Origin of the sequence: Providencia sp. PROV080 (assembly GCF_033688105.1) — a bacterium.
Lineage (GTDB): Bacteria > Pseudomonadota > Gammaproteobacteria > Enterobacterales > Enterobacteriaceae > Providencia > Providencia zhejiangensis.
On record NZ_CP096346.1, the window covers coordinates 3,633,305 to 3,690,975 of the forward strand.

Annotated in this window: 54 protein-coding genes (2 of these 54 running past the window's edge); 17 read left to right on the top strand and 37 right to left on the bottom strand. The window is 39.3% G+C overall.

Going from position 1 to position 57,671, the window contains the following annotated elements; all coding sequences use genetic code 11:
• The 7 genes from M1F03_RS16355 to M1F03_RS16385 form a co-directional block, all read right to left on the bottom strand.
• Nucleotides 1-468: the 5' portion of an epimerase gene (locus M1F03_RS16355; RefSeq protein ID WP_251465244.1), read on the bottom strand. Its footprint begins 162 nt before the window's first position; the window shows 468 of its 630 coding nt (coding positions 1-468); it begins with the start codon at nucleotides 466-468; its stop codon lies off the left edge, out of view.
• A gap of 21 nt (nucleotides 469-489) precedes the next feature.
• Nucleotides 490-924 carry a PTS sugar transporter subunit IIA gene (locus M1F03_RS16360; protein WP_154623526.1) on the bottom strand — a complete coding sequence of 145 codons (435 nt, stop codon included), beginning with the start codon at nucleotides 922-924 and terminating at the stop codon, nucleotides 490-492.
• Between the two features lie 122 nt (nucleotides 925-1,046).
• Complete coding sequence (locus tag M1F03_RS16365) at nucleotides 1,047-1,853, bottom strand: BtpA/SgcQ family protein (protein ID WP_154623527.1); 807 nt, start codon at nucleotides 1,851-1,853, stop codon at nucleotides 1,047-1,049.
• An 11-nt stretch (nucleotides 1,854-1,864) separates the two neighbouring features.
• The gene (sgcC, locus tag M1F03_RS16370) at nucleotides 1,865-3,178 is read right to left on the bottom strand and encodes a PTS sugar transporter subunit IIC SgcC (protein WP_154623528.1); all 1,314 of its coding nucleotides are present in this window, start codon (nucleotides 3,176-3,178) and stop codon (nucleotides 1,865-1,867) included.
• 17 nt (nucleotides 3,179-3,195) lie between these two features.
• Complete coding sequence (sgcB, locus tag M1F03_RS16375; RefSeq protein ID WP_154623529.1) at nucleotides 3,196-3,474, bottom strand: PTS sugar transporter subunit IIB SgcB; 279 nt, start codon at nucleotides 3,472-3,474, stop codon at nucleotides 3,196-3,198.
• A 1-nt stretch (nucleotide 3,475) separates the two neighbouring features.
• Entirely contained in the window at nucleotides 3,476-4,591 is a 1,116-nt protein-coding gene (locus M1F03_RS16380; RefSeq protein WP_154623530.1) for a M42 family metallopeptidase, read from the bottom strand.
• A gap of 288 nt (nucleotides 4,592-4,879) precedes the next feature.
• Nucleotides 4,880-6,625 carry an inositol phosphate phosphatase SopB gene (locus M1F03_RS16385; protein WP_282560432.1) on the bottom strand — a complete coding sequence of 582 codons (1,746 nt, stop codon included), beginning with the start codon at nucleotides 6,623-6,625 and terminating at the stop codon, nucleotides 4,880-4,882.
• Nucleotides 6,626-6,837: 212 nt separating this feature from the next.
• On the opposite strand from M1F03_RS16385, the gene M1F03_RS16390 reads away from it, so the two are divergent.
• Entirely contained in the window at nucleotides 6,838-7,116 is a 279-nt protein-coding gene (locus tag M1F03_RS16390) for a GNAT family N-acetyltransferase (RefSeq protein ID WP_154622525.1), read from the top strand.
• Between the two features lie 40 nt (nucleotides 7,117-7,156).
• A complete protein-coding gene (locus M1F03_RS16395; protein WP_251464716.1) occupies nucleotides 7,157-8,050 on the top strand; it encodes a pirin family protein in 894 nt (297 codons plus the stop codon).
• A gap of 102 nt (nucleotides 8,051-8,152) precedes the next feature.
• Here M1F03_RS16395 and M1F03_RS16400 read toward each other — a convergent pair whose 3' ends face one another.
• From M1F03_RS16400 to M1F03_RS16460, 13 genes are all read right to left on the bottom strand, one after another.
• Nucleotides 8,153-9,724 (bottom strand): AbgT family transporter, encoded by a 1,572-nt coding sequence (locus tag M1F03_RS16400; RefSeq protein ID WP_154622527.1) that lies wholly within the window; start codon nucleotides 9,722-9,724, stop codon nucleotides 8,153-8,155.
• A gap of 743 nt (nucleotides 9,725-10,467) precedes the next feature.
• Nucleotides 10,468-11,325 carry a hypothetical protein gene (locus tag M1F03_RS16405; protein ID WP_251464717.1) on the bottom strand — a complete coding sequence of 286 codons (858 nt, stop codon included), beginning with the start codon at nucleotides 11,323-11,325 and terminating at the stop codon, nucleotides 10,468-10,470.
• Nucleotides 11,326-11,590: 265 nt separating this feature from the next.
• On the bottom strand, nucleotides 11,591-12,169 hold the full coding sequence (locus tag M1F03_RS16410; protein ID WP_251464718.1) for a fimbrial protein: 579 nt from the start codon (nucleotides 12,167-12,169) through the stop codon (nucleotides 11,591-11,593).
• Nucleotides 12,156-12,659 carry a fimbrial protein gene (locus M1F03_RS16415; RefSeq protein ID WP_154623600.1) on the bottom strand — a complete coding sequence of 168 codons (504 nt, stop codon included), beginning with the start codon at nucleotides 12,657-12,659 and terminating at the stop codon, nucleotides 12,156-12,158. The genes M1F03_RS16410 and M1F03_RS16415 overlap by 14 nt, the downstream gene beginning before the upstream one ends.
• A complete protein-coding gene (locus M1F03_RS16420; RefSeq protein WP_163863088.1) occupies nucleotides 12,656-13,144 on the bottom strand; it encodes a fimbrial protein in 489 nt (162 codons plus the stop codon). Before M1F03_RS16420 ends, M1F03_RS16415 begins: the two co-directional genes overlap by 4 nt.
• 9 nt (nucleotides 13,145-13,153) lie before the next feature.
• Nucleotides 13,154-13,651, bottom strand: coding sequence for a fimbrial protein (locus M1F03_RS16425; RefSeq protein WP_163863090.1), 498 nt, complete (start codon nucleotides 13,649-13,651; stop codon nucleotides 13,154-13,156).
• A gap of 14 nt (nucleotides 13,652-13,665) precedes the next feature.
• On the bottom strand, nucleotides 13,666-14,187 hold the full coding sequence (locus M1F03_RS16430) for a fimbrial protein (protein WP_163863092.1): 522 nt from the start codon (nucleotides 14,185-14,187) through the stop codon (nucleotides 13,666-13,668).
• 11 nt (nucleotides 14,188-14,198) lie between these two features.
• Entirely contained in the window at nucleotides 14,199-14,807 is a 609-nt protein-coding gene (locus tag M1F03_RS16435) for a fimbrial protein (protein ID WP_154623604.1), read from the bottom strand.
• Between the two features lie 41 nt (nucleotides 14,808-14,848).
• The gene (locus M1F03_RS16440) at nucleotides 14,849-15,577 is read right to left on the bottom strand and encodes a fimbria/pilus periplasmic chaperone (RefSeq protein WP_251465245.1); all 729 of its coding nucleotides are present in this window, start codon (nucleotides 15,575-15,577) and stop codon (nucleotides 14,849-14,851) included.
• Between the two features lie 139 nt (nucleotides 15,578-15,716).
• The gene (locus tag M1F03_RS16445; protein ID WP_318840012.1) at nucleotides 15,717-18,251 is read right to left on the bottom strand and encodes an outer membrane usher protein; all 2,535 of its coding nucleotides are present in this window, start codon (nucleotides 18,249-18,251) and stop codon (nucleotides 15,717-15,719) included.
• Nucleotides 18,252-18,346: 95 nt separating this feature from the next.
• The gene (locus tag M1F03_RS16450; RefSeq protein WP_251464720.1) at nucleotides 18,347-18,883 is read right to left on the bottom strand and encodes a fimbrial protein; all 537 of its coding nucleotides are present in this window, start codon (nucleotides 18,881-18,883) and stop codon (nucleotides 18,347-18,349) included.
• 69 nt (nucleotides 18,884-18,952) lie between these two features.
• Nucleotides 18,953-19,489 carry a fimbrial protein gene (locus M1F03_RS16455; RefSeq protein ID WP_154623607.1) on the bottom strand — a complete coding sequence of 179 codons (537 nt, stop codon included), beginning with the start codon at nucleotides 19,487-19,489 and terminating at the stop codon, nucleotides 18,953-18,955.
• 193 nt (nucleotides 19,490-19,682) lie between these two features.
• The gene (locus M1F03_RS16460; protein WP_272578297.1) at nucleotides 19,683-20,087 is read right to left on the bottom strand and encodes a helix-turn-helix domain-containing protein; all 405 of its coding nucleotides are present in this window, start codon (nucleotides 20,085-20,087) and stop codon (nucleotides 19,683-19,685) included.
• A 1,007-nt stretch (nucleotides 20,088-21,094) separates the two neighbouring features.
• Here M1F03_RS16460 and M1F03_RS16465 point away from each other — a divergent pair.
• Nucleotides 21,095-21,463 carry a DUF1992 domain-containing protein gene (locus M1F03_RS16465; protein WP_251464722.1) on the top strand — a complete coding sequence of 123 codons (369 nt, stop codon included), beginning with the start codon at nucleotides 21,095-21,097 and terminating at the stop codon, nucleotides 21,461-21,463.
• 5 nt (nucleotides 21,464-21,468) lie between these two features.
• Here M1F03_RS16465 and M1F03_RS16470 read toward each other — a convergent pair whose 3' ends face one another.
• Entirely contained in the window at nucleotides 21,469-22,158 is a 690-nt protein-coding gene (locus M1F03_RS16470; protein WP_154622074.1) for an AraC family transcriptional regulator, read from the bottom strand.
• Nucleotides 22,159-22,227: 69 nt separating this feature from the next.
• Nucleotides 22,228-22,563: a tRNA-binding protein gene (locus tag M1F03_RS16475; RefSeq protein ID WP_154622073.1), complete on the bottom strand. Its 336-nt coding sequence runs from the start codon at nucleotides 22,561-22,563 to the stop codon at nucleotides 22,228-22,230.
• A 339-nt stretch (nucleotides 22,564-22,902) separates the two neighbouring features.
• Here M1F03_RS16475 and M1F03_RS16480 point away from each other — a divergent pair, with 339 nt between their 5' ends.
• Complete coding sequence (locus M1F03_RS16480; RefSeq protein ID WP_154622072.1) at nucleotides 22,903-23,460, top strand: NADPH-dependent FMN reductase; 558 nt, start codon at nucleotides 22,903-22,905, stop codon at nucleotides 23,458-23,460.
• Between the two features lie 54 nt (nucleotides 23,461-23,514).
• Here the strand turns inward: M1F03_RS16480 and potD are convergent, their stop codons facing one another.
• The 4 genes from potD to potA form a co-directional block, all read right to left on the bottom strand.
• Nucleotides 23,515-24,564, bottom strand: a complete 1,050-nt coding sequence (gene potD / locus M1F03_RS16485; protein WP_154622071.1) for a spermidine/putrescine ABC transporter substrate-binding protein PotD — start codon at nucleotides 24,562-24,564, stop codon at nucleotides 23,515-23,517.
• 209 nt (nucleotides 24,565-24,773) lie between these two features.
• Nucleotides 24,774-25,556 (bottom strand): spermidine/putrescine ABC transporter permease PotC, encoded by a 783-nt coding sequence (gene potC / locus M1F03_RS16490; RefSeq protein ID WP_154622070.1) that lies wholly within the window; start codon nucleotides 25,554-25,556, stop codon nucleotides 24,774-24,776.
• Nucleotides 25,553-26,416: a spermidine/putrescine ABC transporter permease PotB gene (gene potB, locus M1F03_RS16495; protein WP_163863096.1), complete on the bottom strand. Its 864-nt coding sequence runs from the start codon at nucleotides 26,414-26,416 to the stop codon at nucleotides 25,553-25,555. Before potB ends, potC begins: the two co-directional genes overlap by 4 nt.
• A complete protein-coding gene (gene potA, locus M1F03_RS16500; protein ID WP_154622068.1) occupies nucleotides 26,403-27,512 on the bottom strand; it encodes a spermidine/putrescine ABC transporter ATP-binding protein PotA in 1,110 nt (369 codons plus the stop codon). Before potA ends, potB begins: the two co-directional genes overlap by 14 nt.
• 791 nt (nucleotides 27,513-28,303) lie before the next feature.
• Here potA and M1F03_RS16505 point away from each other — a divergent pair.
• On the top strand, nucleotides 28,304-29,950 hold the full coding sequence (locus M1F03_RS16505) for a fumarate hydratase (protein ID WP_196713660.1): 1,647 nt from the start codon (nucleotides 28,304-28,306) through the stop codon (nucleotides 29,948-29,950).
• 152 nt (nucleotides 29,951-30,102) lie between these two features.
• Here M1F03_RS16505 and M1F03_RS16510 read toward each other — a convergent pair whose 3' ends face one another.
• The 6 genes from M1F03_RS16510 to M1F03_RS16535 form a co-directional block, all read right to left on the bottom strand.
• On the bottom strand, nucleotides 30,103-31,068 hold the full coding sequence (locus tag M1F03_RS16510) for a fimbrial protein (protein WP_318840013.1): 966 nt from the start codon (nucleotides 31,066-31,068) through the stop codon (nucleotides 30,103-30,105).
• 15 nt (nucleotides 31,069-31,083) lie between these two features.
• Complete coding sequence (locus tag M1F03_RS16515; protein WP_154622065.1) at nucleotides 31,084-31,635, bottom strand: fimbrial protein; 552 nt, start codon at nucleotides 31,633-31,635, stop codon at nucleotides 31,084-31,086.
• Between the two features lie 9 nt (nucleotides 31,636-31,644).
• Nucleotides 31,645-32,373 (bottom strand): molecular chaperone, encoded by a 729-nt coding sequence (locus M1F03_RS16520; RefSeq protein WP_154622064.1) that lies wholly within the window; start codon nucleotides 32,371-32,373, stop codon nucleotides 31,645-31,647.
• Between the two features lie 11 nt (nucleotides 32,374-32,384).
• A complete protein-coding gene (locus M1F03_RS16525; protein ID WP_251464724.1) occupies nucleotides 32,385-34,880 on the bottom strand; it encodes a fimbria/pilus outer membrane usher protein in 2,496 nt (831 codons plus the stop codon).
• A 203-nt stretch (nucleotides 34,881-35,083) separates the two neighbouring features.
• Nucleotides 35,084-35,644, bottom strand: coding sequence for a fimbrial protein (locus M1F03_RS16530; protein WP_154622063.1), 561 nt, complete (start codon nucleotides 35,642-35,644; stop codon nucleotides 35,084-35,086).
• 116 nt (nucleotides 35,645-35,760) lie between these two features.
• Nucleotides 35,761-36,069 (bottom strand): helix-turn-helix domain-containing protein, encoded by a 309-nt coding sequence (locus M1F03_RS16535; RefSeq protein WP_154622062.1) that lies wholly within the window; start codon nucleotides 36,067-36,069, stop codon nucleotides 35,761-35,763.
• 1,246 nt (nucleotides 36,070-37,315) lie between these two features.
• Here M1F03_RS16535 and M1F03_RS16540 point away from each other — a divergent pair.
• The 9 genes from M1F03_RS16540 to M1F03_RS16580 all read left to right on the top strand — a co-directional run bounded on the left by M1F03_RS16540 (nucleotide 37,316) and on the right by M1F03_RS16580 (nucleotide 46,293).
• Nucleotides 37,316-38,296 (top strand): nitrilase family protein, encoded by a 981-nt coding sequence (locus M1F03_RS16540; protein WP_251464725.1) that lies wholly within the window; start codon nucleotides 37,316-37,318, stop codon nucleotides 38,294-38,296.
• Between the two features lie 97 nt (nucleotides 38,297-38,393).
• The gene (locus tag M1F03_RS16545) at nucleotides 38,394-39,299 is read left to right on the top strand and encodes a LysR family transcriptional regulator (RefSeq protein WP_154622747.1); all 906 of its coding nucleotides are present in this window, start codon (nucleotides 38,394-38,396) and stop codon (nucleotides 39,297-39,299) included.
• An 80-nt stretch (nucleotides 39,300-39,379) separates the two neighbouring features.
• Nucleotides 39,380-40,378: a 3-oxoacyl-[acyl-carrier-protein] synthase III C-terminal domain-containing protein gene (locus tag M1F03_RS16550; protein WP_154622746.1), complete on the top strand. Its 999-nt coding sequence runs from the start codon at nucleotides 39,380-39,382 to the stop codon at nucleotides 40,376-40,378.
• A complete protein-coding gene (locus M1F03_RS16555) occupies nucleotides 40,375-41,382 on the top strand; it encodes an NAD-dependent epimerase/dehydratase family protein (RefSeq protein WP_251464726.1) in 1,008 nt (335 codons plus the stop codon). Before M1F03_RS16550 ends, M1F03_RS16555 begins: the two co-directional genes overlap by 4 nt.
• Nucleotides 41,376-42,179 (top strand): MBL fold metallo-hydrolase, encoded by an 804-nt coding sequence (locus M1F03_RS16560; RefSeq protein ID WP_154622744.1) that lies wholly within the window; start codon nucleotides 41,376-41,378, stop codon nucleotides 42,177-42,179. Before M1F03_RS16555 ends, M1F03_RS16560 begins: the two co-directional genes overlap by 7 nt.
• Nucleotides 42,176-43,453, top strand: a complete 1,278-nt coding sequence (locus M1F03_RS16565) for a F390 synthetase-related protein (protein WP_196713665.1) — start codon at nucleotides 42,176-42,178, stop codon at nucleotides 43,451-43,453. The genes M1F03_RS16560 and M1F03_RS16565 overlap by 4 nt, the downstream gene beginning before the upstream one ends.
• The gene (locus M1F03_RS16570) at nucleotides 43,450-44,067 is read left to right on the top strand and encodes a phosphatase PAP2 family protein (RefSeq protein ID WP_196713666.1); all 618 of its coding nucleotides are present in this window, start codon (nucleotides 43,450-43,452) and stop codon (nucleotides 44,065-44,067) included. Before M1F03_RS16565 ends, M1F03_RS16570 begins: the two co-directional genes overlap by 4 nt.
• Nucleotides 44,064-45,188 carry a sterol desaturase family protein gene (locus M1F03_RS16575; protein ID WP_196713667.1) on the top strand — a complete coding sequence of 375 codons (1,125 nt, stop codon included), beginning with the start codon at nucleotides 44,064-44,066 and terminating at the stop codon, nucleotides 45,186-45,188. Before M1F03_RS16570 ends, M1F03_RS16575 begins: the two co-directional genes overlap by 4 nt.
• Complete coding sequence (locus M1F03_RS16580) at nucleotides 45,178-46,293, top strand: acyl-CoA desaturase (protein WP_318840014.1); 1,116 nt, start codon at nucleotides 45,178-45,180, stop codon at nucleotides 46,291-46,293. Before M1F03_RS16575 ends, M1F03_RS16580 begins: the two co-directional genes overlap by 11 nt.
• A gap of 110 nt (nucleotides 46,294-46,403) precedes the next feature.
• Here M1F03_RS16580 and M1F03_RS16585 read toward each other — a convergent pair whose 3' ends face one another.
• The 5 genes from M1F03_RS16585 to dmsA form a co-directional block, all read right to left on the bottom strand.
• Nucleotides 46,404-47,723 carry a polysaccharide deacetylase family protein gene (locus tag M1F03_RS16585; protein ID WP_318840015.1) on the bottom strand — a complete coding sequence of 440 codons (1,320 nt, stop codon included), beginning with the start codon at nucleotides 47,721-47,723 and terminating at the stop codon, nucleotides 46,404-46,406.
• A 283-nt stretch (nucleotides 47,724-48,006) separates the two neighbouring features.
• Nucleotides 48,007-48,621 carry a Tat proofreading chaperone DmsD gene (gene dmsD, locus M1F03_RS16590; protein WP_163863117.1) on the bottom strand — a complete coding sequence of 205 codons (615 nt, stop codon included), beginning with the start codon at nucleotides 48,619-48,621 and terminating at the stop codon, nucleotides 48,007-48,009.
• Nucleotides 48,622-48,732: 111 nt separating this feature from the next.
• Complete coding sequence (locus M1F03_RS16595; protein WP_154622738.1) at nucleotides 48,733-49,590, bottom strand: DmsC/YnfH family molybdoenzyme membrane anchor subunit; 858 nt, start codon at nucleotides 49,588-49,590, stop codon at nucleotides 48,733-48,735.
• Between the two features lies 1 nt (nucleotide 49,591).
• Entirely contained in the window at nucleotides 49,592-50,209 is a 618-nt protein-coding gene (locus tag M1F03_RS16600; protein WP_154622737.1) for a DMSO/selenate family reductase complex B subunit, read from the bottom strand.
• Nucleotides 50,210-50,220: 11 nt separating this feature from the next.
• On the bottom strand, nucleotides 50,221-52,665 hold the full coding sequence (dmsA, locus tag M1F03_RS16605; protein ID WP_163863119.1) for a dimethylsulfoxide reductase subunit A: 2,445 nt from the start codon (nucleotides 52,663-52,665) through the stop codon (nucleotides 50,221-50,223).
• Between the two features lie 1,033 nt (nucleotides 52,666-53,698).
• Here dmsA and M1F03_RS16610 point away from each other — a divergent pair.
• From M1F03_RS16610 to M1F03_RS16620, 3 genes are all read left to right on the top strand, one after another.
• Nucleotides 53,699-55,015 (top strand): MFS transporter, encoded by a 1,317-nt coding sequence (locus M1F03_RS16610; protein ID WP_154622413.1) that lies wholly within the window; start codon nucleotides 53,699-53,701, stop codon nucleotides 55,013-55,015.
• A 654-nt stretch (nucleotides 55,016-55,669) separates the two neighbouring features.
• Complete coding sequence (locus tag M1F03_RS16615) at nucleotides 55,670-56,026, top strand: helix-turn-helix domain-containing protein (RefSeq protein ID WP_163863122.1); 357 nt, start codon at nucleotides 55,670-55,672, stop codon at nucleotides 56,024-56,026.
• A gap of 1,116 nt (nucleotides 56,027-57,142) precedes the next feature.
• Nucleotides 57,143-57,671, top strand: the beginning of a protein-coding gene (locus M1F03_RS16620) for an NAD(P)/FAD-dependent oxidoreductase (protein WP_154621985.1). Its footprint extends 893 nt past the window's final position; the window shows 529 of its 1,422 coding nt (coding positions 1-529); the start codon lies at nucleotides 57,143-57,145; its stop codon lies off the right edge, out of view.

Here is a 57,671-nt window from a genome sequence, read left to right on the forward strand (position 1 = left end):
TTGCTGAATCTTCTCTACCATCAATGGAATAAATTGTTGATCTTCACCATCAGGCTCGCTAGTCATCACCATCACAGCATCTAATTTATCAGTAAGATATTGATAAGGAGCCACTGCGGTGCTCGGATTTAATGCTATCCCTGCTTTTGCCCCTATTTTTTTAATTTCAGCAATAATTTCTGAAGGATTATTCACCGCTTCTGGATGAAAAAAGATCCATTTAGGCGCAAAAGGTGCAAGTTCCCTGACCCAAAATAATGGTTGAGATACCATCAAATGAATAGATATGGCCTGTTTTGTGGCTTGTACGACCGCTTTAACCAACTTGCTACCGAAAGTAATATTATGGATGAAATTACCGTCTTCAATATCCAGATGTAATGACCCAATATTCTGATTAGCAAGTTTATCAATCACAGAGCCAAGGCAAAGTGGATCAGCAGAAGCCAAAGATGGATGTAATATCATCATTACTCCTCCATAAAGAGATTAATATGGATTTAGTACTTTCAAAATATCGCTATTGGTTTTAGCAAAACGAATCTCATCAAGTAATAAGGGGTTATCTACAATTTCAGCGATATGCTGTATTAATCGAATATGGTCATTGCTTTGAATCGCACACACCGTCATCAGTAACCATACGGGATCACAATCTTCATGCCCAAAGACAACCGGTTGTTTTAGGGTAGTTAGCGTCATCTGATTATAAATAGCCCCTTGTTCAGGGCGTGCATGCGGCATTGCAATACCCGGCGCAATCAAATAATAAGGCCCCCAACTTTGGGTATTTTTAATGATGCCTTGTAAATAATTAGGCTCAGCCGCGCCATACCTAATTAAAGGTCTACAAGCTATGCTAAGCGCCTCTTTCCAATCCGTCGCAACCTGATTTATTTGGATCCATTTAGCATCATCAATCATTGTATATTGACTCCTTTAAGGTTCGGTATATGCTTGATTATTGAGCCCTCGCCTAACTTTTGGCGAAGCTTGCGAGGACTCTAAGTATCACGAGGAGATAGGTATTTTGCTTATCTCCTTTCTTATTGCCTTATGCTATGCACTTTCTCCATAAATCTTTCCACACGGGTTTGATCAACAAAGTTGGCAAAAATACCGTCTTTTTTAAATGTGGTCGCAGTGACGCATCCATCAGCAATACTCAATTGCTCTTCCACATTTTCGAGGCACACCCCTGTATTGGCAAAGACCACCGTATTCGGCACCGTATCTTTGACTTGTTTCAAAATCGCACTGTCTGTTTTTGCGCCAGCAGTTAATCCCGAAACACATAATGCATCTGGTTTATTATTAAAAACGGTAGACTTTGCTATTGAGCAGATATCACGTCCACCTAGGTATACCGCAGCTTCAGGTACAATATTAAACAGTGTTTTTACCTCGCTTGCCCCAATACGATGTTGATGGCGAATCGTTTCCCCCACATTGGTATTCCATACGCCAAAATCACTTGCATAAGCACCGGTAAATATTTCTCGGATAAATTTCGCACCTGTCGCCATCGCTAAATCGAATGAAGCGATCGGATCCCAAAGGACATTTACACCAAAAGGTATCCGGATCTCACTCATCAATTGACCAATGATCCGTGCCATTGCTGCGGTTGTTTCTGGCTTGACTTTAGTGAGATAAGGCAGGCTAAATTCATTTGAAAACATCACAGCATCAACACCGCCATTTTGTAGAGCCATCAGATCCTCATAAGCTCTATCAATGACCCATTGCATACTGTGCTGAGCATTAAAGTCAGGATCCCCAGGTAACGCACGTAAGTGACACATAGCAATTACCGCCTTTTCCGTACCAATAACATCCTTTAACCAACTCATTTCCATACTCCTTATTCAGGTAATTCACGATTACGTAAGAAAATAACGACGCAGGCAACAATACCGACAGTTAGCACAACGCCAATAAGACCAAATGACATCAATTCGTAAATAGACCAGCCGAACATATTGCCTACAGACAAGGCACTAATCTGTGAACCATTTTCAGCAAAATTAAAGCCCCCATTACGCGCCATTTCAGTAAAGAAAGGGGCAAATTGTGTTGCAATCAATAAAACGGTGCTCATCACAATCACACCACTCAGTAATGTGCGTAATAAGTCACCACGATGGATTACCGTGGCCATACAGATGAAGAAAGGAGCTACAGGCAAGTCAGCCAGTGGTAACACATTGTTCAATGGCAGAATGCTTGCCAAGACCAGCATGATAGGAATCAGTAGTAAGCCCACTGCAATCGTCGTTGGATGGCCAAGCGTTACCGCGGTGTCCAAACCAATAAATACTTCTCGATCATTAAAATGCTTCTGAAAAAATTTACGGGCACCTTCAGAGATCGGCAGTAAACCTTCGACAATCAAGCGGATCATTCGTGGAAATAACACCATGATCGCGGCAACCGTGATCATTAACGTCGCACAACCTTTAAAATCTTCTCCTGCCGCAAGCCCAAATAATAAACCTAAGACAACCCCGATAATAACGGGATCTCCCACCATACCGTAGCGTTTCTGGATTGCTTGAGCATCGATATTTTTTCCTTTTAAGAAAGGGATCCTTTCATAGATCGAATCAAGAAATACGAATAGAGGGACTGAACTAGAGCCATACCCTTGAGGAATTGAAATGCCTTCTAATCCAACGATTGTTTGTACTCGTTTTGCTGTCCAATCCGCCATTTTTAGCGATAAGATGGCATGACACATCGCCCCTGCGATACCATAAATTAAGCTGCCTGTTGCTATTTGAACAACGGTACCAGTAATCGCATAGTGCCAATAATTATAAATATCAACGTTCATGGTTTTCGTTAGGCGAGTAAACAATAACGTGATGTTAAGTAAGAAAATAACGGGGATAATCATGGCACCAATAGCTGTTGCATAACCAACACCGGATGCAGGTCCCGCACCAACATCAAGCACATGCAGAGATAAGCCAAAACGTTCAATCATAATTTTGATTGGAGGGCTTAGGCTATCAATAGCCATGACGATCACCAGCCCCATTCCGACAAATCCAATACCGACAGTCACCCCTGCTTTAATGGCTTGTAGCCACGGTATGCGAAAGATTAAGCCAATAATTATCATGACGATTGGGACAAATACTGTACCGCCTAAAGAAAGTATATAGTCAAACATAACGTCACCTATGAGGTTTATTGTGATAACAACGTTTTAATTTTTTGTTTTAGTGCATCGTCATTAACGCCTGTGAGTAAGGCCGCGCCATTCAATGTTGGTACGCCATAATCTGTATCCGTTTTCATTGCAGTGATAATCAGATCAACACCATGGCTATTGAGTGGAATTTCATTTAAACAGCATTGTGAAGTGACGATTGGGATCCCTTCACTTGCCAAGTAATCTTGCAGTTTTTGAGCAATCATTGTGGACGTAGACATACCCGTTCCACATGCAACGAGGACTTTTTTCATTTTAATTAACCTCTTGGTTATAGTCTGAGTCAGACTCGATAGGAAACTGATTAGCTGGAAGTGTGGCTAAAGCAGTTAATAACCGAATGCAGTCACTGAGATCACGTAAACTCGCAACTTCAGCCGGTGAATGTGTGTAGCGGCATGGAATAGAGAGGCTTGCACAAGGAATGCCATCTTGCTCAACTTGAATATAGCCAGTTTCAGTGATGACACCTGGAGCAACTTCTCTTTGTACTGGAATATGGTTTTTAGACGCCGTTTTTTCTAACATATTGATCAAACGAACAGGTGTGACTAGCCCTGCAAGGGTGCCTCTACCGTGATAATTTAAGCAAGTAATGCCGACCCCCTTATTGATGACTAAATCCGAATAGTCTTGTAAGTCTGGGGTATCGCAAGAAGGGGTAATATCGATTCCAATAGCGAGGTCAGGCTTTACACGGCGTAGTACAGGCAAGATGCCACGAATATTGAATTCCTCCTGTACTGAGGCAACAATAAATACGGCTATATCTAGTTTTTTATCTTTAATTGCATCGGCCAAACCCAGCAACGCTGTACAGCCAAGTCGATCATCTAATGCTTTACTGCAAACCATGTCATTACCCAGTTCTTGGGGTGGGTTATACAACGTAATTGGTGTACCGACTTTGACTCCCATCCTTTCAGCATCTGCTTTATCTTTCGCTCCTATATCAATCCATAGCTGATCAATAGAGGGAGATTGTGTACGTTCATCTCCTTTCGCGAAGTGATAAGATTTAATACCAATACATCCAGGTATTGAGCCAGATTCACCGGCAAGGCGAACCACTGAACCTGACATTGTCACCTGTGCAGGCCCGCCGACTCGTTCGAAACGAATAAACCCTGACGATTCAATTTTTCGTACCATGAATCCCACTTCATCCATATGCGCAAAGACCATTAAACGCAGTGCTTTTGGATCTTCACTTCCGTAACGAGCAACGACATTACCGAGGCGATCCTGCCAAAGGTCTTTAGCACTGGTTTTGAGATGTTTTTTCATCACATTTGCGATAGGGGCTTCATGACCTGAAATACCGTCTAAGGTCAGTAGGGAAAAGAGTGTGTCTCGAGTAGAAAATACCATAATCATGATCTCATATTGACTAAAGCGACATAAACATGAGCGATTTATATGCAAAAAAAGGCGGGGTTATTGTGATGATAATCACATCAAGTCATTAAAAATAACATTATGAAACAATTTTGTGACAAAAACGAAACAATTTCACTCACTGTGATTGCGCTAAATTTTTTAGCCTATTACTGATATCCGTATTAATCTCTACCTTGACGGTCAATAAATATAAAAAATATCACTTTGTCATTATTGAATAGGGCACTGGCGTACCCTTTAGATCAATAGAAAATGCGCTTAAGATAAAGATGAAAAGCCTTTAACTTGTTGTCGGATAAATCGATCACCTATACGCGCATCATAAGATAGGGCCATTGGTTTCAAATAGAGAGGGAGATCTTTAACAACCTTGTTGCCAACAAGACCTGTGTTATATTCCTGTATTTGTAAATTGCCGCTCTGTAACAACACATCTTGGAAAAGCTGGCGTTCTTCACTGATTAATTTACTGCTAGGTTTACCTAAATGCTTATTTTGATGATAACTCAGGGTCTCACGTTTTATTTCAGCATCGAGCATTCCCGTTCGGTCTTTACCGCTTTTACAGTTCCAACAAGGCACCGCATCAATTTCATAAGTTAACATAACAATACGTTGGGCCATTTTATAGGGTTCATTTGCATCCTTGTTATATGAGCTATTTTTCCAGATATCTCTTATCTGTTGACATAATATTTCTATTTTTTGGCGATTATCAGCGTGTGGATTTTCAGATAAATAGTTGCCAACCCATCCACCTAGATGATTATTCTCTAAATAATCATCGCCCATTATTTTTTCGAACGCAGATTTGTTTAATTGATGAAGATTATTTTTCTTATACGTTATACAACTAGATAATCTATCAGATATACCATCCGAGACCCTATTTATCATCGATAATGATAATTCGTTTACGCCAAAATTTAAAATTGCAATATCAAGCTTAATTTTAACTTGTTTTAAGTCTCCTTTCTCATCTCGAATGTTTAAATGCACAAACGGGTCATTATTCAAAGAGTCCCAAGCAAAAATTTGGTCATCTAACATGCTTGTTTCACCAAACAGATATGTGAGCAAAGAAGTCGAAGAGATCCTTAATGTCACCACCTCATTATTTAATGCTTTCTTATAAAGTTCAGGTTTAGAATAAAGGGCGGCGATAACGACTTCTTTCGCTCTATTTTTAGCACCTTCCTTACGTAAAAAACTCCCTTCTGGGAGGGAGAAAGGGGATAATACACCATGACGAATGCCGGTAAACAATGAGTTTTGTTGATCATCTTTAACGTCAGAAACCCATAAATTTACGGCATGAACGGTTTCATCACTCGACTTAGAGCAAATACCTTTATTCTGATAACTACAATCATAAAATATATCATTATCAGCGTTATTATATTTCATTTTTGATGCCGGTATTAATACAAAAGAGTATTTTTTATTCCCGTATACTAACTCCGTTTCAACAATCTTCCATTCTTTACTATTGAGAATATCTTTGAATTCGTTATTAAATAATACTTTTACTTCCTCTAAAGAGATTTTATGATTATGACCTTGCATTTCATTATGAATGAATCGAATTAAATATTTTTTGAAATCTTTAGCCTTATTTATTTCTTTTGGATTAAGTAATCTGTTCTCGCCATGAGATAACTCATTTAACTCTTCAGAGATACTTTTTAAACCATCAGCAGACACATTAAACTTTCTCAATATATTTTCTGCCACATTGACAAGACTGTTTTGAAATTGAATAAGTGCGTGTTGACTTTGTGTTACTCTGTCTAGAGTATGTTTATCACTACCGCTAGCGACAGGACAAGGAATAGCCCCATTAATTTTATTTTTTAAATTATGGCTTTTAAATAAGTTATTAACTGAGGTTATACCAAGAGAAAAATCTTTTCCGGTACTGGTTTCCGCTTTTGCTTTTTCACTTGAAAGCAAATGATAACGACAATCCAAGTATGGAATGTGATTGATAAATTTTAAATACATAGAGTTTCTCCGTTGAAAAAATAATATTCAACATAAAACTATTTTATAAATATATAAAAAATCGATTTTCTCTTTTTTTATATCCTTTTTAATAAAGACCATTCAAAATATTTGAATAGTTTGAGCAAAAGAACCTCATTGTATTTATACCTAATCTTATCTAAGCTAAATTCCATAGGTTTTTTATTCTTAACGGTATGAGCAGGTATAATATGAACAACATCCAATCTGACCATCACAGCTTTTTTATCTTATCGGATGATAAAAAAAATCGTCTTGCTGAGATTACCTTTGTCTATACCGGAGACGAACTCGCGATTATTGACCATACCGTCGTTGATGAACGTTTAAAAGGACAAGGAATAGCTAAACAGTTAGTCGCAAAAGTGGTTGAAAGAATGCGTTCTGAAAAGCGTAAAATTATTCCATTATGCCCATTCGCCAAAGCGATATTTGATAAAACGCCTGAGTATCAAGATATCCGTCACTAAATCTTATCTATTTGCCAATATTCCTAAAGAAGAGGTGCAAATGAGTATCACAAATGAATATAACCCACAACCGTTCCTACATATTCATGCACGCATTAAAGATGTTGGCGGGATCCCTGTCGCGAGAGTTTTACCGACCAAACAGCGGCGTTTAATTGGTGCTTGGTGCTTTCTCGATCATGCGGGTCCGACGGTATTTAAAGGTGATGCAGATGGTATGCGCGTCGCCCCTCACCCACATACTGCACTGCAAACCTTTACTTGGATGCTTGAAGGCGAAATTCTACATCGAGACAGTTTAGGCTACGAACAAGTGATCCGCCCAGGCCAAGTTAATTTGATGACCGCCGGTAAAGGCATTAGCCATTCTGAAGATACCTATGGCGACAACCGCCATTTACATGCGGTGCAGCTATGGATAGCACTGCCAGCAGCAATGAAAGATATGCCACCTCGCTTTGACCACTACCCTACTTTGCCTAAATGGTCAGTTGGAGATATTACATATCAATTACTCGTTGGGGAGTACGATACTTATAAAGCACCGACATTATCGTTTTCTTCTTTAGTAGGCTTAGATATCACAACCCACAGTAACCACGCATTGTCATTAACACTACGCCCTGATTTTGAATACGGTATTTTCATTATTGAAGGTGATGCCATTATTGGTTCCCAGCATAGCCATCGCAATGAATTAATTTATTTAGGTAAAGGCCTGACTCAAGTCTCACTACAACTTTCAGCAAATAGTCATATTCTGTTATTAGGTGGAGAGCCACTTAATGAGTCTATTTTAATGTGGTGGAATTTTATTGGACGGACCAAGGAAGAAATTACGTCTGCTATTACAGAATGGAATCTAGGCGATTCTCGATTTGGTAAGGTCATTAACGACGAGCGAGAGCCAACTCTTTCTCCGCTAATGCCATGAGTAAATCATCATTTCCTGTAACATGAGTGGCTGTTCAGCTATTTTTATTGGCTAGATAAAAAAGGTAGCCATAAACTCTGGCTACCTTTGCGTTAATCACTATTAGCTACCAGGTGTAAAATAAATCGGGGAGCCCGGCCCTACAGGTAATCCAAGTACAAATACCCAGATAACAAAGAATAATGACCAGCCAATAAAGAAGATGATTGAGTAAGGCAGCATCATTGAAACGAGTGTACCGATACCTGCATCTTTCTTATATTTGACCACGATAGCCATAATCAAGCCGAAATAACTCATCATTGGTGTGATAATATTTGTGACTGAATCACCAATACGATATGCCGCTTGGATGGTTTCTGGTGCATAGCCTGCTAGCATTAGCATTGGGACGAAAATCGGTGCAGTGACAGCCCATTGCGCTGAAGCAGAACCAATCATTAAGTTAATAAAGGCACAGATAATAATAAAACCAATAAACAGAACTCCACCATGTAAATCGATGCTGTTTAAGAAGTTAGCGCCTTTTACCGCGACAACTTGCCCAATATTGGTCCAACCAAAAAATGCCACAAACTGTGCCGCAAAGAAAATAATCACCAAATACAGCCCGAGCGTACTCATTGCATTAGCCATTGCATCGACGACATCTTTATCAGAGCGCATCGTTTTTGCAACATAACCATAAACAATGCCCGGCACCGCAAAGAAGATAAAAATAAAGACCACGATAGATTTTAAAAAGGGCGAATTACTGACTAAGCCTGTTTCTTGGTTACGCAAAATACCATTTTCAGGCACGACCATGAGTGCTAATAGCGCCGCTAATCCCCAAAATGTTACGGATGCCCAAAATAGTGCTTTTTTCTCAAGAGGCGTGACTTCAGCATCGGCACGTAATTTATCTTCATCTTCGTCGACCCCGCCGCCTTGATATGGCCCTAATTGTGGCTCAACAATTTTCTCTGTAATGAAGTAACCCAAAATAGTGATCAAGAATGTGCTGGCAAACATAAAATACCAGTTAGCTTCAGCCCCTACGGTATATGTAGGATCAATAATTTGTGCTGCTTGCTGTGTAATACCTGATAATAATGGGTCAACTGTGCCTAATAGCAAGTTTGCAGAGTATCCGCCAGAAACCCCAGCAAAGGCTGCTGCAAGTCCTGCAAGAGGATGACGGCCTAATGAGTGGAAAATAATGGCAGCAAGAGGTATTAACACGACATAGCCTAACTCAGCTGCGGTGTTTGACATAATACCAGCAAAAACAATCGCCATTGTTGTTAGTTTACGTGGTGCTTTGATGACCACTAAACGCATAGCTGCCGATAAAAGCCCTGCTCGTTCCGCGATACCAACCCCTAATAAGGCAACAAGAACAGTACCTAACGGCGCAAAACCAGTAAAGTTGCTAACAACATTTGAAAGAATTTTACGAATGCCTTCGGCATCTAATAGGCTGACAACATGAATAACGCCATCTGCGGCACGGCCTTTTGCCCCTTCAGGACGGGGATCAGCCACACTAATACCAAAATATTGTCCGACTGCTGATGAGACCAATAAAATTGCAGTTAAAATAATGAATAAAATGACTGGGTGAGGCAATGCATTACCTAGCCATTCTACTGTGCGTAGAAAGCGGCTCCCATCTTGTTTTTTTTGTTCCATATTTTCTCCTTATAAACAAGAGAAATGGACATTACACAATGTTTTGTGCTTTAGCTATTTTCAAAAATATAACGCTAACCTAACAAAACATTTATTTTTAGTTTTTAACGTTAGTTAAACACAAATAAAATCACAAAACACAGTATAAAAATACAAGATTACTTAAATATTTAAATAAATAACGCATTAAGTTAAAAATAACGATAATTAGTGAAAATGTGGTTCAGATAACAGTTTTAAGCGGTTTTCTCGGTGACTGAAAGCATTTTTCAGTTAAAAATAGAATAGTTTTCAGTATTTTCACTACAAACTAGATACGAAATATCCGTATCTACAACAAGATTTTCCCTACTAATTACAAAAAGAATAATAAACTAAGTTATCTTTTTTATGCCCGATTTTTGCTATCATGCCATCACTTTCAGATACTCTCTCATTTTTGAAATCTCGAATAATCTTCTATTGCTGCAAGTTTTCGTTTCAATACCGTTATCTATTTAAATATTAATTTAAGTTGAATCTATTTTCGCATGATTAAAACCATCAACATTTCATCTTCATCCTGAATATGATTGCTCAATGAGAAAAAGTGCAATTATCACACATATTTATTAACATATTTATGATATTATCCGTTATCTACTTTTAATCTCACGCGATTAATTATGACATCGAACCATTAATTTAGACGATAGAATTAATAAATATTAGCGCTAATATTAATAAAAACCAGTCACAACAGCTTATAATGCATCTAATACTAAAATACCATTTGCCTTTGATACCCCAGATTTTGTTGCGCTACCTTTTAGTTTAGCGTTAACGGCTATTGTACTATTGACTAAGTTATTAAGTGAAATTCCAGCACCATTCGCGTTCACTTGAATACCATTTAATGATACTTGTGCAGAAACGCCATTTCCGAAATTCAACAGCCCATTTGTAGCATTACTCGCCGTCAACCTTAATTGATAATTTCGAGCTGTGCCAGAAGTACAGGAAATATTCAGACGAGTACTTTTTTCAAGCCCTTCAGCTTTTAAACTCGATGAGGAATAATTAAGATTTAAGTTCTGGCTATTTAAACTACATGAACTTAACCTATTTGGTCCCCCTTTAGACTGACCACCACTATTCGAAAAATAGATTAAGTATGTTTTATTCACCTTGTCAAAACAATTAATCCCAACCGACACATTATTCTCATCCCAAGGTAACCATTTTGAAGGTATTCTATTGTCTGTTAATTGTAGTCTCATACCGCCATTAAACACTTTACTGGCCCAGTTTAAACCTGCCATATGACTCAGCGCCTGACCATCACAATTAATATTATAACTTTCATAACTAACCCGATTACCTAAGGGATCAAAACCTTGATCATCAAGAAGCGTTGGTTCTACGCTCACTCTAGCACGATCGTTATGTATTTCTTGCGAGCACTCAGCTGTTTTACAGTCAGTAAATCTAACAATATGATAGGTGACTAATCCTTCCGCCCAGACCGTCATGAATGGTGCGGTTGTTTGTTCGGCCGTAACCGTGAAGTCAGCAAATGAACTCAAAGGCACACACGCTAATATTAAGTGAAAAATTCTCATATATATCCTATTAAAAACATTATACTTTTTATAAACTATAACTCATTTTTCATGTGGAAATTAAAACTAAAATTTATTATGATTTTTATCATTCATTAAAAAAGCAAAACCAAATTATCTGCTTTAGAATTTGACACATTAGCTTTAGCAATAAATATAACTGTCTTCATAATTGATTGAGACATTCAACTCTTTAAGTCAGCTCATAAATTTTGTTTTATTAAACAAACCCTATTCGCGCTTAATTCACTAAATGAGCCAATTTTTATTCATACTCTAAAACAAATTTTGTTGTTACATAGAATTCACCTCTGCCTATTTTTTTTGTTAATAGTGCATTGGGTTCACCTTGTATATACGCTTTTAAATTTAAATCATTGCCATTTCCAGTATGAAGGTTCTGTATATAGCTATGTACCTTATTTAGGATAATTGGCGTTCCATTTTCAGTTTCTAATCCAATAGCTATCCCACTAGCTTGACTACCGCGATCTAATGCTAATAAACCTGGAAGCGCTAAATTTTCATTTCCGGTAAACGTTACTCTCACTTCTTTTCCCAATACTAAATCACAATTCATTAAACGGATCGTAAAAGGCTGACTATGTGTTCGTGTATTAAGATATAAATATTTATCAACAACGGTGCCAAAATCTAACTCAATATTTTCATCTCCAGGATAAACTTCACAAGCATCTTCAACCAAAACGCCATCAAATTGTACCGTTTCCGCTTGTGATACCCCTGAAAAGTTCAACAAATAACCAACGAAAATAAAAGAGCATAATTGGCATAGCCTATAGCTCATATTCTTTGTTTTAAAAATTAATTTATTGAAAATCAATGGTCAATGCTCCTGTTGCCGTAAAATCATCCCCTATAAGTTCTGTGCCCGCGAGTTTAATAGGCACCGCAGATAATTTTGGGGGGGCCGCTGGGTTAATCGAAAATGCTTTATTCAACTCTAATGCCTGACCATCCTTTTGAATTTGCAAACCGAATTTACCATTATTTAAAGCGCTGACCGTTCGCAATGTCGCCTTATCAAACCCATTTCCAGCTTGAGTACCACTAAATGTTAGTGTGACATCCCAAGGTTGATTTAAATCACCTAGACAGTCCAATTGGTAAGGAATCTCTTGTTTAAACCTATCACCGTCAACTTTACGTACTCCCACCTTACCAAATGACACCTGTATTGGTTTATTTTGGTTAAGCTGACACACAGGAGGAATAATTAAAGTGCCGTCAAATACCCAATTTGCCTGAGCGGATTGTCCGGCTAACATCAACATGTCAAACACAATAAAACAGATGACTGCGAATCGTTTCATTGATAATCCACCTTCAAGGTTGCAAGTGCCGTAAAATGACCACCGTCTGTGTTGCTGTAATTAGCAGTGCTATTCTTTATTGGTGCGACTTTTAAAGAAGGTAGTGCACTGTATGTAAATTTAACGGGTTGATTTATCGCTTGCCGAGAACCATTAATATAAAACACTATGCCTAATTTACTATTTGATGTTTTCAATGCCCCATTACTATTAAAAGTTGTTTGCTCACCTTTCAACGTTAATGTCAGATTGTTTTTAGCTAATTCTGAACAGGTCAGGCTTAACGGCAAATCCTGTAAATAATGCGTTCCATCTATCCGAGTTAATAAAATATCGCCAAAATGAATTGATTCTTGGTTATTATTATTCAAGATGCATTCTGGGGGAGTGACGATAAGATTTCCACGTAGGTTGATATTTACCCCTAAAACCGGAGCAGTACCGACAAAATATAATATTACCAACCACCAACCTGGGTATTTCATATTTTCTCCTTAGCGATAATCGACCAACATGGTTAATATGCCACTAAAATTACCGCCATCGGTTAACACACTACCAATTGGTTTCACTGGGATCGCATATAAAGAGGGCATTGTTCCTTTATAAGTAAAATTCAATACGGCTCCGTTATTCAAACGGGTATTATCCTGATATATCGCAATTCCCAAATTTGTTAGGTTGGTCTTTATGACATTCTGCCCATTAATCGTGGTTGCATTCCATCCCAACGTCATTTTCACCGCATTGCTATAAATGTTGATACAATTTAATTCATATTCAATCTTTGTACGTTTATAGCTGCTATTATCAATCAAGGTTTCGTGTATATTGCCAAAATCCACATCCGTTGTGCTTCCTCCATTAATCGTGCATTCTGGCGGTGTGACCACTAATGTGCCATCAAAATTAACGGTCAAAGCATGAGATAATACAGGGTGGAGACCTACAAATAAGCCTATCCCAAGCCAATAGATTATATGTTTTTTCATACTCATTCCTTAACCTATTGGTAATTTAAGGTCATTGTCATCACACCGGTAAACCTACCCGCATCCGTAAGCATTTTTCCTGTTGGTTTTGTAGGTACTGCATATAATTGTGGCGATGAACCGTAGGTAAAATTAATGGCTGAATTATTTCTCACTCGAGTGCTATCACGATAAATGGCTATCCCTAAATCCGTTCGATTGGTTTTTATTGTTGATTCACCATTTAGAGTTAATTCATTCCAAGACAGCGTCATAGTTAAATTGTTTTTTTCAAGCCCCGTACAAACAAGACCATAATTAATTGGCATCCGCTTATAGCTCGTTCCATCAATAAGCCCTTGCTGTACTTCACCGAAACTAACCGACGTGGCCTGATTACCATTAAAAGTGCACTGAGGTGGCATCGTAATTGTTAATGTCAAATTGAGATTAGCTGTATCCGCTTTAGCAAATATCATCACACTACTTAATAACAAAATAGTGACGAATAACCGCCGTTTTTTTAATGTATAGAGCCTAACATCTATTAATTGCATCAGAATGTCCTCTATTCATAGCTCACTTGAAAACGGATCAATGCACGATAAGCACCAGACCTTAACTCTGCGGTTGTTCGTACTGGGGTTATATAGTAGGTCAATTGATTATGCCCTGAAGAAATCAACTGAGGGCGGCTGTATTGCCCCAATGTTATTGGGTTACGTTCAGCATCACTCAATCGCAATCCCATTCCTTTTGCGCCTAACACAGACACTAACTGCTCATCTTGGGCGTCCGTCGGTGCTAAAAAACGAATTTTCATCGCTGGCATATCTGGGCTCCATAAAACATTGCCCGCTTTATTGCGACTTCGGCTTTCCCCTCTTAAGCAATCTTCTAGCCGTAACTGTATGGCTATAGGAGTCCCCATTTGACCCACTTTCTCTACTTGCCCCGTTCCTATCGTTCCTAAATCTACGGTTTGGTAGGTAGAAGGCATCGCCAGTCGGCAAGCACTTTCGGTTAACGCTCCCTGCACATATAACGCGCCATGAGCCCCATCCACATCCCAGTTATCCACCTTATCTAAGGTGCTCCCCAGAGCAGAGCTCGTAAGTAAAATCCATCCTAAACAACTCAACGGCATACCCTGGAGAGTTCTATGAGCTACTGTCATGACGTTCCTCTGTTATCTAATCCGTTCTTAATCCGTCTGTCCTAGTTTTTCTCAGGAACTACATGGCAATTAGGACCTTGGCATGTAAAGGTCAATGTTGGCCGACCACCATAATCATTGATATACGTCAGCACAGGACTCGTTCCCAATGCATTCGCACTTCCTGCTAATGGTTGGCGACTTTTTGGTGCAACCATCACTGGCTCAAATCCAGAGACTGTTGCTCCTTCTTTACGTGGCGTAGCATCTACAATTGTGACGTAATAAGGTGTTGGATTAACCAGTGTATATTGGTCACCTTGCCGATTTAGCGTCACTTTTTCTTGCCATGGATTATCCCTTTGTTCGCGAGTTGGAATGATCGCTTTTGGGCGATAAAACAACTTAATGCGCGTTTGTAATGCGAGTTGCAATGTGTTCGGTTTATCACTTTTTGGCGGAATTTCGCGCAAGTTAAAGTAATACACTGATTCTCTATCTTGAGGGAGTTTAACAACACTGGGTAATGCTTGAATTTTGACTTGGCTTTTTGCCCCAGGCTCAATCCGCTGCACGGGAGGAAGCACGGTAAATGGGTCGCTAACTTTTTCACCCTGCCCATTTTCAATCCAACCTTGAGCTAAATATGGCAGCTGTTTGTTTTCATTACTGACATTCAGGCTTATTGACTTATCTTCACCGGTGATAATCGCTCTTGTTCTATCCAGTGCAATGGCAGCATGCGCGTTGGGTAACATCATCGATGAAAAGACGCCCCCTAAAAATAACATTGAGGCACGATAACCTATTGTTTTACTTATCATATAACTATCTTCCTATTCTTATCACTTTAAAGGTAAGTTGTTTCACTATCTGGCCAGCAGATGCACTCTGTTTCCGTCTATCCACACAATCACTCTTGCTTGTGCCTCACTGATTACTGGAAAGCTGGCATGGCAATAACCAACGAGATAACAGCATCTCTCCTTCAGGTAGCTGATCGGGTAAGGTGATCTCACACTGTACCTGCTCATCCCAACGTACTTTTAATACATCTTTAGGATTCAAACCGGTTAAATAAGTCACGCCATCATCACCAACCATGCCGACATTCTGTCCACGTTTATTCAGTACTGTCGCCCCAAACGGCGGCGTATCGTCGTTCGATAAACGCAATACGGCCATTCCACTATGCCCAGCCACGACCTCAAATTGACGATAACCAATCGCCCCTTCGGTTAAAGTGCCTTGTTTTATCGACTGAGACACCTGTGCGTTTTCAGGTAACGAGTTCAAGTCCACGCTAATTTGGTTGCGGTAATAGCTATTCACATCAGTGATGACAGCCTGCCCAAAACGGTTGCTTCGTATCACTGAGCCATAACCACGTAATGGAATATCTGCAACACCATCCGTATCAACAAATATCCGCGTTCCACCTAATTGGTTATTTCTATGCATCACAGCGCCATTTTCTGTGGCAGTAAATCCGCCTTGAAATGACAAGCCAGCGGAGCGATAGCGATCTTGTTGATACGTTGCATTCGCATTGACTTGAGCTAAATCACCTTGATAAGTGTAATAACCACTCATCAGCGCACCTGATTGCGCCCACCCCGTACTTAACTGGTAATTGCTACGTTCATCGAACCGGTTGTAGTAGCTAATACGCTGAGTGCTGTCACTTTGATCCCAACTACTATTCAGGCTAACAGACCCCCTATCTCCCCATGGTATGGAGAGTGAAGCGTACATACCATCATCATTTATTCCGCGATAGCGGTTGCGATAGCCCGTTACATTGACACTTAAATTTTTCCACTTATCGACATCAAAATAGCGCGCTAACGAGATGCTATAACGATCGTTATCCGGCTGATCCCAATATGTTTGATGATAATAATTAACGTATGCACTCAACCCAGTTTCAGGAAATTGCTGGTTATACGAGAGGGTATACATCTCTTTACTGTTGTATTGACGCACTTCAGTAGCCTGTGCCTCTAAATACTCAGACATACTCATAAAACCTTGTTCGGAAAAACGGTACCCAGCAAAAGTCACTTGGCTGTTATAAGCATCAAAGTGTTTTGAATAGCTCAAGCGATACGAACTTCCCCGATAAGTTTTATCACCGATATCCTTTAAGTCTTTTAAATGAGCACGCGCATGCGTTACATCAAATGAAAGAGCCCCGAGCACCTTTAAATCTCGCCCAATACCAAAAGCAGCAGAGTTATAATTCTCTGAGGTCATTCCGCCACCAAACAGAGACCAACCATTATTCACTCCCCATGAAAACTCACCGCTAGCAAAGTTTTCTCCTCTCACTTGGTGGCGCCAATCAGTGGGGCGACCTGCCGCAAGCTTATAGCGTAGGAGTCCAGGTCGAGTCAGATAAGGTACGCTCGCAGTATTTACAGTGAATGTTTGTGTTGAACCGTCTTGTTCTTTCACTTCGACATTGAGCTCACCCGTCAGTGCGTCATTCAGGTTTTGAATACGAAAAGGACCTGCTGCAACTTGAGTCTGATAGATAATTCGCCCTTGTTGGCTCACAATCACGGTTGCGTTACTTTTGGCGACGCCTGTCACTTCAGGTGCATAGCCTCGTAAATTTGGCGGCAACATATTGCTATCAGTCAGTAAACTCAGTCCCGTAAAGCGAAAATTGTCGAAGATGTCAGAACTCAGGTAGTCCTCTCCGAGTGTCAATTTAGCGCCTAACGGTTTAACCGAGCGGTACATGTAGTAACGGTTCCAATCTAACGATGACGTTGAATCTTGACCTTGTTGCTTATCAAAGCGCAGCTGCCAGTCAGCTCGTACTCGCCAAACATCTAAGTTAATCCCCATCACCCCATTACCACTGGCGTTGTAGCTGGTTTGCAGTCCACTTCTTGTCTGTTGGCCAATTTGCATATTCAAGTTATAGTCAAGTAACGCTCCTGGTATCCCCTCTTCCCAACGAGCTGGAGGATCCCAGTTCTCCGCCGTATACTCTAAATAAGCTTGCGGTAAACTAATGTATAAAGCCGAGGAGGCTAAATCGGCTTTGACTTCCATCCCTGGGAGGCTCTCTAATGACAAACACTGATCTTGATGCCACCACTGTAATGTCGGCAATAAATTAGGCTTAAGACCGAGTTGTTGCACTAATGTAGGGCTTAAACATGCTTCACTTTCATTCCTCTGGTGTTCTGGCGCATAATAAAAAACAGTTTGTTCAGGAATACTTTGTTTATTTAGAAAAATAGTAAAACTGTATTCTCCGGGCATTAAATAACCGGGACGAGAGAACTGGCTTAAATCAATATTCGCCTGATCATTGACGTCCAAAATATCGGTATTAAATTCTATTTCAGTCGCATTTGTTGTTAAGCTGATGACCAAGGTTGCAAGTAACCCTGCTCTGTATGGCTGAACAAATCGTAATAACGGCGAATAAATACAATTTAGGGTCATGGTATCGACCTTCTTATATATTCTTTTTTCGTGATGTCATTGCATGATTGAATTGAGTCATCTTCCCTGAAAGCCCAGATGACATTACGTCTTCGTTATTCATAATCCAATTTAAAGCGCAACTGACTGTAATATTGTCCTGAACTCAGCGGACGATGATTAGCGACTAACCGCAATTGATAGATTAATTCTCGGTTCCCCTCAACGAGTTGATTAGAAGACATACCTTGACCTGGAATTACGATTTCACCATCGTTATCACGCTGAATTAGCAAACCGACACCTTTGGCTTGCCCGCTCACACCAAATAACCCTTTTTCATGAGGGCCATCAAAGGTAATACGAAAATATTGCCAATTCGGTTTATTCGGATCTTGTTGCTCAAGAACACAATTCATTAATCGAATCACAAAGGGGCGTGTTGGTCCTTGCCCATCACGACGAATTTGTGTCAGCGCTAAGCTTCCCATATCAACAGTTTGGTCACGACTTCCCACATCAATAGCACAAGCTGTTTCAATTATGCTTCCATTCATCTTGACTGAGCCTGATGCGCTTATTGAAGAAGCAAAAATCAAAGCACATATTCCTAGACCGATTGAAAAAACACCGCTGCCTATTGGATTATTCATTCTTATTTCTCACTCAAAATTCAGTTAGGGATGAGCCAAAAACATCCTTGTTTACTGGCTCAATATGAATTATTCGTAAGACATCGTGAAATCTGCAACAGAGCTGAAATCACCAGCAGTAATGGTAGAGATATCGCCACCATTACCCATTAGGTATGCAGAGAAACGTAAGGTATTATTACCTTCTTGAATATTTTGGAAGGGTGTTGCGGTACCCAGTGTGATGACATTCCCGTTACCCGTCGTAATTTGAACGCCCGCACCTGAACCAGTACCAACAATACCGAGCGTTTTATTGGTATTATCGAAGGCTGCGGATGCGCCGGTAAATACCAATTGCACCCCCTTAGTGAGGTTCGTGATATCACAGTTTTCCAGTGCAATGTCAAATACGCGTGGTGAAGATTTACCACCATCAACTAATGCCATATTAGAAATGAGGCCCAGATCAACAGTTTGATCGATAGAGTCTGGAGAGATAGAGCATGGCGCATCAATAATAGCCCCTTTAAATGTGACTTTTCCATGTCCTTGGTCTGCTGCATTTGCGGCAGATGCTAGACCTAGCATCATAAAAGTTGCTATTGCAATTGATTTATTTTTCATGAATAAAACCTATAACCTATTAATTGTAAAACATACGGATGATTAACAAGGAAATAAAATTTCCCACTACAGATTTAAATGCCAATCATTTATTTAATTAAAAAATTAAACAAACAAAATGAACAACTAAATAAAAATAGCTTGATTAAAAATAAAAAAGGAACCCTAAAATAATAAAAACCACAATTAAAAATTAATAGTATTTAACTGATGAATCACTAATTACATCAAAAAAAGCATCTTTATGTAATAAATTAGAGTTTATATAATTATTCGTTAATACTTTCTCATAAATCAAAAATAGCTCATAATTACTATTTTTAATTTCTTTCGTCACAATATTAAAGAATTCGAAAATAGGCACTTCCAAGAAATATAATATACCTAAAATCATATCCACAGTGATATAGTTAATGCCATTTTCGTATCGTGAAATTTGTTGTTGTGACATACCGACTTCTTTCGCTAATTTCTTTCCTGATATGCCATAGGACTTTCTAAGTTTAAACAATACACGACCAATAATGACAGCCATTTCTTTTTTTATTGCCACTTTGTCACTTTCACTTAAAGGTCGTGAATTTATTTTTAAAAGCATGCCGTTACTCCACTAAAAATCAAAACATAATATTAATTCACTCTTCTATTTCCAATTCATAACCATTGTTACGCTGTAAAAGTGTATTAATTATTATGGAGTAGCATCATAAATGCAACGCAGCCTATTATTAGCAATAAAAAAAACACCATTTATGCGTAAGTGAAAATATATAAAGCCAATAATAAAACAATGACTTAAAAAATATTGTTAAGTTATTCATGTCAATGAGGCAGCATTTTATAACAAACAAATCAAAAAAAGACTAAAAATATGATTTTTAATCCCTAAAGTAATAAATTTTAACAGCTTGAAAAAATATCAAATAATTAATAACAAAATGGATAACTAAAACCCACAATTAGGTGATACTGACTAGCACGCTAAGTTTCATATTCTTTTTTACAATAACCTCATTAATTAACTTAAAAATCATAATATTAATAATATCGTTTCTTATCTATTCGCCACTCATACTGAAAACAGTCTATGAACACACTTAAATTTCACAAAATACCCCTAATACACACAATAGAGGTTATTTTTAATAAAGTTAGCCTTCAGTGAACGATATTTTTTTCATAAAAGGAGTAAAGTGATATGATATCTTTTCTCCCTCTTCTTCTTTTCCCCTTTAAAATATGAGTAAAAAATAATAAATCAGCGAGCTTTAGTTCCAAACATGGCGCTACTTGCCATAAATAACCAATAACCTCTTTTTTTAGGCCTCAAATCAATCAAAACACGCCATATGTCACCTTATATTTTTCCTAATTTCCGACTATTTATTGATTCAAAATGAGGGGAGCCAGACATAATCAAGTCACAATGAAGATAGCAATGATATCGTTGTTACGATTATAATACTGATGACGTATTTGCCGGTTCTTGCTAAGATTCATGCTGAAAGCATACCGATTTTCAGTGAATTAACCGCTAAGCGTTTATCGATTTTATCGGTCTAATACCCTAGTCACTTTTTATTATATAAAACCTAATGAGTCATTATGTCTGTTATTGATGATTGGGCTGAGCGCCACATTCAAGAAGCCCTAAGCAAAGGTGAACTAAACAATTTACAAGGGGAAGGTAAACCGCTATTACTGGATGATGATAGCCAAGTCCCACCTGAATTACGGGCGAGTTATCGCATCCTAAAAAATGCAGGTTATCTACCTCCCGAATTACAAGATCGCAAAGATGCGCTAACCTTGCTCGATATGTTGAAAGGTTTAGAACCTGATAATCCCAGCTATCTCCCTTTAAGCAAACAACTGTCTTTGTTAGAACTGAAACTTAAACAAGCCAATGTGAATACTGACTTTTTGCATGGTGAATATGAAATGCCTATTCGCCAACACTTTAAGCCTAAGTAATGCACTCATCTCCCCAAGCGATATTCCATTGGTGTTTTACCATAGAATTGGCGAAATGCTTGGCTAAAAGCCGAATGAGAGTCATAGCCGACCGCTAATGCAACCTGCTCAATTGAAAGAGTTCCCATCAATAAACGGCATGCGGCTTCCATTCGCTGTTGTAATACAAATTGCATCACGGTTAGCTGAGTCTCTACTTTAATTTTGCGCTGTAATGTACTGACTGACATACAGAATGCATTAGCCATATCTTGGCAACTAATTGGCCGATGTAAGCGCGCATCAACCCATTGCGTAATGCTATCAATCCACTGAGATTGTGGTTTCAATTGTGCAAGTAGTAATTTTGCGATAACCGTATTCTGCTCAGGTGGCTGGGGAAAATTTTGTAACCAATTTAATAATCCCATTGCCGCCGGAGTTAACGAAAAGTAGGGCGTTTTTTCATCAACACGCCATTGTGAAGCGATTGGCATTTCCAAAACATAGTTTTGGTTACCTGTTTGTCCGCTAAAGGCATGGCTCACACCCGGAGCGATTATCACCCCGTTGCCTGCCCCCAACAAAAAATGTTGTCGATGCATATTAATTTCCATTCCACCAGCTAATGCAAAGACAATTTGCCATTGCCCATCATGCTGATGAGAAACAACATCTTCGGAATATTGGCGGTAATGTAATTCAGGCAATAACAAAGGCGAACTCCTACTTGCTGGGCATAGTAGCAGTATAGCCTTTTTATTATTTAAATTGCAGCTAGCCTGTCAGGCAAGTCTCGCACCATTAGGCAGAGGTAAATTGAACTCAGCCAGAACGATAGCGCCTGTCTCGTCAGGAGCACCTGTAATAAGAACCTCAGATTTAATACCTGCGATGCGCTTGACTTCAAAGTTACATACGCACAATACACGCTTACCAACCAATTCTTCTGGTGTGTAATTGACAGTAATTTGTGCGCTCGAACGCTTAATACCTAATTCACCTAAATCCACGTCCATAACATAAGCAGGTTTTTTGGCTTTGCTATTCACTTCCGCTTTAATTATCGTACCAGCCCGCATTTCAACACGAGTAAAATCGTCCCATTCAATATGTTGCATATTTTTTCCCTGAGTTAAGTCATACATAAGTTTTAGGCTATCACAAACCTTGTGTAGAACTTTATCGCCAAACAGGCATTCTTTGTCGCGCAACCGTCATCGCAAAATGCTCCTCTCTAAGCATAACGAATACCGAAAATCGACATTTATCGCCGCTATATCCTTACCGTAATCTTATTTATATTCGTTATTCAATTCGTTACAAATACGGCTAGCTAATCTTAAAAGCTCAGTTTTTATGACTCTCTAGTGTTTATATGTCTTAAATTGGATTTATATGCCGATAAAGCGCTAGAATATATAAGCAGAACATCTAATCACAAAAGAAAAGGATGTATTATGTCGAATCAATATCAAATTGGTGTTGTTGTAGGAAGTTTACGTACAGACTCATACAATAAATTGGTCGCCAATGCACTCATCAAGCTATTCCCAGCGCATTTCTCATTTCAATTTATTGATATCAGTCAACTGCCTTTATATAACCAAGATGCTGATCAACATGTTCCCGCCATCGTCACGGGTTTCAAATCACAAATTACTCAATGTGATGGCATTATTTTTGTTACCCCTGAATATAACCGTTCAATCCCCGGTGTTTTAAAAAATGCCATTGACCAAGGCTCACGCCCATGGGGTGATAATTCATGGAATGGGAAACCAGCGGGTATTTTAGGGGTATCGATTGGAAATATCAGTACTGCTATTGCTCAACAGCACTTACGTAATAGCCTTGCGTTTTTGAATATGCCAACGCTCAACCAACCTGAGTGCTATTTGAAATGGTTTGATGGTATGGTCGATGAACAAGGAAATTTTGCCCCTAAGAGTAAAGAGTTTATTCAAGCGTGGGCTGATGCTTATGCGCAATTTGTCATTAAGAATAGCAGTAAATAATAAAACGAAAAGGGCATCGCCGTTGCGATGCCCTGATTAAAAATCGCTAATATATTAGCGACCTGCTTTTAGTTTCTGAAAATACTCTTCATACACAATATTTGCATTACCGACATCACTTTGCCATTCACCTTTTTTCAACACCTCTTCACTTGGATACAGGGATGGATCATTAGCGATTTCTGGCGGTAGCATCTTCTTGGCTTCTAGGTTGGGTGTTGGATAACCGATCGTTTCCGCAACCTGTGCGGCAATTTCAGGGCGCAAGAGGAAGTTGATCAACTTATGTGCCCCTTCTGGATTTTTCGCATTTGCAGGGATAGCTAAGCTGTCCATCCAGAAAATTCCCCCCTCTTTTGGCCAAACAACGTCTATTGGTAAGCCGGCTTGACGCGCCACAAAGGCGGAACCATTCCACAGCATCCCAACATCAACTTCACCTTCAATAAATGGTGTTGCAGGGTTATCGGAGTTGAAAGCTAAAATATTTGGACGTAATTTTTGCAGCTCTTTATAAGCTTCTTCAATTTGTTTAGGGTCTGTGGTGTTACCTGAATATCCCAATTTCGTCAATGCGACTTGGAATACCTCACGCGCATCGTCCATCATTAATAGGCTATTTTTATATTCGGGTTTCCAAAAATCAGCCCAAGAAGTCACCGAGCTAGGGTCAACCGCATCGCCGTTAATACCAATACCCGTTGCCCCCCAAATATAAGGGATCGAGTAATCATTTTGTGGGTCGAATTCTTTATGCAGTAGATTCGGGTCAAGATTATTAAAATTACTGAGTTTGTTTTTATCAATTTTTTGTAACATGCCTTCTTTACTCATTTTAGAAATAAAGTAAGTTGAAGGAACGACCAAATCATAAGCACCTTCTTTATAGGTCTTGAGTTTGGTGTACATGCTTTCATTTGATTCGTAGGTGGAATAAATCACCTTGATCCCAGTTTCTTTAGTAAATTGCTCTAATAAACCAGGGGGAACATATTCTGTCCAGTTATAGAAATACAGTACGTCTTTATTTTCGTCAGCAGCTGTAGCTGCGCCAATACTTGCAGCAACTAAGCCAGCCGCCAGCAGATAGGACCATTTTTTCATTACTGAGCATCCCTCAACAAAGTGTTTTTTTATACTCGCCATATTTCAAGTCACCCTTTATCACCGGATTACACCAATCGAAACTTGAATTATCTTGTGTATATATATCTTATAGGCTCATAGAGAGCCCACCCTCATCGCCAAATGGCATCGAAATATGCGAGCTACTGACCCCAGTAGCAGCGCTGCGTATACAACATAAATAATGATTATGGCTGTTTTGCGAGTTTATCCCGCATCACCCATTGGCTCAAACAAACTAAAATTAGCGACATTAACAACAATACCGTCGCCAAGGCATTAACCTCAGGAGAAACACCGACTTTCACCATCGAGTAAATCTTTAACGGTAAAATTTCATAGCTTGGCCCCGTCACAAATGATGAAACGACCACATCATCCATAGATAAGGTAAAGCTCAATAGCCACCCAGCAACAACAGCGGGTAATGCTAACGGGAGGATAATCTTGCGTAAAATTGTAAACTCCCCAGCCCCAAGGTCCCTAGCTGCCTCCAACATTTTCACATCAAAGTCCTTCAATCTGGCATAGACGGTCACCACAACGAAAGGTAGGCAGAATGTAATATGTGAAAATAGCAACGACCAAAAACCGAGAGAAACCCCTAAGAGCATAAATAATACCAGCAGAGAAATTGCCATCACGATATCAGGAGACATCATGACGACAAACAGCATGCCACCGACAAACGGTTTTCCTCTAAAACGGTAACGAAACAGTGCAACGGCTGTTAATGTGCCAATTATCGTAGCAAATGTCGCCGAAATAACAGCCATCGTCAACGAATGCCCTGCCGCCTGTAATAAGCTATCGTTATTTATTAATAGTTCATACCATTTGGTTGAAAAGCCCTGCCAATTAATTCCAAAACGGGATTCATTGAAGGAATTAACAATCAAAATGATAATTGGAATATAAAGATAAGCGTAGACGATGGCCATAAAGCCACCTCGTAACGTGCGACCGATCATTCTTCATACGCCTTTTTATTCAAAAGCTTAGCAGCTCGGTAATACACATACAGCAACAGTCCCATCATCACAGTCAAGAAGATGCTAGTTGCCGCACCAAACGGCCAATCACGGATATTCAGGAATTGACTCTTAATAACGTTCCCTATTAAGAGATTTTTTGCTCCTCCCATTAAATCCGCAACATAAAACAGCCCCATCGCCGGTAATAACACCAGTAAACAACCCGCGATAATACCGGGCATAGTGAGTGGAATAATGATCTTTATGAAGGTCTGAAATTTATTCGCACCAAGGTCTCTCGCCGCTTCTAAATAAGATTTGTCGAGTTTTTCAATACTGGAATAAAGCGGCATTACCATGAAGGGCAATAGAATATAGATAAGGCCTAATACAACCGCTTCAGGTGTATACATCAAGCGTATCGGTTTATCGATAATGCCTATCCACAACAAAAAATCATTTAAATACCCTTTGGTACTCAAAAAAACTTTTAATCCATAAATACGGATTAGAGAATTAGTCCAAAAAGGTACGATCAGCAGAAAAAGCATTAAAGGTTGCAGACGTTTTGGTAACTTTGCCAGAATAAAAGCGAATGGATAGCCAATAATTAAACAAAAAAACGTGGCGACCAATGCCATATTCAGTGAATGAAGCATCACTTCCGCATACATGGGATCCGATAAACGGAGATAGTTATCCCATGTAAAGATCAGATCGACAAGGTTAGTATCACTGCGCGTCAAAAAGCTAGTACCAATGATCATGATGTTTGGTAAAAAGACAAATAGCAGTAACCAAGCTACCACGCCTGTAATGATAACGTTTTGTAAGATCTTATGTTTACGCCGGATCATCCAGTACCACCTCCCAGCTTTCAACCCAAGTTACAGCAACTTTTTGGTTTAAGGAGTGGTCTACGTCTGGATCATCCTCATTAAAGAATTCGCTGACCATGATAATTTTGCCATCTTCCATCTCTACCACAGAATCTAGCGTCATCCCTTTATAATTGCGCTCACGAACATAGCCAATTAAACCAGGATGATTTTCTGCATCATTCACCTCTTCTACGCGCAAATCTTCTGGGCGTAATAAGACATGAACAGATTGCCCTTCTTTAACAGGAAGAGCGGTAAAGATATCACATTCATGGCCCTCAACATTGGCGCGAATACGTTGTTCATCAATGCGATATAGCACTTTCGCATCAAAAATGTTGATTTCACCAATAAATTGAGCAACAAAGAGATTTTTAGGCTCTTCATATATTTCTCGTGGTGAGCCATCCTGCTCTATTTTGCCTTCACGCATCACGATAATACGGTCAGACATCGCAAGTGCTTCTTCTTGATCATGCGTGACGAAAATAAACGTTATCCCCAGCTTACGTTGCAATGCTTTTAACTCATTTTGCATTTGCTTACGCAATTTATAATCTAGGGCAGATAAAGATTCATCCAGCAGGAGGACTTTTGGGCGATTAACGACAGCCCGAGCAATAGCAACTCGCTGTTGTTGTCCGCCAGACAGCTGGTTTGGACGACGTTGCGCGAAATCCTCTAATTGCACCATACGCAATGCTTGATCAACACGTTTCTGGATCTCATCTGCGGGTGTTTTTTGCATGCGTAGACCAAAAGCGACGTTATCAAAAACAGTCATATGTGGGAACAAAGCATAGCTCTGAAATACCGTATTCACAAAACGCTGTTCTGCTGGAATATCAGTAATATCCTGGCCATCAAGGATGATTTTGCCTTCATCAACATCTTCTAAGCCGGCAATTAAACGTAAAACGGTTGTTTTACCACAGCCAGAAGGCCCTAAAATGGTTAAAAACTCACCATTTTGGATGGTTAAGTCAAGCTCGGAAATAATTTGTTTGCCATCAAAAGCTTTATTTAATGCTTTTAATTCGACGAGTGGTGTCAGAGAGGTTGTCTCAGTCATTTATGCTACACTCTATCCCTATGAATAATGCAGATAGAACCGCTACCGTTAAAGACTGTGTAAGCTTATCGGAGATTGACTCTTCTTATCTTCCCCAGCAAAGCCCAAAACCAGTAGCGCCATTTAAATTTCATTAAGTGGTGCATGATAAACACTGTTTGCTCAAATTGAAAGCCATTTTCAGCATTTTGTTTGCCTTTCGTTATGAAAACTCAATGAAATTATTGTCTTTACGAAAAAAATAAGCCACTTAACCATAGCAACATGAATCAGCAACCCTTTGTAAGATAATCATAAAGGCAACTTAAGTTAGATTTTCATTATTCATAACATAAACAGCATGAATACTGATTAAAGTTTAATACAACTCTATGAAAAAAATAGACAATAGGGATACATAAAAGTTAAAAATCGCTCTGCTCGACCATATTATCAATACATTTTTTGCAATTGAATTTCAAAAATAGATAGTCAGTAACACGAATAACATAGGCTCAAAATAAATCCTGCTTTATTTATTCTGTGACCTCTCGCAAACTTTTCACTTAAATGAAATGTAATATCGATAATATTAATCAATGTCATGTTATTGACCACATCTAACTGAATACAATCATCTTATTAAAAATAAATAGATAGGCATCCGCTATTCATAATCGCATCTCTTTTAGCCGCAGTACATTCCTCTTACATTTTTAGGCTAGCAGAAACAGCATTCAATTATGAATAAACAGAAGCTCCTTATTGGGGCTATTACACGATTCCATTGGATAAATATGTGAGTAAATAACATGTCTAATAATGAATTTTTTTATCAACCGCCTTATCCTTTATCTGTAGACAATACTGAATATTATCAGTTAAGTGACAAATACGTTTCTGTAGAGACATTCGCAGGCAAAGAGATCTTAAAAATTGAACCGGAAGCGCTAACCATTTTGGCTCAACACGCCGTCTATGATTCTCAATTTTTCTTAAGAGCAGCGCACCAAAGGCAAGTAGCGGCGATATTATCTGATCCAGAGTCAAGTGAAAATGATAGATATGTCGCGTTACAACTTTTACGTAATGCCGAAATCTCCGCTAAAGGAATTTTACCGAACTGCCAAGATACTGGTACCACAACCATTGTTGCTAAAAAAGGCCAACAAGTTTGGACTGATTGTAATGATGCAGAAGCTTTATCTCGTGGTGTTTATAATGTCTTCAAACAAGAGAACCTTCGCTTTTCTCAAAATGCCGCGCTAGATATGTATACTGAGGTCAATACCGGTACTAATTTGCCTGCTCAAATTGATATTTTTGCCACTGAAGGAGAGGAATATCACTTCTTGTTTGTGAATAAAGGCGCCGGTTCTGCCAATAAATCGGCTCTATTCCAAGAAACCAAGACGATTTTAGAACCGAATAAACTAAAAGCTTTCCTGATCGAAAAAATGAAAGCATTAGGAACCACCGCATGCCCTCCATACCATATCGCTTTTGTGATTGGAGGAACCTCTGCTGAAGCGACATTAAAAGCCGCAAAACTGGCTTCAACAAAATATTATGACAATTTACCCACCTCGGGTAATCAATATGGTCAAGCATTTAGAGATATCGAACTCGAAAATACCTTACTTGAAGCAACTCGCCATTTTGGTTTTGGTGCTCAATTTGGTGGTAAATATTTTGCGCATGATGTCAGAGTGGTGCGTTTACCTCGTCATGGAGGATCTTGCCCAATTGGTTTAGCCATTTCCTGTTCCTCTGACCGTAATATTAAAGCAAAAATCAACAAACAAGGCTTATGGATTGAAAAAATGGAACACAATCCTGCGCAATATATCCCCGAATCTTTACGCCAACATCATGAAGCTAAAGTCGTTCATATAGACCTGAACCAGCCAATGCAAGCGATATTGACAGAATTAAGCAAACATCCTGTATCCACTCGCGTTTCCCTTAGCGGTCCATTGATTATTGCGCGCGATATCGCACATATGAAGCTTAAAGAACGCCTAGATAATGGAGAAGAGCTACCACAATATTTTAAAGATCATATGGTTTATTACGCAGGTCCAGCCAAAAAGCCCGAAGATAAAGTTTCTGGCTCATTAGGCCCAACGACAGGTAACCGTATGGATCCGTATGTTGATCTATTCCAATCTCATGGCGGCAGCATGCTCATGCTGGCAAAAGGTAATCGAACCCAAGCGGTCACTGACGCATGTAAAAAACACGGTGGCTTTTATTTAGGCAGTATTGGTGGCTCAGCAGCCATCTTAGCGCAAGAATACGTCAAAAGTTTAAGTTGCCTTGAATATCCAGAGCTTGGTATGGAGGCAGTTTGGAAAATGGAGGTTGAAGGACTACCTGCCTTTATTTTAGTTGACGATAAAGGCAATAATTTTTTCGAACAAGTACAAAATCAAACTTGCCAACGTTGTGTTAAATAAATAAAAAATAACGGCGACTAAATTCAATCGTCGCCGTTTTTTATTTAAGGCCATATCATTAACAACAATAGCCGATTTACTGTCACCGTCAGCATGTTGAGCGGTTTAAAAAAATGTCATTCCCTGACAAATACGCTCCTTAAAAATCATGATTAGTAATAGTTTATCCTAACGATCGTTGAAGCATTAAATGGTCCGGTTTTCACCGCACTTACTTTCTTGACCGATGCGTTATAAGTACGAGTGATTGAGGTGCTCCCTGTAGGTAGAGAACCGAAAAACTGGAAATAGTTAAATTTTACGCGATCACCTTGATCGTCAAATATGGTGAGGTTAGTACCATTTTTTAAATCAATCGCATAATCACCATTGAGATTATCCGTTGTTTCAAAGCTCACATTCATTGAGAAATTATCTAAACACCCTCGTTTTGCCGCTTGTAGTTGAAATTCCTTTTTAAACTCTTTTCCTTGGTTAAGGTCGGTTATCATCAATTGGCCAAAATCAATTTGTTGAGATTCTGGATAAACTTTAATCTCCGCCCCGCATTTCAAAAAACGGATACCTTTTAATCCTGAAATTGCATACCTTAAGTTTTTCGCTCCTGGTGTAAAGTTAATGCCTCCACTTCCATCAAATTGGAAAACCGTAAATTGGTTATCGCCCGTATAATTACCTGAAGGGGGAACCACACCAGTTACCTTAATATACAGAGAAAATGTCACAGTGACAGTGACACTCTGCCCTTTACGGATAGGTTTAGTACCTAAGCTTACGCTCTGTTGATTTCTTTCGAGCTGAATACCTTTATAATTCGCGCCCAATAACAACCCTGTTCCCAATTTTTGAGAGGTTGGGTTGAAATACATATGAACAACGTCAACGGCATTGCCTATAACATTGTCACAATAAACGGTAACCGTCATCGGGTTTGATTGCCAGATCACGGTATTTGCTGGTGTATCCGAGAGGATCGCTAATTGACCGACAGGTACTGCCGGTTTAATCACTTCTCCGGTTCCGTATTCCACACAATCTAAAGCGAATACTCTCGTACTAAAAAATGCCAATAGCAGAAAAACAGGGAGTCTGCTGTATTTAATCAATCTGTGTATCATGAGTTATACACCTTATTAGAGATAGGCAATGCTCAATGTAATTTGTGTTTTGATATTACCTACAGTTAAGTCTTTTCGAGGAAGATAGCTTTCTAACATTGAATAAAGAGTAATTTGCTGGTTATCATCAAAGTAAACCGAGTAATTACGATATTCTCCGTTTGGCACTGTATTGCCATTTTTATCAATTAATCTAATCCCATAACCTTTCAATATCGTTTTACCGCCAAATAAATTACGATCCGTACTTTCTGTGGGTTCGGAAATAAACATAATCCGAACAACGGGTTCTCTATCATCGCGATTAAACGAAGGGAAAATGCAATCATCAAATTTTAATTTAATTTCTTGCTGAGGACTCCTATCCCCTATTTCATGAAAGAAATTAAGAGAAATTGGTCCCAAATCAATATTTTGATCTAACGATGAAAAGCTGATCTTGCAAGGCAATGAAACAACACGCCCAGTAAAATTCAGGTCGCCTTTCATCATGCTGCTATCTGCATAAACATTCCCTGTTAGCAGCAAAGAAATAAAAAAACATATTGATACGTAGCAATTTCTCATGGCCGGATCCTATTTACTTTCTTTAGATAATTGACAAATAGATGCAGCACATTGGTAAGTCAGCATTTTCATACCACCGTAATCATCCATATACCCTGTATACAGTTGACTAAATGGCGTCGCTGGTACGGTTACCGTTTCCTTTGACATCGGGGCTATCATGACACTTTCAAAACCAGGAAAATTACTCGTGGAATGGCTACTTAAATAACCTAGAGTCACATAGTATTTTGTCGGATTTTCTATCAGCAATTGATTACCTGTATGGGTATACTTCAACTCTTTCGCCCACACTTTATCGCTATTGTTTTCAATCTGTGATGGCCGATAAAACATTTTCAAACGGCTCTGAATCGCAATTTGCACCACGTTTTCTTTATCCGCAACTGGTGGAATTTCACGGACATTCAAATAAAATAATGATTCTCTATCTTGGGGTAATTTATCCAGTCCCTCAGTTTTAATGACTTTTATCTGATTTTTAGCGTTCGGTTCAACGCGCTGCATAGGCGGAAGCACAGTAAAAGGTGCTGAGACTTTATTCCCCTTATCATCTTCTATCCATGACTGTGCAAGATAAGGCATCGTTTTGCTTTGGTTATTAATAACTAAGCTGACAGATTTGTCCTGACCGGGGAAAATGATCCTTGTACGGTCGATATTGATTGCCGCAGACGCTGTTTGTAATCCTATAAATATGAGCGAAAAGCAAACAGAGGCTTTATACAATTTATTCATAACACTTTCCTTTAAAGGCAGGGAATCAAAACTTTACTTTGTTCTTTTTCAGAGAAACTCGTGAAATTCAATTGGCACTGCGCATTTCCGCCTGACCATTTGACGCTATATTGCTCTTCTGGATTAATACCCGTTAAATATACGATGCCGTTATCTCCGATAATGCCAACTTCTCTACCTGTGTTTATTTCAATCACGCTGGTTCCTAATGGCGGGAATTTCCCATTCTCTAAACGAACAACCGCCAAAATACGTTTACCTTGATTAGCGCTAATAGTTTGATAACCAATTGCACCTTCAGTTAAGGTTTTACCAATAATGTTGTCATTCACATCAACATCATCAGGTAACGTGTTCATATCGATATACACATCAGAGTTAGAGAAACTATTTAAATTTGTGGCAACACCGATACCAAATCGGTTGGTAACTGATTGACCGTTATCGATAGAAATACCCGCAACATTACCGCTATCAATCATGACTCGTGGTTCATTATTTGTGCCATTACGGTGCAATGCAGCGCCATATTTAGTCGCTGTCATCGAACCATACCAGCTTCCACCCAATGCACGGTATGAATTGACATTATCTGTACCATTCATATTCAGCACACCATAAGGTGAAGAATATTGATAAGTACCACTAATACTCGGCTCCATGCGACCAAGTTCACGCTTATCACCGCCAGCACGTAAGCTCCAGTAATTGTTATTTATATTCTCACTGTAATACGCGACTGATTGATTTAAGCTTTTGCCTCCATTCGCATATTGCATGTCATAGCTAACAGAAGCACCACTTTCTAATGGAATGGAAAACGATAAATAAGCTTGGTTATCATCTGTTTCCCGATATTTGATTTTATTCAGTGAGAATGTGGCAGAAATATTTCTTATATCACCAATATTAAATAATTTGCTCACACTCATCCCAAAGGATGTGGTCGATTCGCTATTCCAAAATTGATGGTGAGACGCATTAAAATATAGCGTGACATCCAACGGACTAATGTATTGGTTAAACGATGCGGTATATACGTTTTTATCCCGCCTAAAATCAAGTATGCCGTTCGCTGCATCAATATATTGCGGCATGGTCAAAAATTCTTTTTCCGAGAATTTATAACCCGCAAAGGTGACTTGCGAATTCGTTGATTCAAAACGTTTCGAGTAATTTAAGCGGTAACTGTTTCCTGAATAGGTGCCAAAATGATCTAATCTTGCGTATGTGCGAGTGATATCAAAAGAAATCGCACCAAATTGATTCATATTTTGACCAATACCTAAGTTAAACGCTTGGTAATCGTTATTGCTGATTGTTGCGATCAAACCACCAAATAATGAAGTATTACTTAAAACGCCGTAAGACATTTCTCCAGAGATAAATCGAGGCTCAACACGCTGTGAATGTCCAAATGGGCTCGACTCCCCAGCAGAGAATTTATATAAAAACTGACCTTGTCGCGTCAAAAATGGTAATGATGCGGCTGTTACTTGGTATTGGGTTTTAGTTCCATTTTCCTCTTCCACCGTAACATCTAAGGTACCTTGCACCGCCTCAGTGATATCCTGAATATTAAAAGGTCCTGGTGCAACACGGGTTTGCTTAATCACCCGCCCATTTTGAGAAATAATGACGGTCGCGTTCGTTTGAGCGATCCCTGTAATTTGTGGAGCATAACCACGCATCGAAGGCGGTAGCATACGAGTATCACTAAAGAGTGATACACCAATAAAACGGAAACTATCGAATATATCCGTTTTTAGGTATGACTCACCCAATAAAATTTTAGCGCCTAATTCGGGGAAAGCTCTAAATGCATAAATCTGTGTCCAATCGAACCGTTCATTGGTTTTACCTTGTGAACGGTTATATTGGTATTGATAATCGGCACGAAAACGCCATGCCCCCAAATTCACCCCCGCGGTTCCGTTACTGCTAGCGCTAAAGGTTTCACTATTATTTTTAGGTGCTGAATAATTGGCAAAAAGATTGTAATCAATAAATGCACCAGTAATTCCATTTTCCCATTGTGATGGTGGAACCCAATAAGGATCATCATATTCCAGCCAAGCTTGTGGTATTGAAAATAAAATATTTTGGTTAGCTTTATCAAAATGATAATTAATATCCATTGATTTAGGTAATTCAACACACTGATTATTTTCATGCTGTAAAATTTCATCGCTGACTTTCTTTTTCAATGAAAAAAGCTGAATCATTTTAGGCGTAATACAGAGTGCTGAAGTATCTTTATCAACTTCAGTGAATTTAATTAAATATTGTCCAGAGAGTTTACGGCCATTAAGGGTAATATCTGTTAAATATTCTCCCGCAGGTATAAAGTCTGGATTTGAGAATTGAGTGAGATCGATATTATCTCTGTCTTTTGCATCAATAATATTCATATTAAACTCGACTGCTTTAGCCACGCTTGAGACGGAAAGTGCTAAAACAATGGAGAATAATAATTTATTTACTTTGAATTGAGGCAATAAAGACATGATAATCCCTGTCATATAGGTAAACAAATCAAACCAAGAAAGGTAAGTAACAGGCAAAAAAAGACCTGTTACTTACATATACTCAAATAGTTCTAGTTTCATTTAGATGGTAATGAAACTACCTGTAGAAATATAAATAACGATATACTCAAGTAGCGATATACACATCAATAATGAGATAACTTGAAATATAGCGAGTTAAATTATAGGTAGTTTAAAGCGTAAGTTGCTTGAGAAATGATACTACCTGTTTCTACTTTACTACCGTTCGCTTCAACACGTGCGCTGAAAGTCAGTTTGTTTGGACCTTCAACCAGTGGAATTTCAATACTAGTATCACCTAGTTTCATCACTGCACCATCAGCGTTCAATAGACGAACACCAACACCTTTAGAAGTACCCGTGTTTGCTAACAGTTCAGTTTTCGTTGAGTCAGGCGTACCTGAGAAAGTCACTTTAACTTTGCTTACTGCTGGGAATGAAGCTTCTCCATTTTCGCCTTTAACTTCACCCAAATCACAGTTTTCTAATGCAATAGTATATTGAACATTTTGGCTGTATTTGTTACCTGTTTCTAAAACTTTATTTGCAACTTGACCTAAGTCGACGTTAACAGTACCGTCACCAGGCAGAGTACATGGAGCATTAATAACTTTACCTTTAAAGTTAATAACGCCACTACCTTGGTCAACAGCTGCATTTGCAATACCTGTAGTGAATGATGCCGCAATAATGGTAGCTAAAGCAATTTTAGATAATTTCATATTATTTTCCTATTTAAGAAAGACGACTGACGTACAAACTCCCTAACGATATTGATCATTAGGTAGAGATTAATTCTGTTATAGTTTAGAGAGACAACTGAATAATAATGTAAAGGCTATAAGTAATGATTAGCCATTCTATGTTTTATAATTCTGTTTTTTTGTTCTTTTTTTAGTTCTTTTTTTAGCTCAACACAGCTTTCTATCGAAAAAATATCATCATGTAAAAAGCATATTAAATCTGTTTCAAGCGCTTTTGCTAAATTAAGTAGATTATCCAATGTAATATTGCATTCACCTCTTTCATAACGTGAAATTTGTTGCTGACTCACGCCAACAAGATCCGCAAGTTCAATGCCAGAAAGGCCTAAACTCTTTCTTCTTTTGCGGATTTCTTTACCAACGATCTGGTTTACATTTTTCATTTATTAAGACCCGATCTCATTTAAAATTATCGTAGTGAAAAAGATAACGTCATAAACAATATTTTTTAATTATTATTTAAGTGATTCACATTAAGAAAAAGTAGTTAAATATGCAATATATGAATTTGACTTAATTATAGATTTGACACTTTGAAAGTAAAACTGTTTATAACGATCGATACGATTAATAAAATTAGACGAAACCTATCAAGAATATCTATTAAAAAATACAGGCCATTTAAAGTAAATATTCTTATAACATTTTGGTCGACCTTTTTTTAAAAAAAATAAAGAAACAACCTTAACGTTTTGATATTTATCATTAATTCATTTTACTACTGTTGGTTGTATAACTATATAAATAGAAGCTAGGATCATTATAAATAAAAAATAACACCAACTATATTTAATATGGCATTTCATCGTTGATATATAAGAGGAAATATAAAATATAACCAAATAAATTCATTTAAGTTTCATTTTTTTATATTCTAACTATTTTACCACTGACAGTGGTTTATTTATTTTATCTGCTTTTATCAAGCATGAATTTAGCACCAAAGTCATACTCGGTTAAAGAGTACAGAATATGATAAATCACGCTAATCTTAATTTTCCCTTAGTTTTACGCAGTTAAATAGGGTCTAACTAGTTTTAAAGATGGAAATTTATCATAAATTAGATTAATCAATGGCTAGCACTCATAATCAGTCTTTTTATGAATAGAAATAACTCTTTACATTCAATGAATTACATTCTTGTCAAAATGTAACCAAATGATAGTAAATATTTCAAATGAGAGTGACGAATAGGCTAAAAACAGAGGAATCACTTTGAAACAATCAAAAATAGACCCATAAAAATCAAAAACTAGGACAAATCTCATAAGAGAGTATGCCCCAAAACTCAAAATTTAATCGGGAGAATATGCATAGATTTAATAAGCTTATTTAATGTTTATATGAAGGGTAACATGTTATTAACATAAACAGCATTTTTGAATGATTGAACAAAGATTAATTTGGGTTATCAATAACGCTTTTTTTGTTTTTTAGCGTGATCTGTTCATTTCAGTCTAATATTGGAGAAGCATAATATTATGCCTTTATTGACTAGCCCTCATCAGAGGCAAAGTGATTATCTGATTTAGATCGATAACGATTGGTTATCAAAAAGGATAATATCTCATTATATCTCTATGCAATTATGTGGTGTTATCTCTTTACCGTAAGAGAGGAGATACACTATGTCGACACCCATTCGAGTAGCCACTGTACAATTTCAACATAAAGCTTCTGACAAAAACGATAACCTAAAGCAGATCCATGCCTTTATCGATCAAGCCGCATCACAGAACGTACAAATACTCGTGTTACCTGAAATGTGCATTACCGGTTATTGGCACGTACCTAAATTGCCTAGTGAAGAGGTTTATCAACTCAGTGAAACGCTACATGATAGCCCTTCATTAACCCCAATCCGCCAAAGAGCGAAAGAGCTCAATATGATTATTGGCGTAGGGCTGATTGAAAAAGGGTTAGATGATAAGTGTTATAATACTTGGGTCGCTTGTATGCCCGATGGCACATATCATGCTCATCGCAAACTCCATGCTTTTGAGCACCCCAGCATCCACTCGGGTGATAGCTATACCGTGTTTGATACGCCATGGGGGGTAAAAGTAGGTATCCTCATTTGTTGGGATAATAATTTAGTCGAAAACCCGCGTGCGACTGCATTATTGGGCGCAGATATTATTTTAGCGCCTCATCAAACGGGAGGTACCAATTCCCGCAGTCCATATAGCATGAAACCAATCCCACTGTCTTTATGGGAAAATAGAGAGATAGCCCCAGAAGCCTTACGAGATGCTTTCCAAGGTGAACATGGACGCGGCTGGTTAATGCGTTGGCTACCAGCTCGTGCGCATGATAATGGTGTCTTTTATGTTTTCAGTAACGGTGTTGGGCTAGATGATGATGAGATACGCACTGGTAATGCCATGATCATAGACCCTTATGGGCGTATTATTAAAGAAAGTGATGCAATTGAAAATGATATGGTTATCGCCGAACTGGATTTAAGTTTACTTCCTATGTCGACAGGCCGCCGCTGGATGTCAGGTCGACGCCCTGAACTGTATGGCATTCTTACTAAAACCATGGGTTATGAACGAGATGCACGCAGCGTAAGATTTGCTGATAAGCCAGTCGCAATTTCAAAATAACAGTGGCGCATCTTTTTTAATGAATAATATACTTGTAGAGACATAATATATTGTCTCTACAAGCCAACATAACTGATAAATTTACCGATGAGGCGTAATGGATACTCGATTATTACGTGCTTTTGTTGTTTTAGCCGAAACAGCGAACTACCATACGGCAGCATCACAACTGTATGTCACTCAGCCAGCATTGACCAAACAGATTAAACAATTAGAACGGCAACTTGCTATAACGTTATTCGAACGTGGTCGCCACGGTGCACAATTAACGGAAAATGGTCACAAACTGCTTCCTTTCGCTCAGCAAGTGCTGTCTCAAACGAATCAACTTTTAAATCGAGCTTCTGAATTAAGTTCTCAATTTCCGAAATCTATCTATGTTGGGTTTGGTATTTCCGTCTTCCAAGAGGCTTCATTTTTCGTGGCTCGCTTACGGGAACATTTACCAAAAACCACCATTTACTTTGATGATATGCCGTCAAATATCATGTCGCAAAAATTAGCCAACCATCAATTACAAGTTGCTTTTTTGCGTCGTCCTGAAACCCCATTCTCTACACATTTTGCGGTTTATCCGTTAAAAAAAGAAACACTGTCACTGGCCATTTCCACATCCCAATTAACTCATCAATCGATTAAACAACTCTTAATGACCCATCCTTATTTATCACTTAGGAAGGAACGAGGCAGCGGGCTTTCTCAGCAAATTGAACAGTTTTTAGAACAACAAAAAATATCATTGATTCCAGCCCAAGAAGCGAGTGATATTCAAACAATCATTGCTCTCGTTGGCGCGGGTGCTGGCGTCAGCTTAGTTCCCTATAGCGCTAGACATATTAGTCGTCACGATGTGACTTTCATCCCAATTGAGAACATTGCGTCAGCCACTTGGGATATCGATGTCGTCTGGTCATCATCCTTACCTGCCTCTTGGCAAGATATAATCAGGGCATTGCTAAAAGAAACACTGCATCATTTTAATCGCCATGCCAATCCCAAATAACGCTCTTTAATCCTATATATAATGAGTAGAAATTCTGATATCTATAATCCTAATAATTTATTTATATGGATAAGCTTCACATGCTTACTAACCCTCTCGTGACCCCGATAAAAATTATCGCATCGGGCATTGCACTTCCTAAAAATAAAATAGACTCACAAGAGTTAGATGTGAGACTCAATAAGCCGAGCGGCTATGTGAAAAAATACTCGGGTATTGATTATCGCTTTCATGCAAATAATGAAGATTCTCAAGCACAATTAGCTGCCGATTCGCTCCACCATGCCCTTGAAGCCAAACAAATTCCAGCGCAAAGCATTGACATGCTGATTTCTGCCTCAGCTATTTCCGTTCAAGCTCTTCCTTGTACGGCCGCACACATTCTTGCGCAATCACGACTGAAGCAAGGTATCGCCTGTTTTGATATTAATGCCAGTTGTGTCAGCTTTATCACCGCGCTGCAAGTAGCCGCGGGTTTCCTTTCTACCAGCCAATATCAACGCATTGCCATCGTTTCCGCGGATCTGGCTTCTCGTGGGATCGATTGGCACGATAATGAATCCGCATTAATTTTTGGTGATGGCGCTGCCTGCGTCATTGTTGAAAAAGGCGATGGAACAAGTGGCATCATCACTTATCATCATGAAACACACACTGAAGGTATCGAGCTGTGTGAAATACGCGCTGGAGGCACACGTCGAAATCCACGCGCAGGCATGACCGATACGGATTTTTTATTTCATATGCAAGGTAAAAAACTGTTTCGAATGGCCTCATCCTTGGTCGAACGTTTTATGCAACGCGTTTTAACAGATGCGCATTTGCCGATTAATCACATTGGCACCGTCATCCCTCATCAAGCAAGCCATCTGTCTTTAGAGCATATGCGGCAACGCTTAGGTGTCAAACCGGAACAGTTAATTGATATTTACCGTTTTCGTGGCAACCAAGTCGCTGCCTCAATTCCTTCCGCATTACATGAAGCAATTGAAAGTGGCCGATTTTATGAGCAAAAAAATGTCATGTTAATAGGGACTGCTGCGGGGCTCGCTTTTTGTGCCATGGTGCTGATCCCATGAAAATATTAGTGACAGGTGCAACGAGTGGACTGGGTAGAAATGCGGTCGATAGCTTACTGCGACAGGGTCATCAAGTGGTTGCTTGTGGTCGAAATAAAGAAATTGGCCAACAGCTTAGCCAGCAAGGTGTCCAGTTTTTGCCAATCGACCTTGCCCATCTTTCCATTGAAAACGCCAAAAGGTTGATGGATGGCTGCGACGCTATTTGGCATTGTGCTGCACTCTCATCCCCTTGGGGGAAATACCATGAGTTTGTCGAGATCAATTATCGAGCAACCCAAATGCTTGCAGATACCGCGGGTGAGCTACATATTCCGCGCTTTATTCATATCTCCACCCCCGCGATTTACTTCAATTTCAGCCACCAGCGTGATATTGCGGAGACACAGACTAATACACGTTTTGCCAACCACTATGCGCGAACCAAATATTTAGCCGAAACCGCGATTGCACGAAGCGTTGCATATTACCCCCTCACACGCTACACCATATTGCGCCCTCGCGGTTTGTTTGGCCCCTATGACCGTGTGTTATTGCCTCGTTTATTCGCTCAAATTAAAGCGAGAAAAGGCAAATTAGTGCTGCCAGAGGGTGGTAAACATGCATTCGATCTGACTTATGTTGGTAACGTTGTTCACAGTATGATGCTAGCCACTACCAGAGATAACCTTATCAGTGGGGCAACATATAATATTACTAACCAACAACCTCAGCCACTGAGGCAAACGTTAGAACAACTCTTTGATGAGTTAACATTAGACTGCCAAATATGCTCAGCCCCTTATCCGGTGTTATTGACACTGGCAACAGTACTTGAAGGTATCGCACACCTTACCGGCAAAGAGCCGCTATTAACCCGCTACAGTCTGGGAGCTGCTTATTTCACCATGACGTTAGATAATCAAAAAGCCCAGCAAGAACTCGGCTATTATCCGCCTATTAATATGACGGAAGGTATTCACCTAACAGCCCAATGGCTACGGCAGCAGGATAAATTATGTTAACTATCAATCAGTTTGAGGTAGGATATTGTACTCACCCTGGCTGTGTGGCATTAAAAGGGGCAAGTGTTAAAGCATGTAAATTTCCTGCCAGAGCGTGGTTAATTGAGGGGAATGATCAGCGATGGCTGTTTGATACGGGCTATGCGAATCACTTTTATGACCATACTCGTACAGGGATCATGCGGTTTTACCGCACCGTCACACCGGTCTATTTTGAGAGTAAAGATGCCCTCATTAACCAACTTGCAGATGCAGGGATCACACCAAATGATGTGAATGGCCTTATCTTGTCCCATTTTCATGGTGACCATATTGCTGGACTACGTGACTTCCCTGGAATTCCAATTATTTGTTCCGGTGAAGGGTGGCAAAAAACACGACACCTCACTGGTTTTGCAGCATTAAAAGGCGCTTTTGTTCGTGGGCTGATCCCAGAAGATTTCGAGCAAAGAACACGTTTTTATGAAGGACTGGAGGCTGTCGAACTTCCACCTGAATTGCAGATCCTTGGGAAAGGTTTTGCGGTCAATGACCAAAAAACATTATTCATTGTTCCGTTACCGGGGCATGCCCCTGGGCATATTGGGCTATGTGTACTCACTGAACAAGGTTGGATTTTATTAGCGGGTGATGCCGCTTGGTCACCCACGAATTATCGCGAACGACGTGGACCTATGGCGATTGCTCATATCATTATGGATGATAAGCACGCCTATTATCAGACACTTAATAAACTGCATCAACTCGACAAACAAAATATTCCCATTCAATTATGCCATGAAGGGGACCTTATTTGATTTTATCCGTGTTATGGCATTACTGGCGAGCCAAACGTCTGCACTTTACAGACCGAGTGGCACTTGAGGACTATCAACAGCGACGTTTAAACGCGTTTAAACGCAAGACGTTGGTAAAAAGCCCTTATTTTAGTCAGTTTGTACACCTGCCGCTTGAACAATTTCCTATCATGAATAAACAAATCATGATGGATAACTTTGACCGTATGAATACCGCTAAGCTCTCCAGTGAGAGGCTGCTTCATTGCGCTCAACAGAGCGAAAAATCACGTGATTTTTCACCCAAAATGGGTAAATACAGTGTTGGCCTCTCATCGGGTACCTCCGGCCGTCGTGGCTTATTCGTCGTGAGTCCACAAGAACAAAATATTTGGTCTGGTAGTATGTTAGCCAAAATGCTACCTCTCGGTTTATTCAACGGTGAACGCATTGCCTTATTTTTACGGGCAAATAATAACCTCTATGAAAGTGTTAATAACCGTTGGATCTCGTTGCGCTTTTATGACCTCTATGCCAATTTCCGCCAACAGCTACAAACATTAGAAAGCGATCAACCGACTATTATTGTCGCCCCTGCTCAGGTGCTATGCGCAATTGCAGAAGCCATTAACAACCGAGAGATTAAGCTCAATGTACGAAACGTTATTTCCGTTGCCGAGGTTCTACAACCTCATGATAAGCAGCTTCTACAGCAATGTTTTTCTCATGTCGGCGAAATTTACCAAGCAACTGAGGGGTTTTTAGGTTGTACCTGTGCACAGGGAACCCTGCATCTGAATGAAGCCTTTTTACATATTGAGCCACATTGGCTAGATGAACAGCGATTCTCACCAATAATCACCGATTTTACGCGAAAAACACAACCTATCGTTCGCTATCAACTGGATGATATTTTAGTCATACGTGACACTCCTTGCCCTTGTGGTGATCCTCAACTTGCCATTGAACGAATCGAAGGTCGTTGTGATGACCAATTATTGCTACCTGACCTTCACGGCAATGTCGTGACATTATTTGCTGATCCCGTGTCTCGCATTATCGTTAATCATCTCCCTGTCACTGCTGATTTTCGCTTAACTCAACAAGGCTGCCATCTCGATTTACAGGGAGAGTGTCAGGCATTTGAACTCAAACAATGTCAGCGCTCGCTAGAAGACTACTTTATTAGGCAAAATGTGGCGATTGATCAGCTGACTTGGACGCTACGCGTCGACCCTATTTCACAACCTTTTGCCATAAAACGAAGACGGATCAGGCGCAAGGAGGTTGAATGAATTTCAAACACATTCTATTACGATTGCTTTATTGCCTCCTTGGCTGGGGAACCGTCGGTATTATTTATCAATTCACAGGTAAAATTGATGAAAATGCCACGTTATTAGCGCCAAGTTGGGTCGATAATGCTATTCCTTACAACGTGGAAGCAATATGGCTATATCTCTCTTTTTTTGTATTTATTCCATTAGGTTATCTATGTAGTTCCCTTAGCCAAGCACGTCGCTTAATGTTTGCGATGCAATTATGTGCCCTTATTTCAGGCGTTATCTATCTATTTTTTCCAACGACGATGAGTTATCCACCGATTGAATGCCTTTCATTAGCAGGTCATGCGCTTTGTCATCTCATGAGTATCGATAGCCCGCAAAATTTATTACCTTCTCTACATGTCTCATTGACTCTTGTTGTTCTCAATGCATTATGGTCATCACAGCAAATCATTCGTACCACAATATATTTATTATGGGCCATCGCTATCTGTGCCTCTGTTTTAATACTAAAACGACATTTATTTATTGATGTTGTGACCGGAGCTTTAACGGCGATCAGTGTGCTGTATATTGTTCGTTTTGCACAACCAGCCGTATGTTTATGGAGAAAAGCTAAGTGAATGAATTAACTTTTCCGATTATTTTTATGTTATTGGTTGTGACGCTTGAAGGAATCATCATCACAAAAACAGAAAAAGGAACAATTAATTGGCAAGAGTGGGTATTTAACCTGAACTCAGGCCATATTATGTTGTGGTTATTTCGTGGATTAGAGCTGTTTTGTTACGGATTCGTTGTCAGTCACTTTTCATTAGGTGTTGTTGAACACTGGCCTATAGCGTTAGTTTGGATTTTTACGCTATTTGCGTGGGATTTTGGTTTTTACTGGTTACATCGCTTACACCATAAATATCGTCTGTTATGGGCTGTGCATGTCGTTCACCATCAAGGTGAACATTTCAATCTCTCTCTGGGAGTCCGTAATTCGTGGTATTCATCATTGACATCTATCCCATTCTTCATGGTGTTAGCTTTGTTGGGTATTCCACTCGAAATCTTTATTACCATTTCTATTCTGCACTATAGTATTCAATTTTTTAATCACAGTGCATTAATACCTCACCTTGGTTGGTGGGAGAAAGTCATGGTTACGCCACACCATCATCGAGTTCACCACATCAAAGAGGGTCACTACTCAAACCGTAACTTTGGTGGTAGCTTTATCTTTTGGGATAAATGGTTTGGGACATTTTCAGCATTACCTGACAGCGAGTACCACTATGGTATCAAAGGCGAGCCAGCAACAGAGAACCCATTCATTGATAATAACCGTCCATTTTGGCGGATCTTAAAGCGAAAACCCCAAACAGTTTCATTAAAAGTGCCATTATATCGCGTTAATCAGTGGTTCCTTGTCATAGGAACGTTGTTACTTTTTACTCTCGTTATTGGTTATGTTTATTTATATGGTTATGGTTATCAAGGTACGACTGGCCAACAAATACTATTGTTTACTCTGCTTGCCGCGGGGACCATTGCCTTATCAGGAATATCCGATGGCCGCCTAGTAGGTCTGTGGAGTTGGTTTACTATCGCGACCGTCTTATTGTTTTGCGTATTATTTATTTGGCAGTGGCAAACCCTGTTTTGGCTAACATTGGCTGGAGCACTATGGCTACATAGCCTCTCTTTGCTACTGGGTATTGGCCGTCAGCCAGTGCAGGTCAACCATGCATCCTGACCCCCTAAGACCACTCGGCTACCAGCATCGTCAAGACCAAGCATTCCGCCAAGCACTCATGCAGGCCGCTAATCGATATCTACAGCAGCATAATGACCATCGCTTTGCCGATTGGCGGTTTTATCTAAAAAGCCTAGTATTAGTGGGTTGCTGCCTAGGTAGCTATCTCACTGCCCTGTGGAGTGATGCGGCATGGCTCTTTTTTATTTTTTATCCCCTATTTATCTGCTTTGCGCTGCTCTTAGCGATCAATTTAGTCCATGATGCCTCGCACAATGCAATCTTCAAGCAAGCGAAAGCCAACCGTTGGCTAAATTTTTGGATCACGATACCTTTAGGCTTGGATCCCGAATGTTGGCGAGTACGCCATATTATTTTTCATCATGCGCATACCAACATTCGTCATTATGATTTAGATATCGAAGAAAATTTTGTATTGCGACAAACCCCCTATCAACGCTGGTATCCTTTTATGAAGGCGCAGCACCTCTATTGGCCATTGGTTGCGGCGCTCACCTTTCCAGCATTAATTTGGGTATTTGATTGGTTAGATCGCTTCCACTTCACGCGTGTTGCTCCACATATGCGCCATCAAGGGCAAAGCGGCATTGTGACATTTCTATGCGCCAAAATACTGCATATCTCTCTCGTGATTATCATTCCTTTTTATCTCCTGACAGATAAACAGATTGGATTAGGCTTACTACTATTCACTTATTTCTTGAGCCAAATGTTAGCATCGCTGATTTTCGTGGTATTAATTTTAGGTACTCACTGGGCCAAAGCGACTTTCTATACCCCACCAGAACAAGGAAATATGCCGCATGGATTTTACACCCATACTTTTTCAACGACCTATGACTGGCATACTACCCCTCGTTGGTTAACTTACTGGCTCGGTGGGCTTAATTTACATTTAACCCATCACTTGTTTCCTAATTGGAATCACCGCCACTATCCTGCTTTAGCGGATATTATTCAGTGTACCGCTGAACAGTTCTCTATCAATTATCACTGTATTTCAGCTAAAGAGCTGTTTATTTATCAGCAGCGCTTTTTAAAAGAAATGGGGCAAGGAAAGCGGGCGGATGACCCACACTCTTAACCGACTATTGCGATATAAAAAGATAAACAATGGAAATATGCTTCCATTGTTTATCAATAATAAAACGATTACATGAAGGCCGATAAGATATTCTTGCTTAAATAACGATTCTACCTATCAACAACAATATTTTCGTTAACCACCGACTGTCCACTATTCCCCACCATACGTGCAAATTTTTCGATTGGGTCTGTTTTCAGTGCATATAACCTTTTAAGGGCAAATGGATTATCGCCAAGGCGCACCTTACCTTGAATCGTGGTTAAGGCAAGATGTATGCCCGATAACTTAGCGGCATCCATCGCGATTGGGTTAAATCCACCGAAGGGGTATGCTAAATAGCGTTGTTCAGGCTCAAATTGCTGTAAAATTCGCATAGAGCGCTGGAAGTCTAAGAAAATAGTGTGCTCTTGACGACTAAAAATAATGGGGCTTTTGTGCTTATCGAGCTTATGTAAAAAATGAGTATGCGACTGAATATTAAACACATCTTGGCAATTTTTTATTTCTTGCTTACTCATAAATTGCAGCCCGTCCGCAGACCATTTTTGAGGGGTCATTTTAATACGCGAAGAGATCACAAATAAGGTCGCTTGCTGCTGATTGTGTTTTAAAATGGGATAAGCATAGCGATATACCGATTTCAAACCGTCATCGAAGGTTAACACCACTGATTTAGCGGGTAAATTCACTGATTTATCTAAATATCCTTCAAGATCGGCTAAAGAAAGCGTTTGATAACCCGCTTGCTGCAAATAATTCATTTGTTCTTGAAATGCTTCAACCGAAGTCGTCGTTGAAGTCTGTTGGAATTTTTTGTTTTCACTTTCTTTCAGTAAATGATGATAGGTCAAGATAGGAATACCTTTATCTATCTCCACATCATCTAACTTGATATACCCCAAGCGATCACCTAAACGAATCGTTAACCATGCCACTTTTTCCCCTTGCTTATCTGTTTTAATCATACGAACTAATACTGGATAGCGGAGATTGCTAAATAGCGTTGCGATTGGCTGGCTATGCGGTTTTGCCGAACGGTATACGGGCGTATTTTTTGTGGTAATTAAATAATCATAAATCGGGTTACTTAACTCATTTAGCCTATCATCTTCAGGGGTTAAGCGAGGTTTTAATGGGGATACCGCCTCAGTATTAACATAGGCATAATCATTCCCAAATTGTATAGGTTGGTAATCCCCCATTGGTTTATACAGATAAAAACCATGCTCAGGATAAAGTTCAGCAACGGCTTTCATGTTACCTGCAATTGGGGCGAAAATCGTCTCACTTTGTTTAAGTTGCATCAGTGCTGGCGGCGTATCCACCAGTTGCCAATTCTCTGTACTTTGTGTTGATACTTGTGCAAACGACTTTGTGACCGATAAAAAAAGAAAAATAAAAAAAAGCATTAATGACTGATTACGCATACTCAACCCATCATAACGACCAGAGAAAAAACGACTTATTTTAAACCGACTTAATCGCTATCCCTATACTCTAGAAAAAATAATTTATCTAAATAGGATAACTCGCAAGCAATAGAAAATAAGTGTATTCCCCTATACCTCTCAATGGATACAACAGACTATGGCTTTTTACCTGAAAGACATGATGGGGATGCGATTGGGAGAAAACACAAAATACAAGTGGTTGTTTTATATTTATATAGCCCTTTCAGTTAAGGGCTATACGTGTTATGCCATTTTAATATTAGCGATAAAAAATCATTTTCTTCTCTACGTCAACATGAAGCGATTGCTGCCAACTCGCTAATGTTAAATGCGCTAATTCAGCAAGGCCTGTATAGAAAGGAAAGTTAGCCTCTTGCTCCATTTTATTAAGATAATGGAATCCCCAAGGTAATATATGCTGAGCCAATAACTCGTTTAATTGAGATGGATTGTTTTCAGCGACCCATGCCACCATCATAAGCAATAAGCCAAAATGATCTTCAGGTTCATTCTGTGATAAATGAATATCGATACTATGGGCATGCATCCACTCACGCAATTGTAAAGTCGAGTCCCCAAAAATCACATTTTCCCTATCGAGCCATACCGATCCCCAAGGCGGTGCAGGCAGCGCATAAGGCCCAATAAATAACCGCTGATAGGCCTCATCCAAGGATTCATTATCCGTCGCGATTATGGCCAATTTATCGGCAATAGCCTGTTTTTGCTCATGAGAACCGTACGGCCACTCCTCTGTCCATTGAAGCGTTGACAGCAATGAAATGATTTCCTGTATATCGCCTGGCGCATAATAGAAAGCAGCACCAAGCACTCGTGCCGTCAAAGAAATATGATTTAAAGATTGTTCACTCATGGTGTGTTTTATTCACTTATCGTTAGATATTTAATAATTTGTCTATCTTGATTTAACCATAAATCGCATTAAAAGGCTTAGCAGTAAATTACTAAGCCTCTTTTTCATTAACTAGTTAACTGCCATACCCACTGTCATATGTAAGCCGTAGAAAACGCCGCGTCCGACAATTTCACCGGCCATCACGAATAAAAATCCTATCAACATATTCAGCACAGAAGGGTTACGTTTCGCGATTAATGGCATGATCCAGCAGCCTAATCCCATCGCAATAGCCACCACTTTTATATCCATCAATATTCCATAATCAGGTACTAAGTCGGTGGCTTTTTGCACAGATGTTTCAATACTCGCTAAATCAAAACCTTGAGAAATAGCGATGCATATACTCACCAATAATGCCAACACACTTAGCGCAGGAATACGACGAATACATTGCAAATCAAAGCCTGCAATACGCAGCAATAATGCAGCAAGTATAGGTCCTCCAAGGAATGCGGTGAGGATAAAATTCATTGTCGTATAGATAGTATTCCATGTTGGCACGGTATCAATCAGATACACACGAGAGGTCGCAACAACAAAGACAACCGCCATCACCATCACGATGAACAACCATACTTTACCAAGCGCAGCAGGCATCTTATTGAAGACCGCTAGCAACCAATAAAAACCGCCTAACGCAAAGAAAATGGCGCCGCTGGCAACTTCATTACTGAGGGAAGATGCTCCCAAGCGATTAAATGAGTTAAAAGCACGTAATGGTGTTCCCATATGCATTGTTGATAATAAAAAACCTATTCCCATCAACAGCCACAAGCCAAACATGCTGTAATGAACCTTGCGATCCAACTCAGTTGAAAGTTTACCGCTCAGTAATACCGCAGCCATCATCATAAAAGCACCCGCGACACTTTGACCAATCACCGTAAAAAACATCAATGGCCATTCATGAATTCCCGATCCCATATTATACCTCCTCCGGGTTAGCCAGATGCCCTGAAGTGTCACCAACTGGACGGCTATTGGCATTCAGTTTTAACACAATATTTGGATGTGTATATTTTGCAGCTGGTAATGGCGCGATTTCCGCTAAGGTGCCATATTTTTGACGTAACTCGTCGATAGGTGCCATATCCAATGCACGTAACGGGCAAGACTCAACACAGATCGGCTTTTTACCTTCGGCAACTCGCTCATAACAACCATCGCATTTGGTCATATGTCCTTTGACCTCATCAAATTGCGGAGCGCCGTAAGGACAAGCCATACTACAGTAACGACAGCCTATGCAAACCTCTTCATCAACAACGACAAAACCGTCTTCCCGCTTATGCATTGCCCCACTTGGACATACTTTTGTACATGCAGGATCATCACAATGGTTACAGGAAATTGACAGGTAATAAGCAAAAACGTTTTGCCCAAATACACCATCTTGCTCAGTCCAATCGCCACCAGCATATTCATAGATACGACGAAAATTGACGTCTGGAGATAAATTTTTAAAGTCTTTACACGCTAGCTCACAGGTTTTGCAGCCAGTGCAACGACTTGAATCGATATAAAAACCATATTGCGTTGACATAACTCGCACCCCTAAGCTTTCACAACTTCAACAAGATTAGAATGTGATGGATTACCTTTGGCTAATGGCGACGGCCGTTGGGTAGTTAGCACATTAATACTTCCGGCATGATCCACTCGATTACCATCTGGGTCATACCAAGCGCCTTCACCGAGACCCACGACGCCCGGCACGATACGAGGTGTCACTTTCACCTTCACGCGCACTTCGCCGCGATCATTAAATACTCTCACTAAATCGCCATGTTTTAGGTTTCGTTTCACTGCATCTTGTGGATTAATCCATAGCTCTTGTGGGCATGCGGCTTTCAGTACATCAACGTTGCCATATGTCGAGTGAGTACGTGATTTATAATGGAAGCCAGTCAACTGTAGTGGGTATTTTTCCATTAATGGATCCCCATACTGTTCAAAACCCGCGGAATAGATTGGCAATGGATGAATCACATCCCCCTCCTCGAGCTCCCAAAGATTTTGCAGCTCAGCTAATTGAGAAGAATAAATCTCAATTTTTCCCGATGGTGTCGTGAGTGGATTAGCGATCGGATCTTCGCGGAAATGACGATAAGCAACATGATGGCCCTTAGGATCGCGTTTTTTGAAAATGCCTTGTGCACGGAACGCTTCAAAAGTTGGTAATTCAGGTAATGCCTCGCGAGATTGCTCATAGAGATGACGTAACCACTCTTCTTGAGTCCGGTTTTCAGTAAATTGCGCTTCAACGCCCATACGCTTAGCAATTTCACTCGTCATCTCATAAATATTGCGGCTTTCAAAACGCGGTTTAATTGCCTGATCGGCAAAAATGACATATGACATATTGCCCGCTGAAGCATCCATACAAAAATCCATCTGTTCAGAAGCGGTGCAATCCGGTAACAAAATATCGGCATATTTCGCTGATGCTGTCATGTGGTTATCAATCACCACGATCATTTCACATTTCGAATCATCTTGCAGAATGTCATGGGTACGGTTAATTTCTGAATGCTGATTCACTAAACAGTTTCCTGCATAGTTCCAAACCATTTTAATCGGCACATCAAGTTTATCTTTACCGCGAACACCATCACGTGTTGCCGTCATTTCAGGCCCACGTAAAATGGCATCTGTCCACATAAACATCGAAATACTGGTTTTTACTGGGTTGGTTAAAGTTGGCATCCGCACGAATGGAATACTGTACGATCCTTCTCGCGCTCCAGTATTGCCACCATGAATACCGATATTCCCTGTAAGAATCGCTAACATTGCGATAGCACGGGAGGCAAGCTCACCGTTAGAGCGTCGTTGTGGTCCCCACCCCTGAACAATATAAGCCGGTTTCGCCATACCAATTTCACGTGCAAGTTTTACGATTCGTGCAGCAGGAATACCTGTAATAGGTGCGGCCCATTCAGGTGTTTTCGCTTGGCCATCTGGTCCTTCCCCTAAAATATAGGCTTTGTAGTGCGCATTTTTGGGGGCTCCCGCTGGTAAAGTCGACTCATCATAACCAACACAATATTTATCAAGAAATGGCTGATCGACTAAATCTTCTTTGATCATCACATAAGCGATCGCACTGACTAATGCAGCATCGGTTCCTGGGCGAATAGGGATCCATTCATCTTCACGTCCTGCACCTGTATCGGTATAACGAGGATCAATGATAATCATTTTGGCGTTCGATTTTTCACGAGCCTGTTCAACATAGTACGTGACCCCGCCGCCACTCATACGTGTTTCACCTGGGTTATTACCGAACATGACGACAAGTTTTGAATTTTCGATATCAGAAGGGCTATTACCGTCAGCCCAACCGCCGTAAGTGTAATTTAAACCGGCAGCAATTTGTGCGGTACTATAGTCGCCATAATGATTTAGATATCCCCCGCAGCAATTCATCAAACGTGCAATCAATGTAGCCCCTGGTGGCCATGATTTTGTCATTGTACCGCCTAAAGTCCCAGTGCCATAATTGAGGTAGATAGACTCATTACCATAGTCTTTAATTAAGCGCTTCATATTGTCAGCAATGACATCAAAAGCTTCATCCCAACTAATGCGTTTGAATTTGCCTTCACCACGTTTACCGACCCGCATCATTGGGTAACGTAAACGGTCTGGGTTATAGACTCGACGGCGCATAGAACGGCCACGTAAACAGGCACGCACTTGATGCAATTCTTCATAGACATCATTGCCGGTATTGTCAGTCTCAACGTATTTTATTTCACCATCAACGACATGCATACGTAATGGGCAACGACTCCCACAGTTGACTGTACATGCACTCCAAACCACTTTTTCTTCACCAGTGGGGGTAACTGTTTTTTGCTCTGCAACAGCAGCCGAACTGAAAGGAAGAGAAAATCCTCCAGCCGCTGTCGCTAACCCAGTGATTGTTCCGGCTTTAATAAATCCACGACGGGTAAGAGGAGCAAAAACAGATGCTTTCTCTTTTATATTTGCCATACATAACTCGCTCAATTAGTTTGCTTAAAGTGTTAGAAATCAAACTTCCATCGACACTGAATAAAATTTATTTAAGATGAGTACGATTAGTCATAAATGTGACTAGTCATATAAAGTCGAAATAATAAGATTTTTAGTCGAGGTCATAATATCAACACACAAAACTAAGAGATTGTTTCACATCAATAAAAGAGTAATAACCTACGTTACTAATAACACCAACCCTTTGATAAAAACTATAAATCACAGCGCTTCCGTTATATCAAAACATATATACCGACGAATTATTTTAGCCTATTTCCCTCTATTAACGGTATTAAATGTTAGTTAATAACTTTATAAAATACATTTCCAGTCGGTTATATCTAAAATATAATGATTGCATTCAGTTAATATTTAGCTAACAAAATTATCAGAAAAATAATAAAACATTTTTATTATTCTTTATAAGAATTAATTAACATAAATTTATCAACATTAATAAATATAAAATGATAATCATTTTTATTACGTTAATTTAGATAGAGGATTTTATTAACGTTCAATTTAAACTAACCGACAAACACCACTTTTTAAAAAGTATTTATTTTCAAATGGTTAAGCATGAATCGCATCATATTAATCGATAGTATTCTTTACTGAATCAACCAATATTCAAAGGCATGTTCATCGTTATTTTCGTGATCACTATCAATAACCTATTATTTTTTTATTTCTCAAGCTCGCTGCATTCATGCAATGAAATGCAAAGGAAAGGTATTTTACTCACGATATTAGTCTGTCAGCGCTTTTATTTGCGAAAATTCTTAATTAACAGGAAAGTCCACCTCAATAGCTAAGTTAAACTAATTAAAAAACATCTATAAAACACTCAGTTACTTGTAAAATTTAGTCTTGTTAGTTATCTAAAAAAGAAACGAAAAACAGGATATTGATCTCAGTATTTAACTTACCATATATTCAAATATTGACTCACTAAGTAAATATCGCTATTAGTTAAAATATTGTTAACCAATGTTACGATGGTGATAAATTGGAAATATCTCAAGTTAATCTCAAAAAAACGGATATCACGCAAGATAACCGAGCCAAGTGTATTCGCGGTATTGTGGGTGCGGCTTCGGGTAATCTAGTGGAATGGTTTGATTTTTATATTTATGCTGTTTTTGCAGCCTATTTCACTAAAGCTCTTACCCCTCAAAATATGGATCCCCTGACACAATCTATCTATGTATGGGGTGTCTTTGCAGCCAGTTTTTTTATGCGTCCCATCGGTAGTTGGCTATTTGGTCGCATCGCGGATCGTCATGGTCGCAAACGTTCTATGGTTGCCTCAATTTACTTGATGGGCTTCAGCTCTTTCTTATTTGCGGCTCTCCCCACTTATGCACAAGTAGGAATGTTTGCGCCATTACTTTTACTGCTAGTTCGCTTGTTACAAGGATTATCTGTTGGTGGTGAATATGGTGCGGTTGCAACTTATATGAGTGAGCTTGGCCTCAAAGGACAACGGGGGTTCTTTGCATCGTTTCAATATGTCACACTCTCTGGGGGTCAGTTATTAGCGAGTTTACTCAGTGTCATTCTGTTAGCGTTCCTCAGTGAACAGCAGTTATCGGATGGGGGTTGGCGTATTCCTTTTGTCATCGGTGGCTTTGCCGCTATTGTTTCGCTGATCGCCCGAAAACGCCTTGATGAAACGCTCAGTAATGAAGCTTCTGAAGCCGAGGAGTCTGGTTCTTTAATCGCACTACTCAAGCAACATTGGAAATCCTTTGTATTAGTCATTGGCTATACCGCAGCAGGATCTCTGTGTTTCTATATTATTACGGTTTATTCAAAAACCTATTTAACCAATATCGGTATTGATAGCAAAATTGTCGGCTATATCATGACCATCTCATTATTTGTGTTTATGTTGTCTCAACCGCTATTTGGCATTATCTCAGATAAAATTGGTCGTAGAGCCGCCATGATTACATTTACGCTATCTATGATTATATTTATCTATCCCGTAATGGTGATAGGCATGCGTTATTTTGCTTACTCCCCTGTCATTATCACTTTATTACTTATCTTCTTAATGATGCTATTAAGCTTCTATACATCGATCAGTGGTTTGGTTAAAGCTGAAATGTTCCCACCGCACCTACGAGCATTAGGTGTCGGTGTATCCTATGCGATAGGAAATGCAATTTTTGGCGGCTCAGCTCCCTCAGTCGCATTACAATTTAAAGCCAATGGCGCAGAAAACTCATTCTTTATTTATGTCATGGTTATATTATGTATCTGCTTGTTCTGCTGCTTTAAGCTTCCTAAGGAGCCTGAATATTTGAATGACCGTCATTAATGCTCTCTATTGAACCACTATTTTTAAATAGTAATTGGTCATACAAAGCGGCGCAAAATATCGAGTTGCGCCGCTTTCAATCAATATGGCAGGTTATTTGTCTACAGAGAGAAATTCTCTCGCTTGCAATAGCGCGACTGGCTCAATGCGCTCATCGTCCTCTAATTCCTGCTCATCGCATCAACTTTATCTCACTGTTACACAACTTAGACAAAAATGAATCAATCATGGCCTTTACAGCTCACGTTTAGCCCCAAAATACTCATTATATGAAACTACGGCGTACAGAGTATTTTCTGCTTATGAGAATTTGTAACAAATAGAAACAAAATACTATCAAATAAATAATTCCAAATATGGCGTATTAATAACCACATTCACTATTTTTTATATGATATGAAAAATATAATCAAAATAATAATCATAAAATGACTTACCCATCATAGCTTTAAACTTTCAATTAGCTAAAAAAACAGCTATCAAACAAAACAAATGATCGAAATATTCGATCGAAATAAATCATTATGATAGTCAAAAGCTATCAATTATCCTTATCTATTCGGTACAAACATTTTTACACCAACTATGGACTCGTTATAGTAGCGACCTAGTGATAACCACCATCTAATCTAACATTGGGTAGAAAATAGGATAATGGAAGAGCATAAACTCACCACATTAGCAGGTAGCTTGTTGCGCCAAGCAAGAAAAGAGAAAAAAATAACCGGCAAGGAACTTGCTAAGTTAATGGGAATTAGCCAACAGCAAATTTCACGCTACGAAAATGGCATCACCCCACTCACTCTTGATTTGCTCTATCGATTTTTATCGGTTTTAGATCAAGACTGCCTAATTTTCATGCAAAAAATCTTCAATGAATATCATAAGAATTCTAGGGTGAAAGGTCATGCCTTACTAGCACCACCTTCATTGAGCCAATACCTAAAGCACTTTATTAAAGATAAAAACAGCACTTCGTTCAAGGTTTATACTCACAGTAAGGATAACTAAGAAAATCAAAAGAATTATGCTATTGAACAACGGACGGCAAACATAATTCAAGGTTTCACCCCATATTACACAAAGGAATAATCACTAAACTTATAACAAATCCGCCCTTAATTGTAAGGGTTTTTATCTAAGTAATTTAGTCTAAGTAAAATATTTAATTAATAAACATCAAATAACCCATATTTTTTTGATACACGCTTTTTATATCTACTAGACTAATAAGCACAATAAATATACGGATAGCGTTTAAGCTAAATAACTTACAGATAGATTTAACGTCATAACACAATTATTGAATCACCCAAAAAATAACCCTATTTACAATGCTCGTATATTTTGTTTCTATCAATATGAGCGTACAACAGAGTGTAGGCGTTAAGATTATTTTTAACACCACAGTGGCGAAAAGGTTGAAACCAAATTTAAAAATCAACCTGCATGACTCACCCAAAGCAGGAAAATATAACTATATGTTTTATTGAGTAAAAAACATCCCCACCCACAGTAGCAACCGATAAAAATTGAACAAATATATTTTTTGCGTTTATTTTTAAATAGTGTAAACCTAATGAGACGCTATTATTTCACCAACTTTCTACCAAACAAAAATATAAAGTTTAAAAATTCAGCAATAATCTTCAAAATATATTTAGACATTTAATAAATATTTAATCATTACTGTCTCGTCTTTGTCACTGGCTTTCCTCCACCATCAAGATGGCACCTCACAAATGCAATAATAATGGGGCACCTTTTTTTTCTTGCTATTAACCACACGAAATATAGTTGATTATTATTTAACATGTTTGAGTATTTTTATTTATTACTCACCTCGTGAAACAAATTGACATTTTTCCCGAGCAAATAAAAAAACAACTGTACATTTTAGCTGACATTTCACTTTATTTTTTTGCCGCCTAAAAGGATTGATTTTTATTAAAACAACGCGCAAACCCTTTACAGGCTTGACTATCACAATCAAGATTATTCACATTCCACTTAGTTTTATTAACAAATATACCCCATGGTTAACAATTACTTGAATTATGATAATATGATTATCTTAAATTGTAATAATTTACTATATAAAAACTAAGGTTATTATTGAGGTTACAGATGAAAATCTCGAGAAGAAAACTACTTTTAGGGGTCGGTGCTGCGGGTGTTCTCGCAGGGGGTGCTACGGTTGTTCCAATGATCCGTAGAGAAGGTCGATTTGAGTCGACTAAATCTCGTGTACCTGCTGTTGCGGGCACCGAGGGGGCATTACCGAAATCAGCAGATGCTGTCATTATCGGTGCTGGCCTTCAAGGAATAATGACTGCCATTAATCTTACTGAAAGAGGAATGAACGTCGTTATTTGTGAAAAAGGTGTTGTCGGCGGTGAACAGTCTGGTCGTGCCTACAGTCAAATCATTAGTTACAAAACCTCTCCAGAAATTTTTCCATTACACCATTATGGAAAGATTTTATGGACCGGTATGAATGAAAAAATCGGTGCAGATACGAGTTACCGAATTCAAGGCCGTGTTGAAGTTCCTTCAAGCGAAAAAGATCTTGAACTGACCAGAGAATGGATTAAAAAGAATTCAGAGAACCCAGGTTTTGATACCCCATTGAGAACTCGCATGATCGAGGGTGAAG

Coding starts and splice junctions, on each gene's coding strand:
- potA (WP_154622068.1), bottom strand. CDS start 27,512: ATGACTGAGACAACCTCTCTGACACCACTCGTCGAATTAAAAGCATTA.
- M1F03_RS16570 (WP_196713666.1), top strand. CDS start 43,450: ATGAATTTCAAACACATTCTATTACGATTGCTTTATTGCCTCCTTGGC.
- M1F03_RS16415 (WP_154623600.1), bottom strand. CDS start 12,659: ATGAAACGATTCGCAGTCATCTGTTTTATTGTGTTTGACATGTTGATG.
- M1F03_RS16390 (WP_154622525.1), top strand. CDS start 6,838: ATGAACAACATCCAATCTGACCATCACAGCTTTTTTATCTTATCGGAT.
- M1F03_RS16395 (WP_251464716.1), top strand. CDS start 7,157: ATGAGTATCACAAATGAATATAACCCACAACCGTTCCTACATATTCAT.
- M1F03_RS16585 (WP_318840015.1), bottom strand. CDS start 47,723: ATGCGTAATCAGTCATTAATGCTTTTTTTTATTTTTCTTTTTTTATCG.
- M1F03_RS16425 (WP_163863090.1), bottom strand. CDS start 13,651: ATGAAAAAACATATAATCTATTGGCTTGGGATAGGCTTATTTGTAGGT.
- M1F03_RS16475 (WP_154622073.1), bottom strand. CDS start 22,563: ATGCAACATATTGAATGGGACGATTTTACTCGTGTTGAAATGCGGGCT.
- M1F03_RS16400 (WP_154622527.1), bottom strand. CDS start 9,724: ATGGAACAAAAAAAACAAGATGGGAGCCGCTTTCTACGCACAGTAGAA.
- M1F03_RS16450 (WP_251464720.1), bottom strand. CDS start 18,883: ATGAATAATCCAATAGGCAGCGGTGTTTTTTCAATCGGTCTAGGAATA.
- M1F03_RS16360 (WP_154623526.1), bottom strand. CDS start 924: ATGATTGATGATGCTAAATGGATCCAAATAAATCAGGTTGCGACGGAT.
- M1F03_RS16535 (WP_154622062.1), bottom strand. CDS start 36,069: ATGAAAAATGTAAACCAGATCGTTGGTAAAGAAATCCGCAAAAGAAGA.
- M1F03_RS16460 (WP_272578297.1), bottom strand. CDS start 20,087: ATGCTTTTAAAAATAAATTCACGACCTTTAAGTGAAAGTGACAAAGTG.
- potB (WP_163863096.1), bottom strand. CDS start 26,416: ATGATCCGGCGTAAACATAAGATCTTACAAAACGTTATCATTACAGGC.
- M1F03_RS16595 (WP_154622738.1), bottom strand. CDS start 49,590: ATGGGATCGGGAATTCATGAATGGCCATTGATGTTTTTTACGGTGATT.
- M1F03_RS16560 (WP_154622744.1), top strand. CDS start 41,376: ATGTTAACTATCAATCAGTTTGAGGTAGGATATTGTACTCACCCTGGC.
- dmsD (WP_163863117.1), bottom strand. CDS start 48,621: ATGAGTGAACAATCTTTAAATCATATTTCTTTGACGGCACGAGTGCTT.
- M1F03_RS16480 (WP_154622072.1), top strand. CDS start 22,903: ATGTCGAATCAATATCAAATTGGTGTTGTTGTAGGAAGTTTACGTACA.
- M1F03_RS16465 (WP_251464722.1), top strand. CDS start 21,095: ATGTCTGTTATTGATGATTGGGCTGAGCGCCACATTCAAGAAGCCCTA.
- M1F03_RS16435 (WP_154623604.1), bottom strand. CDS start 14,807: ATGACAGTAGCTCATAGAACTCTCCAGGGTATGCCGTTGAGTTGTTTA.
- M1F03_RS16540 (WP_251464725.1), top strand. CDS start 37,316: ATGTCGACACCCATTCGAGTAGCCACTGTACAATTTCAACATAAAGCT.
- M1F03_RS16530 (WP_154622063.1), bottom strand. CDS start 35,644: ATGAAATTATCTAAAATTGCTTTAGCTACCATTATTGCGGCATCATTC.
- dmsA (WP_163863119.1), bottom strand. CDS start 52,665: ATGGCAAATATAAAAGAGAAAGCATCTGTTTTTGCTCCTCTTACCCGT.
- M1F03_RS16445 (WP_318840012.1), bottom strand. CDS start 18,251: ATGACCCTAAATTGTATTTATTCGCCGTTATTACGATTTGTTCAGCCA.
- M1F03_RS16615 (WP_163863122.1), top strand. CDS start 55,670: ATGGAAGAGCATAAACTCACCACATTAGCAGGTAGCTTGTTGCGCCAA.
- M1F03_RS16545 (WP_154622747.1), top strand. CDS start 38,394: ATGGATACTCGATTATTACGTGCTTTTGTTGTTTTAGCCGAAACAGCG.
- M1F03_RS16440 (WP_251465245.1), bottom strand. CDS start 15,577: ATGTTATTTTTAGGGGGCGTCTTTTCATCGATGATGTTACCCAACGCG.
- M1F03_RS16505 (WP_196713660.1), top strand. CDS start 28,304: ATGTCTAATAATGAATTTTTTTATCAACCGCCTTATCCTTTATCTGTA.
- sgcB (WP_154623529.1), bottom strand. CDS start 3,474: ATGAAAAAAGTCCTCGTTGCATGTGGAACGGGTATGTCTACGTCCACA.
- M1F03_RS16520 (WP_154622064.1), bottom strand. CDS start 32,373: ATGAATAAATTGTATAAAGCCTCTGTTTGCTTTTCGCTCATATTTATA.
- M1F03_RS16580 (WP_318840014.1), top strand. CDS start 45,178: ATGCATCCTGACCCCCTAAGACCACTCGGCTACCAGCATCGTCAAGAC.
- M1F03_RS16405 (WP_251464717.1), bottom strand. CDS start 11,325: ATGAGAATTTTTCACTTAATATTAGCGTGTGTGCCTTTGAGTTCATTT.
- M1F03_RS16515 (WP_154622065.1), bottom strand. CDS start 31,635: ATGAGAAATTGCTACGTATCAATATGTTTTTTTATTTCTTTGCTGCTA.
- M1F03_RS16430 (WP_163863092.1), bottom strand. CDS start 14,187: ATGCAATTAATAGATGTTAGGCTCTATACATTAAAAAAACGGCGGTTA.
- M1F03_RS16365 (WP_154623527.1), bottom strand. CDS start 1,853: ATGAGTTGGTTAAAGGATGTTATTGGTACGGAAAAGGCGGTAATTGCT.
- M1F03_RS16380 (WP_154623530.1), bottom strand. CDS start 4,591: ATGGTATTTTCTACTCGAGACACACTCTTTTCCCTACTGACCTTAGAC.
- M1F03_RS16555 (WP_251464726.1), top strand. CDS start 40,375: ATGAAAATATTAGTGACAGGTGCAACGAGTGGACTGGGTAGAAATGCG.
- potC (WP_154622070.1), bottom strand. CDS start 25,556: ATGATCGGTCGCACGTTACGAGGTGGCTTTATGGCCATCGTCTACGCT.
- sgcC (WP_154623528.1), bottom strand. CDS start 3,178: ATGTTTGACTATATACTTTCTTTAGGCGGTACAGTATTTGTCCCAATC.
- M1F03_RS16550 (WP_154622746.1), top strand. CDS start 39,380: ATGCTTACTAACCCTCTCGTGACCCCGATAAAAATTATCGCATCGGGC.
- M1F03_RS16600 (WP_154622737.1), bottom strand. CDS start 50,209: ATGTCAACGCAATATGGTTTTTATATCGATTCAAGTCGTTGCACTGGC.
- potD (WP_154622071.1), bottom strand. CDS start 24,564: ATGAAAAAATGGTCCTATCTGCTGGCGGCTGGCTTAGTTGCTGCAAGT.
- M1F03_RS16385 (WP_282560432.1), bottom strand. CDS start 6,625: ATGTATTTAAAATTTATCAATCACATTCCATACTTGGATTGTCGTTAT.
- M1F03_RS16455 (WP_154623607.1), bottom strand. CDS start 19,489: ATGAAAAATAAATCAATTGCAATAGCAACTTTTATGATGCTAGGTCTA.
- M1F03_RS16510 (WP_318840013.1), bottom strand. CDS start 31,068: ATGATACACAGATTGATTAAATACAGCAGACTCCCTGTTTTTCTGCTA.
- M1F03_RS16420 (WP_163863088.1), bottom strand. CDS start 13,144: ATGAAATACCCAGGTTGGTGGTTGGTAATATTATATTTTGTCGGTACT.
- M1F03_RS16525 (WP_251464724.1), bottom strand. CDS start 34,880: ATGTCTTTATTGCCTCAATTCAAAGTAAATAAATTATTATTCTCCATT.